Raw genomic sequence first — 57,671 nt, forward strand, 5'->3', positions numbered from 1 at the left:
GGCGCCCCGCTCGACGTGGTCGGGGGTTCGGGGCGACGGGCCCTCCCGCCCCCCCCCCCCCGGCCCCGGGGCGGCGCGGGTTCCCCCCCCGGCCCACCCCCTTCTCGTCGTCAGTCGCCGATCCGGACGAACTGCGCCGCGCTCACGCGGTGGATGCTCGTGTTGCGCACCTCCAGCTTCACGACGCCGACCGCGCCTGCGCCGTAGCGGAACGTCCCGAGAGAGCGCCAGGCCGCTGCGCCGACGGTCTGGTCAACGATCACCTCCGTGCTGCCCGACTCGTGCTGGACGATGTAGGCCGCAGACGTCGTGGTCGTGGGGTTCGTCGGGTACCACACCGACACCCGGTAGAGCCCCGCCTGCGGCAGGTTCGCGTTCCAGGTGACCGTGCTGCCCACCGAGTCGGCGTCGCTGTAGCGGGTGCGCGTGCCGTTCCACCCGGAGAGCCCGCTCGGGTACCACCGCCCCGCCTCGAGATACCCGGGCCACGGGGACTGCGTGTGGGCGATCACGCCCTCGTCGGCGACCCGCACGAGCACCCCTCGCCGCAGCGTCTGATCCAGCCGCGCCTCGAACCTGATCGTCGATCCGGGCGCGACGGTCGGGCCCGCCGTGACCGTCCACGAGTGCGTGAGGTCGGACCGCGGCGGCACCGTCACGACGGCATCCCGCTGGGCGATGCTCCACGCCGTGGTTCCGTACAGCGACAGCGTCGCCTGCAGCGGGGTGACGCCCGTGTTGATGACGAGCGCGGTCAGGGTGGCGACGGCGCCGGGACCGCTCACGATCTCCTTGTCCGAGGTCAGCGACACGAGGCGGCGCCTGTCGATCACCTCGATGGGAGCCGGACGCAGAGCGATCGGCGCCCCGCCGGGCACCGACAGGGATGCCGTGATCTGCACCTCGCCGAGCGGAGCAGCCGCCGCGATGACCGCCGCCGCCTCCACGCGTGCGGTCCCGTGCGCCGGGACGGACACCGCCGGCACCGGGCCCTCGAGCTGCCACCCTGTCGGGAGGGTCGTCGTGACCGACCCACTGATCGCCGCGTTCGTGGCGTTGCGCACCTCGATCGTCAGCGGCACGCGATCCCCCGCCGTCCCCGTGGCCTGGGCGACGACGTCTCCCGCGACGCCGGAGTGCGCGCCGCTGATGCGCGAGGGCAGCCGCAGCGTGACCTCCGACGTGGTGACGCCGCCCGCCGTGACCGTGTAGCTGATGCTCTTGGTCGGGTCGTCCACCCCGATCGTCCATTCGTAGGGGTAGCCCTTGGCCGGCGCCTGCTGCACGGGCTGCGAGCCGATGCGATAGCTCAGCGTGGCCGCCTGCTCGGTGTCGATCTGGACGTAGGCGTCGTACCCCTCCCCGCCCGGCCTCACCAGCAGCAGCCCGCGGACGAGCCCGTACTCCCCCGAGGGATCGGAATCGACCTCGCTGAAGCTGTCGGAGCCGTGGTCGACGATGTCGTCGGAGGGCAGCGAGGGGCGCTCGACGGTCACGTTGCGCACGACGAGTGCGAGCAGGCCGTGCCCAGGGACCGTGACCGTGACCCTGCCGTTGTGCCCCGAGACGGATGAGCGGCTGCCGTCCGCCGAGACCAGTTCGACCACGGGTGCGGAGCCGCGAGGGATTCCGGTGAGGTCGCTGGACAGGTCGACCACGACCTGCTGCGCACCGGCGGCGGAGTTGGTGAGACTGAGGTAGAGCGCGTCGTTGCCGACGCCGCCGATCCAGTTGACCAGGGGGTTGTCGAGCGAGATGAGACCCGCGGGGAGGTACGGCCAGACTCCGGTCTCGCCGAAGAACGTCCCGGGGGCGTGACCGTACGCGAAGAACTTGAAGTACGCGAAGTCGGCCTCGAACACGTGCGGGAAGTCGATGCTGCCCGAGCTGCGGTAGAAGCTCTCGCTGATGAGGTAGTCCATCGCGAGCCCCAGCTGCGCGGGAGCGTGATGGAAGTAGTACCCGGTGATCCCGACGGGCCCGCTCGTGGCGAAGTCGGGCTTCATGTGGGCGACCTGGAACTGACGTCCGTAGTAGCCGGGGTAGGTCGTGAAGCGTCCGATCACCATGTTGTGCGCCACATCGGCGAGCAGTTCATCACCGGTGTGGTGCGCGAGCCGGAGCAGCGCCCCGGCCCAGCACGGGTTGAAGACGTAGCCGCCTCCCGGATCGGTCAGCGAGCTGACGCCCAGTTTGAACGACGACAGTGCCTCGAACGTGAGTCCTGACGGCGAGACGTACCACGCGGGCACGGTCTCGGTCGCGACGCTCGTCGTCGGATAGCTCGGGAGCGAGCTGCGCGTCTCCCAGTCGTACTGCTGAGTGATCACGTGCCCGTCGGGGACGGTGACGTTCTGATCGGGGACCGGACGCACGGCCGTCTGGGTGATGAACCGCTGGGCCTCGCGGTACGCGCCGTCGAGGAACTCCGTGTCGCCGGTGACCTCGAACAGCTCGAGCAGGTCGACCCAGTACTTCGAGAAGCTGTAGGCGAATCCGCCGGGCGGCTGGCCGTTGCTGCGGTACGGGGTGAGGATCTGCTCGCGCGTGTAACGCTTGCCGATCAGGCTCGCCTCCGCGAGGTATGCGGGGTCTCCGGTGATCCGGTACGTGGCCAGGGCGTTCGAGAAGGGCGCCCTGCTCTGCCCGACGACCCCGGCCTTCGTGGCCTGCACGGCGAGGCGCTGGATCGATGCGTTGCGCCCGTGGGTGAGCTGATAGAGGGACGCGAGGTTCACGGCATCCGTGGCGATCTTGCCCAGCCGGTACTGCGTCGTGTCGTTGTACACGGGGCTGCCGATCACCGGCGAGTGCCCGATGCCCTTGCGGGAGAGCTGGTACTCGATGAGCGGTCGCGCTCGCTGCTCGTACAGGGTGCTGTCCGCCGTGCCCGTGAGGTAGTGCGCCGCCAGCACGACGCCGCTCGCGGCGGTGCGGACGGCATCCTCGTTCTCGACGTCGACGAATCCCTTGGCCCGGCTCCACCAGCCGGAGAACGACGGGATGTAGTCGGTCGAGTCGTCGCCGTTCGGCTCGATGGCGATGAGCTCGGTCATCGAGTGCACGGCGTCGGTCAGGGAGCGGTCGTAGACGTTCCGCCGGTACGCGGTGAGCCCGTACTCGTCGCGGCACAGCCGGGTGTAGGTGCCGTACAGGGTGTCGGCGCGGGCGGCGATGCCGAAGGCGAACCCGCGCTGCTGTCCGACCGTCATCGCGGTGCGCAGCCCCGGTTGCGGGGAGTACATGCTCGGCACGACGTCGAGGCTGTCGTTGCGCAGGCTCATGCCGTAGGGCTGGCGATCCGACATGAGCTGACGCTCGTGCACGAACTCGGCGACCTCCGCTGGGAGGTACAGCCCCGAGGTGACCGCGACCCCGCCGACCTCGTACTGGGTCAGCGCCATCGGCGCGAAGAGCTCCCATGCGCCGAGGGGCGCCGAGCCGTCGAGGACGGAGAGCGCATGCTGGTACGAGCCGCAGAGCACCTCGTCGACGTCGTCCAGCGACCTCGTGTCCTGGCTCTGGTACCCGACGATGTAGTCGCCCGCCGTCTTCGCCGTCAGCACGTAGTGCGCCTCCGGGTTGTCGCCTTCGAGCCGCCAGCGCACGACCAGGTCGACGTCGTCCGTGCTCGTGCGGAGCTCGATCGCCTGCGATCCGAGCACCTGATACGACGTGAAGCCCAGCCAGCTCGTCGCCAGCGGTCCGTAGAGCTCTGGAGCACTGCCGGACGGCAGGGTGCCCGTCAGCACGACCCACTGCTCGTCGAAGCGGTGCGCCTGATCGGTGATGGGCAGCCAGGCGCCGTTCCGCTTGACCTCGAGGTCGCGGACGATCGTCTCCCCGCCGTCCCATGTGGCGTGGTGGAACGTCATCCGGTGGTTCTGCCCCACGAGCTGTGCGACCTGCGTCAGTGCCAGGTTGGGCTTCGTCAGCCGGCGCAGCGCGTCGGGAAAGGCCCCGCCGGTTCCGGTGACCGTGGCTCCCATCATCGAGGCCGAGGCCGATGACGGACTGCCCCCGAGGACCGGAGGCAGCACCCCGGCGATCACCAGCATCCGCAGAACCGCCCGACGACTCCAGAGCGTGGCGTCGTCGCCGGCCCCCGTGTTCGAAATTGAATCCATGATGCACATGATGCAATCTGTATGCGACAATGTCAACGGATGCCCACACGCCGATACGATGGCGCCGTCGGATCGCCCTCACCCCAGAGAGGACTCACCAGGTGCCCCAGGACACGCCGGAAGAGCTGACGGAGTACGCGCTGAGCGCTCTGCTCCTGCCGCCAGCCCCGCCGATCGAACCGGACGACTTCGACGAGTTCTGGACAGCGACCCACGAGGAGTTCGGCGTCGGCCCTGTGGAGTGGGCGACGACGCACGAGCTCGCCCCGACCGATACGCATCGCGTCTCAGCGCTGACGTTCGCCTCGTCCGCGGGCGAATCCGCAGCGGCCTACCTGATGCTGCCCCTCGACCCCTCGGCGATCCGCCGTGGTCTCGTCGTCGGTCACGGCTACGGAGGCCGCACCGCCCCGGATCCCGATCGCGTCCCGTCGGACACCGCCGCGATCTTCCCGTGCGCCCCCGGCACGCACCCCGGCACGCCCAGCCGCTTCCCCACCGTCCCCGATGAGCACGTGGTCGCCGGGATCGCGCACCGCGACACGTACTCGCACCGCTTCGCCGCCGCCGACATCTGGCGCGCCGCGACGATCCTGCTCGGCATCGCGCCGTCCGCCGCGCCCGCCCTCGACTTCAGCGGCAGCAGCTTCGGCGGCGGCATCGGTGCGATGGCCCTCCCCTGGGATCCGCGGTTCCGCCGCGCGGTCCTCGACGTCCCGAGCTTCGGTCATCACGCGATCCGCCTCACCCGGAGGTGCACGGGCAGCGGAGAGGCCGTCCGCCGACTGCTGCACGAGCATCCGGAGCACCGGCCCGTCATCGACTACTTCGATGCGGCCATCGCCGCACGGCGGCTGCACATCCCCACCCTCACGATCGCCGCGGTGCTCGATCCGGCCGTGGATCCGCGCGGGCAGTTCGCGGTGCACCACGCGATCCCGGTGTCCTCGCGCCTCGGCGTGAGGGCGAACGGACACCTGGATGGCCCCCTCGGCGCCGCGGCCGATCGCCGCGCCCTCCAGCAGGGCATCGACTTCCTCGCGCTCCCGGCGGATCGCCTCGCGCCGGAGCTCCCAGACAACACATAGCGCTCTCCATAGAAATCACATAGGAGATTCCGCAGAATGGATGCATGAGCACTGTGCATCCCGATCTGCGCCGCCCCGACGGCTCCCCCCTGCGCATCCTCGCCGTCGACGACGAGCAGATGCTGACCGACCTGCTCGCGATGGCGCTCCGCATGGAGGGCTGGGAGGTGCGCACCGCGTCCTCCGGTCTCGAAGTGCTGCAGGTCGCACGCGAGTTCGAGCCCGATGCGCTCGTGCTCGACATCATGATGCCCGACCTCGACGGCATGTCGGTGCTGCGGCGGCTGCGCGAGTCGGGGAGCCTCGTCCCCGTGCTCTTCCTGACCGCGAAGGATGCCGTCGGCGATCGCGTCGCCGGACTCACCGCCGGCGGCGACGACTACGTCACCAAGCCGTTCAGCCTGGAGGAGGTCATCGCCCGCCTCCGCGCGATCATCCGGCGCACCGGTCACGCCACGGCCGACGACGGGCAGTCGATCCTGCGCGTCGCCGACCTGACGCTCAACGAGGACAGCCACGAGGTGGTCCGCGACGGCACCGAGATCGAGCTCACCGCGACGGAGTTCGAGCTGCTGCGCTACCTCATGCGCAACGAGCGCCGCGTCCTGTCGAAGGCGCAGATCCTCGACCGCGTCTGGAGCTACGACTTCGGCGGCAAGTCCTCCGTCGTCGAGCTGTACATCTCCTACCTGCGCAAGAAGATCGATGCGGGCCGCACGCCGCTGCTGCACACCGTGCGCGGCGTCGGCTACATGATCAAGGCCCCTCAGTGAGCATCACGAGGATGCCGCGGCGCCCGATGAGCCTGCAGACGCGGCTGATGTCCGCCGTGATCGGGTTCGTGTCGCTCATCCTCGTGATCGTCGCGGTCATCACCAGCGCCATCCTGGGGCGGACGCTGGAGGATCAGCTCGATCAGAAGCTGTTCACCACCGCGAGCGAGGTCGCCGGACGCATCGATCAGCTCCCCGGGAGCTTCGCCACCACCGAACAGGCTCTCGCGGGAATGCCCGTGGATCCTGGGTCGCTGTTCGCCGTCGCGAGCCAGGCCGGCACCGGAGGTCTGGTGCTGAGCAATCAGAACAACGAGCTCACCGGGGGCGCCCGCAGCCTGACCAAGGCGCAGCTGGTGCAGATCAACGAGGCTCTGAACGGCGGTCGCACCGCGACCGTGTCGATCGAGGGCCTCGGGTCCTACCGCGTCGTCGTCGTCACTTCACCGCTGAACCAAGCCGTCGTCGTCGCGGGTCTTCCCCGCACCGGCATCCAGAACCAGATGGCCACCCTGTTCACGGTGATCGTGCTCGCGACGCTGGGCGGGCTGATCCTGCTCGCGCTCACCACGGCCATCACCATCCGCCTGAGCCTGCGCCCGCTGCGGGCGATGGCCGCGACCGCGACCCGCGTCGCGAATCAGCCGCTCGACCGCGGCGAGGTCGACATCACCGAGCGCATACCCGCGTCCGAGGCCGACCCCCGCACCGAGACGGGGCTGGTCGGCGCCTCCCTGAACAAGCTGCTCGACCACGTCAACACCTCCCTGGCCGCGCGCCAGAAGAACGAGGAGCGGATGCGGCGCTTCGTCGCCGACGCGAGCCACGAGCTGCGCACCCCCCTGGCGTCGATCCGCGGGTACTCGGAGCTCTCCCTGCGCGCGCTCGGCCAGCAGGAGGGGCCGGAGGTGATCGAGAGCACGACCACGTCTCTCGAACGCATCCAGGCGCAGTCGCTGCGGATGACTCGCCTCGTCGAGGACCTGCTGCTCCTCGCTCGCCTCGACGAGGGCAGGGAGCTCGTCTACGGCACGGTCGACCTCACGCAGCTGGGACTGGAGGGCGTGTCGGATGCGCGCCCCACCGCACCCGATCACCGCTGGAACATCGAGGTCCCCGACGAGCCCGTCGTGATCGTCGGAGATGCCGGCCGCATGCACCAGGTGGTCACGAATCTCCTCGCCAACGCGCGCACCCACACTCCCGCCGGCACCGAGATCACGCTCAGCGTGAGCCGTGAGGGCGAGGAGGCGGTGCTGCGGGTGCACGACGACGGCCCCGGCATCGACCCGGCCGTCCGCGAGGAGCTGTTCGCGCGGTTCGCCCGCGGGGACAGCTCGCGCGCCAGGCAGACCGGAGGCACCGGCCTCGGGCTCGCGATCGTCAAGGCGATCGTCGAGGGGCACCACGGGCACATCACGGTCGAGAGCGTTCCGGGGAGCACGACGTTCAGCGTCCGCCTCCCGATCGAGCCGGTCGTCGGCGCCTGAGCCCGGTGCGGGCATCGCGTCCTCGTGACGCTCAGTACCCGGCGAAGGCGTCGGTCGTGAGGCTGTGCGCCTTCTGCAGGGCCGGAGCGAGGTCGGCGATCAGCCGCGGAGGGCCGGAGATGAAGGCGTGCCGAGCCGCAATGTCGGGAACGTACCGATCGAGCTCCGCGGCGTCGAGGCGCACGCCCCGCGCCCAGGTCCAGTGCGCGGGGAGATCGGCCGGCTCCTCACGCGTGAACACGACGACCCGGGCGCCCGTCGCGGCCAGCTCGTCGCGGAACGCCAGCTCGGCAGGCTCCGACGCCACGTAGACCAGCACGACGTCTCGGGTCTCTCCCGCCAACTGCAGCTGGCGCAGCTGGGAGACGAACGGCGTCACGCCGATGCCGGCCGCCACCATGAGCACCGGCGCCTGCGAGCGCGGCAGCAGGAAGTCGCCCCAGGTGCCGGTGACCGCGAGAGTCGCACCGGGCTGAGCGGCCGCCAGCGCGCGCTTGTAGCTGGACGGATGCTTCTGGTCGCCGTCCTTGTAGGCGATGCGCAGCGTCGGCAGATCGCCCGGGGCCGACACGATGCTGAACTCGCGCCTCGTTCCGCGAGCGTCGGGACGGCGGTGCGGCACGTCAAGCTCGAGGTACTGCCCCGGGAGGAACCTCAGCCTGCTCCTGGTGCGGAACGTCAGCTCCTGCACGGTCGGGGTGATGAACTCCCGCTTCTCGAGGGTGAGCCGCACCGAGCCGCGCACGGCGAACGCGAACGCGAGCAGGTTTCCGATCAGCAGCGCGCGCTCCTGACCAAGGGTGATCCCGCCGATCAGGATCGGCCAGCCCGCGAGGACGCCGACGAGCGCGGCCACGGAGAACTGCTGCCACCGCCGCGGCGGCAGGGTCAGCGGCTCGGAGAGCATGAACGCGCCGAGGAACAGGTAGGGCGACTGCATCAGCGCGAACGACAGCGCCGTCGCGAGGTCGAAGGGAAGCCCTCCCTGCGACAGCTGGACGTACTGCCGCAGCAGCGCGACGACGATCGCGACGAGGAGGAAGACCAGCACGATCCGCACCTTCTCGGTGCGCCAGAGCACGATCAGCCCGAGCAGCGCGACGGGGACGAACAGCGCCGGCGTGCCGACCCACCACGACGAGAAGGTGCCGAGGCCGGTGATCGTGACCACCGCGGCACCGAACGCCGCCGGGTTGAGGATGTGACGGCCGCGCCAGGCGATCACGTACTTCGAGATGCTGGCGAGCGCCCCGGCCAGAGCCAGTCCGCCGAGAGAGGGGAGATCGGCGCCCGGCTGCAGCACGAACAGCAGGATGAGCGCCGTGACCAGAGACGACTCGATGCGCCACGGCAGCCGCAGCACCCGCTGCGCGGCGGCATCCACCGCCGAGATCACGACCGCCAGCACGGCGAAGGAGACCACCAGGGCGAGCGGCGTCGGCGAGACGAGCCCGAAGAAGGAGAGCACCTCGGCGAGTGCGGCCAGCGCGAGCAGCGAGAACAGCACGAGCCGGTACATCGACAGTGCCCCGAGGAGCGCGAGGACTCGCTGTCTGACAGTGGTGAAAGCGGTGATCACGGCTTCTACTCTTCCCTATTTCTCCGGGTCAGGGGCGGGCGACGAACAGCTCGGCCCTGCAGCTCGCCGAACGCTCGATGCGTCCGTCGGTCGTCATCCGCACCCACTCGACACCCCAGTCGTCGGCGAGCTCGGGTCCGCCGTCGAAGAAGAGCGCGGTGGCCACGGCATCCGCTCTCATCGCATCCGCGCCGATCGCCCAGGTCGCCGCCCAGGTCTGCACCGGGACGCCGGTGCGCGCGTCGAGGACGTGGTGGAGTCCGTCGCCCCAGGCCCGGCGGTTGATCGCGGACGCGCAGAGCGCCGCATCCTGCAGGGAGACGATGCCGACGGCCTTCGTGGGGTCGAACGGATGCTCGAGGCCGATACTCACCGCGCTCCCCCGCACCCTGAGGTCTCCGGCCGCGTCGACCACGAGGTCTCCCGGCACGTGGGCCAGGAGAGCGAACACGAGGTCGACGAGCCGTCCCTTGCCGAGCGCGCCGACATCGAGGAGCACGGGAGCCGTCGCCTCGGCGTCCCGGTCGCTCCACGAGACGAGAGACGTCCAGTCGGACGGAGCGGCGACGGGGTCTCCGGCGCGCAGCGAGTACGCCGCGTCGTAGCCGAGGGCTTCGAGACCGGCGCCGACCAGCGGGTCGACGGCCCCCGCGGTCGCCATGGAGAGCTCGCGATAGAGACTCAGCATCGGCCCCGCGTCAGGAGACGTCAGGCGTCCTCCGCGCGCGGCGAGCCGCGTGACATCGGAGTCGGACCGGAAGCGGGACCACTCCCGATCGAACCGCTCGATCTCCGCCGCGACCGCCGCGCGATCGTCGGACGAGAGCTCCCCCTCGATCTCCCAGCGGGTGCCGATCGCGTCGAAACGCCAGATCGTCATCGCCCCGTCAGGCGCCTAGGAGGCCGCCTGCTCCTTGATCGACTCGACCGCCTGGTTGAAGCCGCCGCTGGTGAGCGAGGAGCCCGCGACGCGGCTGACCTTCAGATCGGAGAGCGGGACGCCGACCGCCTCATCCGCGATGCCGCCGATGAACTTGCCCTGGTACTCCTCGGTCTCGCGCGCCTGCGGGTCGCCCGTGACCTCGACCTCCGTCACGACGCCGTCGGCGATGGTGAGCGACACCGAGATCTTCTCGACGGTCTCGGGGGTCTGGTAGGAGCCGTCGGCCGTGTAGGTGCCGTCCTTGTAGGTCGTCGAGCTGCTGTCGCTCGGCGCCGAGGAGGAGCCGGAGCCGGTTTCTCCCCCGGTGGAGGCGCTGTTGTCCGCGTCTGCAGCACCGGAGCAGCCGGCCAGGACGAGGAGTCCTGCGACGCCGACGAGAGCGGAGCCCTTGCGGACGGAGGTCGGTACGGTCGTGCGGATCATGATGGTCCTCCCGGCTGTGTGCTGGTCGACGATCTGTCGATGCATTCGACCGTATGCATTCGTCCTATGTGGCCGCTGTGCCTCTGCTACGCGTCTCCGCCGAACATGCTCGTCACGGAGCCGTCCTCGAAGACCTCGTGGATGGCGCGAGCGAGCAGCGGGGCGATCGGGAGGATCGTCAGCTTGTCCCAGCGACGCGACTCGGTGAGCGGGATCGTGTCGGTGATGACGACCTCGTCGATCGACGAGTCCTGCAGACGCTCGGATGCCGGGTCGCTGAAGATCGCGTGGGTCGCGGCCACGATGACGCGGTGCGCGCCGTTGGCCTTGAGCGCCTGCGCCGCCTTCACGATCGTGCCGCCGGTGTCGATCATGTCGTCGACCAGGAGGCAGGTGCGCCCCTCGACGGTGCCGACGATCTCGTGCACGGAGACCTGGTTGGCCACCTTCGGGTCGCGACGCTTGTGGATGATCGCGAGAGGAGCGCCGAGGCTGTCCGACCAGGTGTCCGCCACGCGGACGCGGCCCATGTCGGGCGAGACGACCGTGAGGATCTCGCGGTCCTCCTTCGACAGCGTGCGCTGGAAGTAGTCCAGCAACACCGGCTTGGCGAAGAGGTGGTCGACGGGGCCGTCGAAGAAGCCCTGGATCTGCGCGGCGTGCAGGTCGACGCTCATGACGCGGTCGGCGCCGGCCGTCTTGAGCAGGTCGGCGACGAGACGGGCGCTGATCGGCTCGCGGCCGCGGCCCTTCTTGTCCTGACGCGAGTAGGGGTAGTACGGGGCGACGACGGTGATGCGCTTGGCGGACGCGCGCTTGGCCGCGTCGATCATGATGAGCGTCTCCATGAGCCACTCGTTGACCGGCTCGCCGAACGTCTGCACGAGGAAGAGGTCGCAGCCGCGGATCGAGACCTCGAAGCGCGCGTAGATCTCACCCGACGCGAACGTGCGGTGCTCGACGGGAGCGATCTCCGTGCCGAGATCAGCGGCGACGGCCGCCGTCAGCTCGGGGTGGGAGCGTCCGCCGGCGATGACCAGCCGCTTCTTCGTCTTGGCGACGAGACCGGGGGCCACATCGTTGTCGCGGTCCAGTTCGACCGTCTTCTTCTTGCGCGCCATTGGTCCCTACTCCGCCACTCGAGCCCGGGCTGCGGCATCCGCAGCGTCCGTGCCTGCCCTGTTCTTCTCGACCCAGCCCTCGATGTTGCGCTGAGGCGCGACGCTCATGGCGAGCGATCCGGCGGGGACGTCCTTGCGGACGACGGCGCCGGCGCCCGTCTTGGCGCCTGCCCCCAGCCTAACGGGCGCGACGAGGGTCGTGTGCGACCCGGTGTGCACCTCGTCCTCGACGATCGTGCGGTGCTTGTTGACGTCGTCGTAGTTGGCGGTGATGGTGCTCGCGCCGAGGTTGACGCCCCGCCCGATCGTGGCGTCGCCGACGTACGAGAGGTGCGGAACCTTGCTGCCCTCGCCGATCTCGGCGTTCTTGGTCTCGACGTAGGCGCCGATCTTGCCCTGGGCGCCGAGGACGGTGCCTGGGCGGAGGAAGGAGAAGGGGCCGACCGTGGCCTCCGCTCCGATCACGGCGAGGGTGGCGTCGGTGCGGCGGACGATCGCGTCCTCCCCCACCTCGCAGTCGACGAGAGTCGTGTCGGGGCCGATCACCGCGCCAGCGGAGATGGCGGTGGCCCGCAGGATCTGCGTGTGCGGGAGGATCGTCACATCGGGTGCGAGGGTCGCGTCGTCGTCGATCCACGTCGTCGCCGGATCGATGATCGTGACGCCCTCCAGCTGCCAGCGGCGCACGATGCGCTCGTTGAGGAGCCGACCCACCAGGGCGAGCTGAGCGCGATCATTGACCCCGAAGGTCACGGTGACGTCGGAGACGACGGATGCCGCGACCCGGTCGCCGTCGCGGCGGAGGAGCCCGGGGACGTCGGTGAGGTACATCTCGCCCTGGGCGTTGTCCACCCCGATCTCGGGGAGGTAGCGGCGCAGCGTCTCCGCGCGGAAGACGTACATGCCGGCGTTGATCTCGCGGACGGCGGCCTCGTCGGCGCTGGCGTCCTTCTGCTCGACGACGCGGTCCACGCCGCCGTCGGCGTCGCGGATGACGCGCCCGTAGCCCGTCGGGTCGTCGACGACGGCGGTCATCAGCGTCGCCGGGGCGCCCGCCGCGCGATGCTCGTCGAGGAAGGAGGAGAGGGTGTCGGCATCGGCGAGCGGGCAGTCGCCGGAGAGCACGAGGACGTCGCCGTCGAAGTCGGCCGGGAGGGCGTCGATCGCGACCTGCACGGCGCGGCCGGTGCCCGGCACGTCATCCTGGTCGACGAAGATCGCGTCGGGGTAGTCGGCGGAGAGCGCCGCGACCACCTGGTCGCGCTCGTGGCGCACGACGACCTCGATGTGGTCGGCGCTCAGCCGTGCGGCGGTGGTGAGTACATGCCCCACCAGCGGACGCCCGCCGATCGGGTGCAGCACCTTCGGCAGGCGCGACTTCATGCGCGTGCCCTGGCCTGCGGCGAGGATGATGATGGCGAGATTGTTCCCAGTCATGCTCCGCCGCCAGGACTCGAACCTAGACCTCACAGCTCCAAAGGCTGTCGTGCTGCCATTACACCACGGCGGACCGCGGCATCCGAGTGGGGGCCGCCCGTCAAGTCTGCCATGCTCGCCCCTGTGCGTACGGCGATAATGGACGGATGAGCGAGGCGGATGAGGTCGACCGGATCGTCGGAGCGTGGAACACCCAGCGCCCCGACCTCGACTTCTCACCCCTCGAGGTCCTGTCCCGCATGGACAGGCTGACCCGGCTGCTCGACCGCGCCCGCCGCGACGTGTTCCGGCGCAGCGATCTGGAGCCGTGGGAGTGGGACGTGCTGTCCGCTCTCCGCCGTGCGGGGGCGCCGTTCCAGCTCTCCCCCAAACAGCTGCTCCAGCAGACGCTGGTGTCGAGCGGCACCATGACGAACCGCATCGACCGGCTCGTCGGACGCCGCTTCGTGCGCAGGGAGGCCGACCCCGGCGACGGCCGCAGCGTGCTGGTGATCCTGACCGACGACGGACGGATCAGGGTGGATGCCGCGATCACCCGTCTCGTCGATGTCGAGGCCGACCTGCTGCAGGGGCTGTCCCGCGGCGACCGCGATCGTCTGGCGGGACTGCTCCGCAAGCTCAGCCTGAGCTTCGACGCCTGAGAGCCGTCAGCCGAGGAGCCGGCGGTTCTTCTCGATGACCGACGCGGGCAGTCCGTCGACGATCCCGGCGAGGGTCACGTTCGCCAGCGACGCCCGCCAGGCCTCGTGCGCCGCACGCATGGCGGCCGCCAGTGCGCAGGGGTTCCGGCAGTCCTCCGGGCGGGCGGCGCCGCGTCCCTGCTGACGCAGCTCTCGGCACACGTAGGGGTCCGCCGCGCCGTCGACCGCGGTGACGAGGTCGAGGATGCTGATGCGCTCCGGCTCCCGCGCCAAGCGGAAGCCGCCGCGCGGCCCCGTGCTCCCGGTGAGGATCCCTGCGCGCACGAGCTTGGCGAGCTGCTTGGAGAGGTAGGGACCGGCGACGCCGAAGTGCTCGGACAGCTGCGCCGCGGACACGGTCGAGCCCGGCGGGAGCTGTGCGATCACCGTGGCGGTGTGCAGCACCCATTCCGACGTCTCGGGAAGCTTCACTTGCTCATCCTACGCGACACCCATATTGTGGACATGCAATATCCATAATTAAGGAGCGGACATGCGCATCGCAGTGGCAGGCGGAACGGGACGGATCGGACGACTGGTGGTCGACGAGCTCGAGAAGGAGGGACACGACGCGGTGTCGCTGACCCGCGGAGAAGGCGTCGACCTGCGCAGCGGGGACGGGCTCGCCGCACGCCTCGAGGGCGTCGACGCGGTGATCGACGCCACGAATCCCCCGGTCGCGGACCCCGCCGAGGCGGAGGACACGTTCACGACGATCTCGCGCGTCCTCCTCGAGGCGGAGCGGTCCGCCGGAATCGGGCACCACGTGGCGCTCTCGATCGCCGCACTCGACGCGGTTCGAGGCAACGCCCACTACTTCGGCAAACGCGCCCAGGAACGCGAGGTGGCGGCGGGCGCCGTGCCCTTCACGATCGTGAGGGCGACCCAGTTCCACGACTTCCCGTCGATGATCGCCGAGTGGTCGGTCATCGACGGCGAGGGCGTCGTCCCACCGCTGCTGCTGCAGCCGATCGCCCCCGCCGACGTCGCCTCGGCCCTCGTCGCCGCTGCGATCTCGGCGCCGCTCCAGGGGTCGTTCGACCTCGCGGGCCCCCGAACGGAGGATGCGGTGGACATGGCGCGCCGCACGCTCGCCGCGCGGGGGAACGCCCTGCCGCTGCGTGCGTCCTGGCGCGGCGCCGCACTGGGGATCGAGTTCGCCGGCGAGGTGCTGCTCCCCGGCGAGGACGCCCGGATCGCGCCGACCACGTTCGACGACTGGCTCGCCGCCGGGGCGCGCTGACGCGCCCCGGCGCACGACTCACACGCGGGGATCGACGACCACGACCACCTTGCCGGTGACACGGCCGGACTCGACGCGCTCCTGCGCGGCGGCGAGCTCGTCGAGGCCGAACTCGGAGTCGAGGTGCACGGTCACCGCCTCGGACTCGGCGAGGGCGGCGATCTCGGCAAGCTGCCCGCCGTTCGCGGAGACGAGGATGCGCTCGACCGGTCCGGCGCCCCACGCCGCGAGCTCGGCCCTGCGCTCGTCCGTCAGCCCCGTGATCGTGACGACGGAGGTCCCGGCCGCGACTGCCCCGCGCGGGGGCAGGGTGTCGTCGACCGTGATGATCACGGCATCCACCGGCGCGATCGCCGCGAGTGCGGCCTCGTCGTGGTAGTCGACGGTCTCGCTCACGCCCCAGGAGCGCAGCAGCTGGTGCTTGGCCGGGCTCGCGGTGGCGACGACCTCCGCGCCCCTCGCGGCGGCGAGCTGGATCGCCAGATGGCCGACGCCGCCCGCGCCGCCGAGCACGAGAACCCGCTGCCCCGAACGGACGCCCGCGGTGTCGAGCGCCTGCCATGCGGTCAGGGCGGCGAGCGGGGCCGCCCCCGCCTGCGCAGTACTCCACGTGCTCGGCGACGCGGCGAGATCCCCGGCGGCGACGACGGCGTACTCGGCGAGGGTGTGCGCGGCGGCGGGGAACGCGGCGAGCGCGAACACCCGGTCGTCCTCCGTCCACTCGTCGACGCCGGGCCCGACGGCGGAGACCACCCCCGCGACGTCCCACCCCGGGAGGTCCGTGTAGATGATGGGACCGAAGTCGACGGCGGCGGCGCGGATCTTCACGTCCACGGGGTTGAGGCCGGCGGCGCCGACCTTGACGAGCACTTCTCCGGGGCCGGGAGACGGGATCTCGGTGTCGATGACGGAGACGACCTCAGCCGCCGCCCCTGCACCGGAGTACTTCGCTGAACGCACTGGTCTGCCTTTCTCTCATGCGGCCGATCCGACCGCTCCATCCAGCCTGGTCTGTCGATCATCACCCCGACAGTGGCCGGACGGACAATATGTGTCACGATATAGCCATGCACCGCATCGTCGTCGTCGCCCTCCCCGGAGTCTTCCCGTACGAGCTGGGGATCCCCGCCCGCTTCTTCCGCGCTGCTCACCGTGACGGCGAGCCGCTGTACTCCGTCACCACCTGCACCCTCGACGGACTCCCCGTGCCCACGAACGCCGACTTCACGGTGACCCCGGCCTCCGACCGGAGCGCGCTCGACACCGCGGACACGATCATCGTGCCCCCGTGGAGCGCCGCAGAGACCTCCGACGACCCGATCGGACTGGCCGAATTCGGAGACCGGCGGATCGTCAGCTACTGCACCGGCGCGTTCACGGTCGCGGCATCCGGACTCCTCGACGGCAAGGAGGCGACCACCCACTGGTGCTCGTCGGACGAGTTCGTTCGGCGGTTCCCTCTGGTGCGCATGCGCGAGGACGAGCTCTTCGTCGACACCGGCCGCGTGCTGACCGCCGCCGGGGCGTCTGCCGCGGTCGACGCCACCATGCACCTGATCGCGAACGACTTCGGCGCGGCGGTCGCGGCGACGGTCTCCCAGGTCACGCTCGCGGCACCGCACCGCGGCGGCGGTCAACGGCAGTTCGTCGCCAGGCCGGCGGTGGCGTCCTCCCCGACGGTCGGCTCGGCGAGCGACATCCAGACCTGGCTGATCTCCCGCATCGACGAGCCGCTGTCGCTCACGGACGTCGCCGATCGCTTCGGGATGAGCGTGCGCACCCTGACCCGCCGCTTCCGCGCCGAGACGGGGCGGACGGTGGGCGACTGGTTCGCCGACGCCAGGGTCGACCGCGCCCGCGAGCTGCTGGAGACGACCGACCTCCTCGTCGACGACGTGGCCTCGCGTTCGGGCTTCGCCACCGGGGCGGCGCTGCGCAAGCACTTCCGCGACCGGATCGGACTGGCACCGCAGCAGTACCGCTCCCGGTTCACGCAGGCCGCGTAGGCTTGACCGAATGGGCATGCCCTCCCCCCTCCCCATGCGCGACGGCGTCGGCGCGACCCGTCTGCACGTGCCGATGAGCGGCGCCTGGCCGACGATCTCCGCCTACATGGTCGAGCGGTTCTTCCACATGGATCCGGAGCGGCTGCTCGTGCGCTTCGACCGCGGTGAGATCGTCGCCCGCGACGGCAGCGCACTGGCCAGGGACACCCCGCTCGGCGCCGAGGAGTTCGTCTGGTACTACCGCGATCCGCCGCCCGAAAAGGACATCCCCTTCGAGATCGTCCTGCTGCATCAGGATCCCGACCTCGTCGTCGTCGACAAGCCGCACTTCCTGCCGACGACACCCGGAGGCAGGTTCCTGCAGAACTCGGCGCTGGTCCGCCTGCGGAACCTCCTCGGCATCCCGGAGCTCACCCCCATCCACCGCCTCGACCGCGCCACCGCTGGCCTGCTGATGTTCTCGGCACGCCCCGAGACGCGGGGCGCCTACCAGCTGCTGTTCGAGAACCGTCAGGTGCAGAAGGTGTACGAAGCGGTGTCGGCGCGACCGGCGGATTGGGATGCCGCGATGCTCCCCCTGGTCTACCGCAACCACATCGTGAAGCACCGCGGCGAGGTGCGCGTGCGGGTGGATGCCGAGCGCGAGCCGAACGCGGAGACCCTGATCGAGCTGATCGCCGCCGATGAGCACGTCGTGCACACGCTGCTGCGCCCGCACAGCGGCAAGATGCACCAGCTGCGCGTGCATCTCGCCGCCCTCGGTCTCGGCATCCTCAACGACGGTTTCTATCCCGTGCTGCAGCCGGAGAAGCCCGACGACTTCGAGGCCCCCCTCCAGCTGCTGGCGCGGGAGCTGCGCTTCGTCGATCCGCTGAGCGGCGCCGAGCGCGAGTTCGCGACCGGTCTCGCTCTGAAGGACGCCCCTAGCGCCGCATGACCTTGCGCGCCAGCCGGCTTCCGAGCACCTGCACGAGGTGCACGAACACGACGATGAGGATGATCGCGGCCCACATCACGACCGGCTCGAACTGCCGGAAGCCGTAGATCTGCGCGAACGCGCCGAGGCCGCCGCCGCCGATCAGACCTGCCATCGCGGTCATGTCGATCAGCGCCACGACGATGAACGTGTACCCGAGGATCAGCGGCCCGAGCGACTCGGGGATCGCCACGGTGAACAGGATGCGCAGAGGTCCTGCGCCCATCGACCTCGCCGCCTCGATCACGCCGGGCGAGACCGACACGAGATGCTGCTCGACGATGCGCCCGATGGCGAAAGAGGCGGCGAGGCCAATGATGAAGGCGCCGGCGGTGGTGCCGATGCCCACCCCGACCACGACGCGTGCGAGGGGCTGCGCGACCGCCATGAAGATCACGAACGGGATCGGGCGGAAGAAGTTCACGACGAGGTTGATGAGGAACGAGACGACGCGGTTCTCGACGAGACCGCCGGGGCGCGTGACGTAGAGGATCACGCCGATCAGGAGGCCGAGGATCCCGGAGATCACGAGCGCGACGGAGGTCATGTACAGCGTCTCGAGCGCGGACTTCCAGAACTCCGGCCACAGTTCCATCAGACGTTCCATCAGCGGACCTCCTCTCCGGCGATCTCGGTGACATCGACGCGCGTGCCGATCTCGGCGAGCGCCCGGTCGATCGCAGCGCCGTCGCCGCGGATCGCGAGCGTGAGATGCCCGAAGGCGCGTCCGCGGATGTCGTTGATGCCGCCGAAGATCAGTTCGAAGTCGAGTCCGGCGCCGGCGAGATCGAGGAACACCTGCGCCTGGGAGGAGTCGCCGTCGCGGAACGAGAAGGTCACGATGCGACCCCGGTGCCGCTCGCGCAGCACCGCCAGCTCTGACGGCGAGGGGATGCCCTTGACCACCGTGCCGACGAAGCGCTGGGATGCCGGGTTCTGAGGCGAGGAGAACACGTCGAACACGTCTCCCTGCTCGATGACGCGGCCGTTCTCCATGACGGCGACCTTCGTCGCGATGGTCTGGATGACATCCATCTCGTGCGTGATCACGACGATCGTGACGCCCTGCTCCCGATTGACCCTGGAGAGGAGCTCGAGCACCTCGTGCGTGGTCTGCGGATCGAGGGCGCTGGTGGCCTCGTCGGCCAGCAGGATCGCGGGGCCGGTGGCGAGGGCGCGGGCGATGCCGACGCGCTGCTTCTGCCCGCCGGAGAGCTGCTCGGGGAACGCCTTCGCCTTGTCGGCGAGACCGACGAAGCTGAGCAGCTCCGTCACACGCGCGTCGATGTCGTCCTTCGACCAGCCGGCGAGCTTGAGCGGATAGGCGATGTTAGCCCTGACCGTCTTCGCGGCGAAGAGGTTGAACTGCTGGAAGATCATCCCGATGCCGCCGCGAATCTTGCGCAGCTCCCGTTCGCCGAGCGCCGTGATATCGACGCCGTCCACGGTGATCGTGCCGCCGGTCGCGGGCTCGAGGGCGTTGATGAGTCGGACCAGGGTGGACTTGCCCGCCCCGGAGTAGCCGATGATGCCGAAGACGTCGCCCTTCTCGATCGAGAGGGTCACGTCGTCGACGGCGACGACGTCGCCCGCCCCGGCGGACCGCGAGGGGTACGCCTTGGAGACGTTCGTGAGGGTGACGATCGGCATGTGCTGCTCCGTGTGGTGCGTGGCGACGAAGAATCGGGTGGCGCTGAGCGCCACCCGATTCTCTCAGTCGCTGACTACTTCTGAGCCTTCGTGTCCTTCTCGACCTTCTTCAACGAGGAGAGGAGGTCGGCGACGGGGGTCTGCAGCGGCACCGCCGTGTTCCCGGACGACTCCTGGAGTCCGGCCTGGACGTCCTTGTTCGTCTGGAAGATCTCGACGAGCTTCTTGTAGGTCGCGTTGTCGGCATCCTCGGCGCGAGCCGCGAAGATGTTCACGTACGGCAGCGCGTTCGGGTCTTCCGGGTCGTCCTGTGCGATCGCGTCGGTGAACGTCAGACCGGCGTCCTTGACGAAGTCGTTGTTGATGATCGCCGCGGCGACGTCGGGCAGCGAGGTCGGGATCAGGGCCGCCTCGAGCGCCTTCACCTGGACCTTGGACTTCTCCGTGTCGACGTCGGCGATGTCGGAGAAGATCGACCCGCCGCTCTTCAGCTCGATGAGGCCTGCCGACTGCAGCACGAGAAGCGCGCGAGCCTGGTTGGACGCGTCATCCGGAACGGCGACGGTCTCGCCCTTCGGGATGTCCTTCACGTCGTCGTACTTCTTGGAGTACAGGCCGAGCGGGTAGATCGCGGTGGAGCCGACCGGCACCAGGTCCTTGCCGGAGTTCACGTTGTAGTCCGCGAGGTACACGATGTGCTGGAACTGGTTGAGGTCGATCTCGCCCTCGGCGAGCGCCGGGTTCGGCTGCTCGTACGAGCCGAAGTCGACGAGCTCGACCGTGATCCCCTCGTCGGCCGCAGCCTCGACGAAGGGCGCCCACTGCGCGTCGCCCTTGCCGACGACGCCGATCTTGACGGTCTCGTCCTTGGCGGAGTCGCCGCTGCCGGCGCCGGCGTCACTGGATGCCGTGGCGCAGCCCGCGAGGGCGACGAAGAGCGGGACCGCGGCCAGCGCGGCGAGGATGGACGTTGTGCGACGAGTCATGTGAAGAGTTCCTCTCTTGGGGGGACTCTTCAACGGTAGGCAGGGCCTCCCCGCCCCGAGGAATCGGGTGTCACACGGCGTCACAGCCGGGTCAGTCGAACTCCTCGATCCCCTGCAGGCGCACCTGCTCGAGGTCGAGACGCGCGGAGATGCGGCGCACCACCACGTCGTCGACCGTGCCGGAACGGCGAAGCCCCAGCAGCACCTCGCGCTTGCGGTCGAGCAGCGCGAGCTTGAGGCGCGTGTGCTCCTCGTGGCGGATGAGCGGGGACCGCTGCGCGACGTCGACCGCGGTCGAGGTCGCGATGATCTGCAGACTCGAGCCGTCGACGGCATCCTCCCGCTGCTCCACGAGCTCCAGGCCCGCGCCGCCGCCGTAGGGGTCCGGCTCGTCGAGCATGGCGTCGAGGGCGCTGGCCTCGGCATCCACCGCCGCCTGCTCCCTGGCGAGAGCGCGCGCGTTCGCGTACTCGAGCATCAGGTAGCCCTCGCTGCGCACGCGGTCGAGGATCTCCTGGCCGACGCCGTGCTCGGTCGCGAGGTCGTCGAGAGCCGCGAGCGCCGCACCCGAGATGGTGCGCTCTGCGAGCTCATACTCCTCGACCTCCGCCGTGTCGACGGGGAGCTTGGCCCAGCGCACGACGGCCGGCAGGAGCGGACCCTGCACGAGCAGGCTGAGCAGGATGACGCCGGCCGTGACGACCACGACCTCGTCGCGTCCTTCGCCACCGATCTCGACGGGGATGGAGAGCGCGATCGCGAGGGACACCGCTCCGCGCATGCCGGCGAACGTGGAGAGGAGGCGGACGCGTGCGGCGAGACCGCGTGGTGGTCGCGCGTCGGTCGGGCGACGCACCACGGCGCTCAGCAGCTGGAACAGATAGCGCACCGCCAGCAGAGCGATCCACACTCCGAGGGTGATCAGCACGAGGCGCCCCACGGCTGCGGCGGAGATCTCGTGCACGACGTACTGCACCTCCAGCCCGATCAGCACGAAGAGCGCGCCGTTGAGCAGGTAGACGCCGAACGGGAAGGCGGCCTCGGACTGACGGCGGGAGGATGCCGTGGTGATGCGCGGAGACACGTACGCGATGACGAGTCCAGCCACGACGACCGCGAGCACACCCGAGGCGTGCATGATCTCCGCCAGCAGGAACGCCGTGAACGGCACGAGCAGCAGGGTCACGTTGATGACCGCCGTGCTCGTCGACCGGCGCAGCAGCAGGTACGCGAGGGCCGCGATCACCGCGCCGGCGAGCACGCCGCCGACGTACGAGACCAGGACGGTCCAGGTGATGCTCAGCGGCGTGACGTCGCCGCCGACCGCCAGCGAGATCGCGATGGCGTACAGCACGAGGGCCGTGCCGTCGTTCGTCAGGCTCTCCGCCTTCAGCTTCATGAACATGCGCCGCGGCAGCAGTCGCCCGAGGGCCGCGACGGCGGTGGCGTCAGGAGGGGCGACGGCGGCGCCGAGGATGAGCGCGATCTCCCACGGCATCCCGAACAGCACGCCCACTCCGGCGACGGCGAAGGCCGAGGCCACGACGAGCAGCGTGCTCATCGGCAGGATGTAGCGGAAGTCGCGCCGGATCGACCGGAGCGACGTCGTCAGGCTCTCCCAGAACAGCATCACGGGCAGGAACAGCAGCAGCACCGTCTCCGGCGGCAGCTGCACCTCACGCAGCTGCGGCACGAAGCCCAGCAGCAGCCCGAAGACGACGAGGACAAGGGGCAGTGCGACGCGGATACGCGGAGCGAGCAGGGTTCCTGCGAGGATCGTGAGTCCGAGCAGGACGGTGACTTCTAGACCTTCCATCTCTACCTCCCAACAGCGGTGAGAGAAGGATATTCCCCGTTCGGGGGTTCAGGTCAGCCGATCTCCTCCGTGAGCTCGAACCAGCGCAGCTCGAGTTCCTCGATCTCCGCCTCCCGATCCCCGATCGCCTTCATCTTCTCGCCGAGTCCGGCGTAGTCGGACTGGTCGTGGTCGGCGAGGGAGTGCTTGGCGGCATCCACCTGCTCCGTGAGCTTCTGGATGCGCCGCTCCAGGGCGGAGACCTCCTTCTGCGCGGTGCGCAGCGCCGCTCCGTCCAGCCCCTTCGGAGCCGCCTTCGCAGTCCCGGTGGACGCCTTGGAGGGCTCGGCATCCTGCAGCTGACGCAGGCGCAGGTACTCGTCGACGCCGCCGGGGAGGTGCCGGAGTCTGCCGCCGAGGATCGCGAACTGCTGATCGGTCACGCGCTCGAGGAAGTACCGGTCGTGGCTGACGACGAGCAGCGTGCCCGACCACGAGTCGAGGAGGTCCTCGATCGCGGCGAGCATGTCGGTGTCGAGGTCGTTCGTGGGCTCGTCGAGGATCAGCACGTTGGGCTGGTCGAGCAGCACGAGCAGCAGCTGCAGACGGCGCTGCTGACCTCCGGAGAGGTCCTTCACCGGAGTCGAGAGCTGGGCGGACGAGAATCCGAGGCGCTCCAGCAGCTGCCCGGGAGTGAGGTCCTGCGCCTTCGAGCCGTTGCCCATCGTGTACGAGGTGCGCAGACCCGAGATGACCACGCGCACCGGGTCGTTCCAGTGCTGGTCGAGCTCGTCGAGGCGCTGGGTCAGCGTCTGCACCTTGACGGTCGTGCCGCGCTTGACGCGTCCGACCGTGGGTTCGACGGTGCCGGAGATCAGGCCGAGCAGCGTCGACTTGCCCGCGCCGTTCACGCCGAGGATGCCGGTGCGCTCCCCCGGCGCGATGCGCCACTCCACATCGCGCAGCACCTCCTTGTCGCCGTAGGACACCCCCACGTCGAGAAGGTCGACGACGTCTTTGCCGAGGCGGGAGACGGCGAGCGACTGCAGGGAGATCTTGTCGCGGATCTCGGGGACGTCGGCGATGAGCTCGTTGGCGGCGTCGATGCGGAACTTCGGCTTGGCCGTGCGCGCCGGGGCGCCGCGGCGCAGCCAGGCGAGCTCCTTGCGCGCGAGGTTCTGCCGCTTCGCCTCGGTGGCCGCGGCCATCCGGTCGCGCTCGACGCGCTGCAGGATGTACGCCGCGTAGCCGCCCTCGAAGGGCTCAACGATCCGGTCGTGCACCTCCCAGGTCTCGGTGCAGACCTCATCGAGGAACCAGCGATCGTGGGTGACGACCATGAGGGCCCCGGAGTTCGGGCTCCACCGCTTCTTCAGGTGCCCGGCGAGCCAGGTGATCGCCTCGACGTCGAGGTGGTTGGTGGGCTCGTCGAGCGCGATGACGTCCCAGTCGCCGGTGAGCAGCTTCGCGAGCGAGACCCGTCGGCGCTGGCCGCCCGAGAGCGAGCTGATCTCGGCATCCCACGGCAGATCCCGCAGCAGCCCGTCGATGACGTCGCGGACCTTCGCGTCGCCGGCCCATTCGTGCTCGGGGGTGTCGCCGACGACGGCCTGGCTGATCGTGAGCCCGTCGCCGAGGGTGTCGGCCTGGTCGAGCACGCCGATCGTGGTGCCGCCGCGGACCGTCACGCGGCCGGAGTTGGGTTCCTTGATGCCTGCCAGCATCCCGAGGAGGCTGGACTTGCCGTCGCCGTTGCGGCCGACGATGCCGATGCGGTCGCCCTCCTCGATTCCGAGGGTCACGGAGTCGAAGACGACCCTGGTCGGGTATTCGAGCTGGAGGGCTTCTGCCCCGAGAAGATGTGCCATGTCACTTCAAGGGTAGTCGCGCGCGCCTCACCCGACGGCCGGGGTGTCGGCGGACGCCTCGGCGATGCGTCTCAGCGGGGTCCGTCGGAGAACTGCTGCGTGCCGACCGCGAGCGCGAGCGCCAGCCGCTCGGAGTCCTCGCTTCCGGGCTCGGCGGAGTAGATCATGATGCGCAGGTCCTCAGCCGCGACCACGAAAGTGTCGCAGTCGAGGTCGATCGCACCGATCTCGGGATGCACGACCGTCTTGCGGTGCGCCCGCTCGACGGTCTCTCGGAGCTCGACCGATTCCCACAGATCGACGAAGCGCGGACTCTGCCTCCTCAGCTCTCCGACGAGTCGCGCGACCCGCGGATCGCCGGGGTACCTCGCCGCTGTGAGCCGAAGATCGGCGACGATCCCCTCGGCTTGGAGCTCTCGCTCCTCATCGGAGAGGGCGGCGAGCGGGCCGGGCCCGACGACGTTGCGCCACACGGCGTTGCGCTCGATGCCTCTCCAGGACGATGCTCCGGAGATCGCGTCATACGCCGGGTTGGTGACGACGATCGTCCACATCGCGTCGTAGACCACGATGGGATTTCCCGACAGCCGATCCAGCAGGCGCTGCACGCTGGGAGAGATCCGTTGAGAGATCGTCGCACCACCCGGAGGAACCTGGTCGGCGAGGCGGAACAGCAGTTCACGTTCAGTCTGGGCGAGCCTGAGGCCTCGGGCGAGGGCTTCGATGACCTGCGCCGACGGGGCGGTCGCGCGTCCTTGCTCGAGTCTCGTCAGATAGTCGACAGAGATGCCTGCGAGCGCGGCGAGCTCTTCGCGCCGCAACCCTGATGCGCGCCGACGTCCTCCGAGAGGGAGACCCACCGCCTCAGGTGCGACACGATCCCGCCAGCGGCGCACAGCCTGCCCGAAATCCCAGCTCTCCACTCCCCCAGTCTGCACCCGGTGCACTCACCCTGTCCTGGCCCTGATGGTCCTATGATGAGCCGACAGCTCCCTGCCCCGCCCGACCCGAGCGAGTCTTGAGAGCATGACGACGAACTCCTCCGGCACCGTGCTCATCACCGGCCCCACGGGCAGCCTCGGACGAGAGGCGGTCTTGGCCATGGCACGACGTCCACGCGCCGACCGGCCGGATCTCCTCCTCCTCGGCCGCCAGGGCCCCGCTCTCGACTCCGTGCTCGCGGAGGCGCGCGCAGAAGGCGCGACGGCAGAGTCGATCGGGGCCGATCTGGGGAGCCTCGCCCAGGTCCGCGCGGCTGCGGCGAGCGCGCGACGCCTGGTGGAGAACGGCACGGTGAGGCCGCTCCGCGCCCTGATCGCCAACGCCGGTGTCACCGGCAGCACGACGCAGGCGCTGAGCGCAGACGGGTTCGAGCGGACCTTCGCGGTGAATCATCTCGCTCACGCACAGCTCATCACGGACCTGGTCGACGTGTTCTCCCCACCCGCCCGGATCATCCTCATCGGGTCGAACACGTACTACGAGAACATCTGGCGTCGGATGCTGGGCGTCGCGCCCGCCGAGTGGCGGGATCCGCTCGACCTGGCCGACGCCGCCGCGGCGCCGTCCGATGTGCGCAGCGCGGGTGTCGCGTACTCCACCTCGAAGCTCGCGATCCTCTATTACGCGCACGAACTGCAGCGGCGAGCGCCCGCAGGGGTGAACGTGGCGGTCTTCGAGCCGGGTTGGATGCCGTCGACCGGCCTGACGAGAGAGATGCCGCAGAGCGTGAAGCGCCTCATGAGCGCCGTTGCACGCATCCCTGGCGTCTCCTCCCCCGAGACCTCGGGCCCCTTGCTCGCTTCGATGGCGATCGACCCCCGCTGGTCGGATCTCCGCGACGGGGCATTCATCGTGAAGTCCGAGGAGCGACCGGTCCGTCCGTTCGCCGTCGACCGGGCGAGGGAGCTGCGCCTGTGGGAGGCGACGGAGGAGCTTCTCAGATCGACGGCGATCGACTGACCGTAGGGCGCGGTCCGAACAGCTCGGGGAGGGACGCAGTGAACTCCTCGAAGTGGCTGTACCAGACGGTGTGCGCGGCGCCGGGGATGCTGCGGACGTCGACTCCGCGCTCCGTGAGCGTCCGCACGTCGGCGTCGCTCACCCACGAGCTCGGCTCGGCCCTGACGACGATCGACCCCGGAACCGGCGGCCACTCGCCGTCTGCGCCGCAGGAGACGGATGCCAAGGTCTCCGGGTCGAACCGCTCGGCGGCACGAGCCTCGACCTCGGCGTCCCTTTCGGAGTAGAAGGGGCGGCTCCGGCGCAGGGCATCGGCATCCTTGCGTGCCAGGCGGTCGCGCTCGTACCGGGCGACGAGCTCAGCGCGGTCATGACCGCCCTCGATCGACAGCGCGGCATCGACGTAGACGGTGAGGCTCGGGTCGAGGGCCGCGGCGGCCGCTGCCAGCACGGTGGCCCCGTAGGAGTGTCCGAGGGCGTGGAGCGGCCCCTCGGGCGCGAGCCGCCTGATCGTCGCGACGACGGCGGCTGCGGCCGTGTCGACGGTGAGCTGCGGGTCACGGGGAGAGCGTCCGTGGCCGGGGAGGTCGAGGGCGAGCACACGGTAGCCGCGGTCGACGAGGAGCGGGATGACGCGCCACCAGCTCTCGGCTGATCCCATCGCTCCGTGCAGGAGGAGGGCGGTGCGGAGCGGGGGCGTCGCCGCACCGTCCGCGTCGGCGGAGTCGGCCGTGTCGAGGGCGTGGAGGAGCATCCGGTCATCCTTCGTCGAGCGCCGCGCGGAGGATCGGCTCGTGCCGCTCGCGCATGCCGGCATCCCACGCTCCCCTGAGGGTGAGCGTCGCGATCCGGAACGTGAGCGCACGCAGCAGCAGCTGTCGACCTTCGGGGATTCCGTCGACCAGTGCCCGCATGCGAGTGAGAGGCAGCTCGTGCCAACAGGCGTCGGCGATCACGATCGCGTCCGCATAGCGCGCCGGGCGCCAGTACGGGGCCCAATCGATGATCGTCGGCGGCTGCCCCTGGGCGAACAGGACATTGCCGAGCAGGTCGCCGTGGACGAGCTGGGATGCCGCGGACACCGGCAGAAAGGCGCCTACGAGTCGCTTCACGGAGGCGTTGACCGGGGTCGCCTCCTCCCCCCAGGCGACCCGGTCGGCGCGCGACCAGGGGTCATCGGAATCGTCGATGAAGCCCGGCCGCTCGAGGTGCGAGATGGCGGAATGGAAGCTGCGGGCCGCACGGAGGATATCGTCGACCCGGGACTCATCGGCCGTACCGGGGACCCACTCCCACGCCTCCCACCCCTCTTCCGACCAGCTGCCCGAGCGGGTGCGCACGGGGCGCGGGGTGCGGAACTCCGACGTATGCTGCAGGCGCGCCAGCACCCCGGCCTTCCAGGCGTTCTCCTCGCCACCCTCGAAGGGCCTCAGCACGATATGCCCTGCACGCCAGGCAAGGCCACGTCCGCCGGGGAGGTTCACCGCCTCGGTAGGGACCACCCCGTACGCCGAGCACACGCGGTCGGAGGGACGGACGCGGGATGACATACGGCAACTGTAACGACCGGGATTCTCGCTGTCCTTCCGTTGCGTCTGCGGTGTCGTCGGCGCCAGGATCTTTGTTCGAATGTCGGTGACCCCTGGTGTACTGGACTCATGACCGCACTGATCGACGCGACCGACTCCCAGATGGCGATGCTCGCCGATCTGGTCGAGTCGCTGGAGATCGCCGATGCGACGGTGAACGCGATGATGGCGGCCCGCGACGGGCTGTTCGCGCTGGCGGGTCGGATGGCCGTCGACATCGCGAAGCAGGGCGATCATCCCGATCGGGGCGACATGACGATCCGCGCAGTGGCGGCCGAGATCGGGCAGCGGCTCCGGGTCAGCGACCGCACGGTCGAGCGGAAGATCGGCGAGGCGTCGTGGCTGGTCGACGGCTTCCCCGCCGTGTGGCAGGCACAGGGCGCAGGGCGCATCACGGCCGCGCACGCGCACGTCATCGTCGACGCCGGCGCGCAGCTGACCGACGACGACCAGCGGGCGGAGTACGCCGAGGCGGTGCTCGCCGTCGCCGAGGTCGAGTCTCCGAATCGGCTGCGGGCAGTCGCGAAGCGCATCGCCGAGAGGTTTCAGGAGCAGACGATCGACGACCGGCATCGGGCCGCCCGCGAGCGGAGGCGCGTCTGGGCGACGGATGGCGAAGACGGCATGGCCGATCTCCACGTGCACGCCCCGGCCGTGCTGGTGCACGCGATGAAGGATCGCGTGTCCGAGATGGCCCACCGGATCCGCACCGAGAACATCCGCGAGGCGCGCGAAGCCGCAGCCGACGGCATCCCCTTCGGCCCCGACACCCGGTCCGTCGACGAGATCCGCGCCGATCTCTTCGCCGACCTCGTGCTCTCCGGCACCCCGGTCGCCCACGACAGCGCAGACGGCCTGCTCGGCGAGATCCGCGGGCGCGTGGAGATCACCGTGCCCGTGCTCACCCTGCTGGCGGAGGATGCCGCGGAGGCGGCCTCCGCCGACGGCGGCGCGTCCTCGACGACGCCGCCCGCGCTGCTCGACGGTGTCGTGCCGATCGACGCCGACACCGCTCGTGCGCTCGCAGGCTCTGCGACAGGGTGGGACCGAGTGCTCACCCACCCGATCACGGGTGCGATGCTCGCGGTCGACCGGTATCGCCCGTCGGAGCAGCTCAGACGGCATCTGAGGGCACGCGATCAGCGGTGCCGGTTCCCGACCTGCGGGATCACCGCCAGGAAGTGCGACATCGACCACAACGATCCGGCGTCCACGGGTGGCGCGACCGCCGAGTGCAACCTCTGCTGCTTCTGCCGCAGGCACCACACGCTCAAACACGCCTCGCCGTGGCATGTCGAACATCACCCCGGCGGAGTGCTCGAATGGACGAGTCCCGCAGGCCGCACCTACACCGACACTCCCCCGGTACCGCACACGGTGGTGTTCGTCGCCGAGGCCGACGGTGCGCCCCCGACAGGCACGGAACTGCTCGCACGCGCCCGGGCGCCCTTCTGAGTTTCCGATCTTCTGACCGATTCCGGTTACCGTGTGCGAGTGATTCTCCAGAGAACAGCCGCCCACTCCCTCAGCGGACTCGGCGCCCTCGCACTCATCGCGGGAGCAGTCGCCGGATGCGCCCCCACTCCGGCCCCGACCCCGACGCCTACCGCGGCCTTCGCGAGCGAGGAGGAGGCGTTTGCGAAAGCCGAGGAGGTGTACCGGGCGTACATAGATGCCTTCAACGCGATTGAGCTCGATGATCCAGCCACTTTTGAGTCCGTGTTCAAGTTCACCGCCGACGGTTACGAGGCCAGTGAGCGCGAAGACTTGTCAGCCATGCACGCAGAAGGCTATGTGCGCGGCGGCGAGATAGTCATCATGCGCTTTCTCGCGCAATCATTCGACGGTGAAAAGGTAGTGGCAACTACGTGCAACGATGTCAGCACAACAACCTTCGTCAACAAAGAGGGCGTCTCACTCGTACCGGCAGATCGTCCCGGTCGGGTCTCGCTTGAGCTCACTTTCTCGACCGAGGGCGAAGACCTGCGTCTGAGCAAAGCGGAGTCGATCGAGGATGACAAGTGCCTCGCCTTCTGATTGTTTCCGTCTTGCTCGTCTTGGTATCGGTCTCAGGGACCGCGCCTCTGGGCCTAGCGAAGACATGCACTTCAGCTCAACAATCTACGTTCGGCTGCACTGATGCCAGCGGCAATGGAACGACGCTCGAGGTCTCCGGGACGAAGGAGCAACCGGGCTCACTTGAATCGCAAGGAGTTCAAGACCCAAACAACTCACCTTCGTCGCCCTCGTCGTCCTACGACGCCGACGGGTGTCTCATCACGACGGACGAGGATGGCCGCTGCATCCGCGCGCGGATACGGGCCAACCCCGACGGGACCCCCGCACCCTCGGTCACGATGACCGACCTCGCGCAGTTCGCCCCTCCGGCCGCGGACTTCGCCGTCGAGCCCGGCAACGCCGGAATCGCGGGCATGCCGACGAACCTCCTCGGAGCCGCGTCCGTCCGCACGCAGACCGGGACGCTGTTCGGCAACCCGATCAGCGTTCGCTTCACGCCCACCGCCTACGACTACTCCTACGGCGACGGATCCACCGCCACGGTCACCGTCCCCGGCCGCACCTGGGAACAGCTCGGCCAGGCGCCGTTCACCCCGACGCCGACCAGCCACGTGTACTCCGCACGCGGCACCTACACGGCCGCCCTCAGCATCCGTTACTCCGCCCAGGTCGACCTCGGCGGCGGCTGGTTCCCCGTGATCGGCGAACTCAGGATCGACAGCCCCAGCCAGCAGATCCGCATCTTCGAGGCCCACACGGCCCTCGTCGCACGCACCTGCCTCGAGAACCCCGCCGCGGTCGGCTGCTGACCCGACCATCGCCTCTGACAAAAAGACGAGCCGTCCGGACCAGAAGGTCCGGACGGCTCGCGCGTCCCCAGGAATCGGAGCGCTGCTGCTTACTGGTACGACTTCACGATCTCGAGCAGGCTCGGGACGTTCGCGTACGCCTCAGCGGCGTTGGCCTTGGTGACGATGATCGGCTTCAGCAGGAACGCCGGGACGACCTTCACGCCGTTGTCGTACGACTCGGTGTCGTTGACGTCGACCTTCTCGCCCTTCTGCAGCTGCTGGACCATCTTGATGGACTGCTCGACGAGCAGCGTGGTGTCCTTGTTGATCGTGGAGTACTGGATGCCCTCCATGATCGACTTGACCGACTCGACCTCGGAGTCCTGACCCGTGACGACCGGAACCGGCTTGCCCGCGCCCTGGACGGACGTGATGATGGCGCGAGCCAGGGTGTCGTTCGGCGACAGGACGCCGTCGAGCGTCTCGGTGCCGTACGACGAGGTCAGCAGCGAGTCCATGCGACGCTGGGCGTTCTCAGCCTTCCAGCCGTCGGTCGCCGTCTGCGCGATCTCGGTCTGACCCGAGACGACCTTCAGGTCGCCCTTCTCGATCTCCGGCTTCAGCACGCTCATCGCACCGTCGAAGAACACCTTCGAGTTGGCGTCGTCCGGCGAACCCGAGAACAGCTCGATGTTCCACGGTGCGTCGTGACCCGAACGCTCCTTCAGACCGTCGAGCAGAGCCTGGCCCTGCAGCTCGCCGACCTTGAAGTTGTCGAACGCGACGTAGTAGTCGACGGCCTTGGTGTTCTCGATCAGACGGTCGTAGGCGATGACCGTGACGCCCTTGGACTGGGCATCCTCGACCTGCGTCGCGAGCTGCTTGCCGTCCTTGGCGCCGATGATGATGACCTTGGCGCCGCTGGTCACGAGAGCCTGGATCTGGTTCTGCTGCTCGGCGACCGTGTTGCTCGCCGGGGCGTACTGCACGTCGGCCTTGAAACCGGCCTTCTCGAGTCCGCTCTTGAACAGGTCTCCAGCCAGCACCCAGTTCTCACTGGTCTTGTCGGGAAGGGCGACGCCGATCAGGGCATCGGCAGCGAAGCCCTTGCTGGCCTCCGTCGAGGTGCCCCCGCCGGTGTCTCCCCCGCGCTCCGAGGAGCACCCGGTGAGAGTGAAGGCTGCCGCTGCGACAAGCGCTGTCGCGGTGACGATGATCTTCTTCATGTGATCTCTTTCTGTGGTGAGGGACAGATGCTGCACGCGGGCGGCGCGTGCAGCATCCGCCTACTTTCCGCTCGTCTTCTCGACGGCGGGGGCCTGATAGGTCTGAGTGGGGTCGAAGGTCGCGCTGCCGGGTTCGTTCCTGCGACCGAAGTTGCGCATGATGAACCCCGTCACGGAGGGGCGTCCCTGCCGCTTGTTCCACACGTCGACACCGACGGCGAACAGCAGCACGAGACCCTTGATCATCGACACGAGGTCGGCGCCGGCGCCCATGAGAGCGAGTCCGTTGTTCAGGAACGCCATGACCAGACCACCGATGATCGATCCGATCACCGTGCCGATGCCTCCCGACACCGCGGCGCCACCGATGAACACCGAGGCGATCGCGTCGAGCTCCCAGCCGTTGCCGTCCTGAGGTCCGGATGCCGCAGCGCGGGCGACGTAGATCATTCCGGCGAGCGATGCGAGCACGGACATGTTCATCATCACGAAGAAGTCGACCCAGCGGTCCTTGACGCCCGACAGACGGGCCGCCTGCCGGTTGCCGCCGACGGCGTAGATGTGACGGCCGAACACCGTGCTGTTCGTGACGAACGAGTACAGGATGACCAGCACGAGCAGGATGATGCCCGACACCGGGAAGCTCGTGCCGGGGCGCCCGGTGGCGAACAGCCAGCCCGCGACGAGGATGACGGCGGAGAGCACGACGACCTTGACGACGCTCACCCACAGCGGCGCGGAGTCAGAGCCCATCTTCTTCTGCACGCGGCGGGTGCGGATCTCCCAGAACACGATCCATCCGGCGCCGAGGATGGCGAGGATCATGGTCGGCACGTTGAACGGGACGGGCAGAGCGACTTCGGGCAGGTAGCCGGCGCCGATCACGCGGAACCCAGGAGGCACGGGGATCGTCGTGGACTGGCCGATGAACTGGTTCGCGCCACGGAAGAGCAGCATTCCGGCCAGCGTCACGATGAACGCCGGGACCCCGACGTACGCGACCCAGAAGCCCTGCCAGGCGCCGACGACCACGCCGACCCCGATGCCGAGCACGATCGCGAGCGGCCAGGGCAGGCTCCACTCGGTCATCGCCTTCGCGACGATGATGCCGGTGAAGGCCGCGACCGAGCCGACGGACAGATCGATGTGCCCCATGATGATGACCATCACCATGCCGATCGCGAGGATCAGGATGTAGGAGTACTGGTTGACGACGTTGATCAGGTTCTCGGGCGACAGGGTGAGCCCCGTCCCCTTCGCGAGCCAGGTCAGGATCTGGAAGAACACCAGGATCACGATCAGGCTGCCGAGGATGCCGAACTGGCGGAGGGTGGACTGTCCGCCGCCGAACATCTTCGTGATGTCGCCGAAATGGAACGGGCGCTTCGTAGGAGTGAGATCGGTACTCATGCGGATGCCTTCTGGTTCGTGGAGGTCATGCTGCGCATGAGAGCCTCGGGTGTCGCCTGGTCGGCCGGGATGCAGTCGGTGACCCGACCTTCGAAAACGGTGTAGATGCGGTCGGAGATGCCGAGCAGCTCCGGGAGCTCGCTGGAGATGACGATGACGCCCTTGCCCTGCGCGGCGAGCTGGTTGATGATCGCGTAGATCTCGTACTTCGCGCCGACGTCGATGCCTCGCGTCGGCTCGTCGAGGATCAGCAGGTCGGGGTCGGTGAACATCCACTTCGCCAGCACGACCTTCTGCTGGTTGCCGCCGGACAGCTTGCCGACGCCCTCCTCGACCGACGGGGTCTTGATGCGCAGCGCCTTGCGGTAGTCCTCGGCGATCGCGAACTCGGCCCGCGAGTCGACGACCCCGCGCTTCGCGATCTTCGAGAGCTTCGCGGCGACGACCGAGCGCTTGATCGTGTCGAGCAGGTTGAGCCCGAGCACCTTGCGGTCCTCGCTCACGTACGCGAGACCGTGCTTGATGGCCGACGCCACGTCGGGCAGCTCGATCTCCTTGCCGTCCTTCACGATCGTGCCGGAGAGGAACGTGCCGTACGAGCGACCGAAGATACTCATCGCGAGCTCGGTGCGTCCTGCACCCATGAGGCCGGCGATGCCGACGACCTCGCCGCGGCGGACGTTGAGGCTCGAGCCCTTCACGACCATGCGCTCGGAGACCGTCGGATGCTGCACCCACCAGTCCTTGACCTCGAAGAACACCTCGCCGATCTCGGGCTCGCGGTCAGGGTAGCGGCTCTCCAGCGAGCGGCCCACCATGCCGCGGATGATGCGGTCCTCGTTGATCTCCCCGCGGGAGATGTCGAGGGTCTCGACGGTGCGTCCGTCGCGGATGATCGTGATCTCGTCGGCGATCTGCTCGATCTCGTTGAGCTTGTGGCTGATCATGATCGACGCGATCCCCTTGGCCTTGAGGCCGAGGATCAGGTCGAGCAGGTGCTGCGAGTCGTTCTCGTTGAGTGCGGCGGTGGGCTCGTCGAGGATGAGCAGCTTGACGTCCTTGTTGAGCGCCTTCGCGATCTCGATGAGCTGCTGCTTGCCGACGCCGAGGGTCTTGATCGGCGCGTCGGGGTCTTCGTCGAGGCCGACCCTGGCGAGCAGCTCGATCGCACGCTGCTTCTGCGCCTGCCAGTCGATGCGCCCGAAGCTGCGAATCTCGTTGCCGAGGAAGATGTTCTCGGTGACGGACAGCTCCGGGATCAGCGCGAGCTCCTGGTGGATGATCACGATGCCGGCCTGCTCGCTCGCGGCGATGTCCCTGAAGCGCTGCTCCTGCCCGTAGAGCAGGATGTCGCCGTCGTAGGTGCCGTACGGGTACACACCCGAGAGGACCTTCATGAGGGTGGACTTTCCCGCGCCGTTCTCACCGCAGATCGCGTGGATCTCTCCCGCGCGGACGGTGATCGACACGTCGGACAGTGCCTTGACGCCCGGGAACTCCTTGGTGATGTCTCGCATCTCCAGGATCGGGCCTGACACGACCGGCAACGTTGCTGTGGTGCTCACGGATCTTCCTCGCGCCTTTGCGGTCATCTTCCATGTGACCGTTCACATTGGTTTATATGGTCCACTCTCCACGGGGCAGTGTCAAGCCCGTGATCGAATCGTGCCCTTATCGCGGCGCGGACGACTCCCGCGGACGCAGCATCGTCTGCAGCGCGCCGAACTCCGGCACCGCCTCACCGCGGATCTGAGCGAGCAGGATCCGCACGGCTCTCCTGCCCAGCTCGGGGAAGTCCTGATGCACCGTCGTCAGCGACGGGGCGACATGTGCCGCGACCGGAATGTCATCGAAGCCGACCACGCTCACGTCCTCCGGCACCCGCACACCCGCGACCCGGAAGCCGTGCATGAGGCCGATCGCCATCTGGTCGTTGGCCGCGAAGATCCCGGTGAAGTCCCGGCGCCGCGACAGCTCCTGACCGGCGAAGAAGCCGAAGTCCGCCGTCCAGTCACCGCGGATCGGCGGGAACGTCGGCAGATCGGCCTCCCTCAGCGCATCGAGGTAGCCCCTCATGCGCGACTCCGCCTCGATCCAGTCCTGCGGCCCGGCCAGATGGAGGATGTCGGTGTGCCCGAGGGATATGAGGTGCTCCGTGGCCGCCCTGGCTCCGGCGACCTGGTCTGCGGAGTGGCTGACGCCGTCGGATCCGGACGCCGTCTGCAGCGTCACGAAGGGCATGTCGACGGTCATTCCGCGCAGGACATGGAACACGCGCACCTGCGGGGCGAGCACCACGATGCCGTCGACCTGCTCCCGCGACAGCTGCCGCAGCGCATTGCCGATCGCCTCTGGCGTGGTGGCCGAGAGGTTCAGCGTCGAGACCGAGTACCCCTCCTCGCGCGCGGCATCCTCGATCCCCACGATCGACGAGGTGGGACCGAACTCCCCCACCGTCGCCGACAGGATGCCGAGCATGTTGGACTTGCTCGTCACGAGCGCCCTGGCCGCGAGATTGGGCCGGTAGTCGAGCACGGAGATCGCGTCGAGCACCTTGGCCTTGGTCTCCGGACGGATGCTCGGATGATCGTTGAGAACCCGGGAGACGGTCTGGTGCGAGACCCCTGCCAACCGGGCGACGTCGCGGATGCTGGGCATCCGTGCGCGCTCTGAGGCCGTCGACATCACAGCCTCCTCGCATGTGCACGGTCACATCTATCGTCCCCATTATGTCTCTCCCCGCCCTCCGGCGCACCTCCGAGCTGCGCGGCGGGTGCGCGGCTTGTGCTCCGGTACCGGATGACCCGTCTGATTTCGTGCCCGTGCACCGGACTCCCCCGCACACGTGATGCCACGCTGGGCGCGTGAACACACTGCTGCGCGGCGGCCGGGTCGTCGACCCGAAGACCGGCGCCGACCGGATCGCCGACCTCCTCATGTCCGACGGACGCATCGCCGCCGTGGGCGTCGATCTGGTCGCTCCCCCCGGCACCGCGGTCGTCGACGTCCGCGGGCTGATCGTCGGCCCCGGCTTCGTCGACCTGCACAGCCACGTCCACTCCATCGCCGGACAGCGGCTGCAGGCGATGGACGGCGTGACCACCGCGCTCGACCTCGAGGCCGGCCTCATGCCGGTGGCCGAGGCGATGGCCAGGGCCGGGGCGGACGGTCGCCCGCTGAACTACGGCTTCTCGGCATCCTGGGCGCAGGCGAGGGCGTTCGCGCACCTCGACCGCGTCCCGGTCGCCGACTTCACCGCGTCGATGGACCTGCTCGGCAACGTCGAGTGGCAGCGATCGTCGAGCACCCCCGAACGCACGCGTTGGCTCGGCCTGCTGGAGGGCGAGCTGGCCGCCGGGGCCCTCGGCATCGGCGTCCTCATGGGCTACGCGCCCCGCTCCGATCCGGACGAGTACCTCGCGCTCTCCCGCCTGGCCGCGGCGGCGCACGCCCCCACCTTCACGCACGTCCGCGAGCTCATCGAGGCCGATCCGGCGACACCGATCGACGGGTCAGAGGAGCTCGTGCGCGCCGCCGCCGAGACTGGGGCGGCCATGCACCACTGCCACGTGAACAGCACGTCCCTGCGGCACGTCGACCGCGTGCTCGCGCTCCTCGATCGCAGCCGTGCGGCCGGGTCGCGCGTGACCGTCGAGGCGTACCCGTACGGCGCGGGGAGCACCGCGATCGGCGCGTTCTTCCTCGCCCCCGAGAAGCTGCGGGGGCTCGGCATCACGCCGAGCTCGCTCGTGCTGGTCGACACCGGCGAGCGCATCGCCGACGAGGCGCGCCTCCGCGAGGTGCGCGCCGCCGACCCCGGCGCCACGTGCATCGTCACCTTCCTCGACGAGGCCGATCCGCTCGACCGCGTGCATCTGCACCGGGCCCTCGCCTACCCCGACTCGATCGTCGCGAGCGACGCCATGCCCGTGTCCTGGACCAGCACCGCCGGCGCCCCGACCGCGTACGAACAGCGGGAGTGGCCGCTGCCTCCCGGCGGTCACACGCACCCGCGCACGGCGGGCACCTTCGCGAAGTCCCTGCGCCTCATGGTCAGGGAGTCCGAGACCTGGACCTGGGTCGAGGCCTTCCGACGCTGCTCCTACCTTCCGGCGCGGGTCCTCGACGAGGTCTCGTCCGCCATGCGCGGCAAGGGACATCTCGCCGTCGGCGCCGACGCCGACGTCGTCGTGATCGACCCCGTGACGATCACCGACCGAGCCACCTACGCCGACCCCACACGGCCCTCCCAGGGCGTGCGGCAGCTGTACGTGCACGGCACCCCCGTCGTGCACGCCGGAGAGATCGTGACCGATGCCTTCCCCGGTCGCGCGGTACGAGGAGACGCATGATGACCGAAGACCTGCAGTCCTTCCTGGACGCCACCGCCGCCGAGCTCGGCGTGCCGGGTGCCGTCGTCGGCGTGCTCGACGGCGACGACGAGCTCATCGCCGTCACGGGCGTCGCCTCCACCGAGACGGGTGCGCCGGTCACCGCGCGCACCCTGTTCCAGATCGGCTCGACGTCGAAGACGTTCACCGGCACGGCGGCGATGCGCCTCGTCGACGACGGACTGCTCGACCTGGACGCCCGTGTGATCGACATCCTCCCCGACTTCCGCCTCGGCGATGCCGCGGCCCTCGACGCCCTGCGCGTCCGACACCTCCTCACCCACTCCGGCGGATTCCTCGGCGACGCCGACGAGCAGCCTGGTTGGGATGCCGACTCCCTCGCCCGCAACATCGCGAGCTTCGCCGAGCTCCCCCAGTTCTTCGCCCCCGGCATGATCGCGTCGTACAGCAACGCCGGGATCCGCCTCCTCGGGCGCATCGTCGAGGTCGTCGCGGGCGAACCGTTCGAGCAGGCCGTGCGACGCATCGTCCTCGATCCGCTCGGGATGGCCGACACCTTCTTCTTCCCGTGGGAGGTGATCGCCCGCCCCCACGCGCTCGGCCATGTCACGGCGGAGGACGGCACCGTCTCCCCCCTCGGCCAGTGGCCGATCACGCGCGACATCGACCCCGAGGGCGGGCTCGTCTCCTCCGTGGGCGATCAGCTGCGCTATGCGCGGTTCCAGATGCGCGGGGAGAGCGAGGGCACTCCGCCCGTGAGCGAGGCGACCAGGCTCCGAATGCAGCAGCCGCAGCTCAGCGCCGGTCCGCCGGTCGACGCGATCGGCTTCCCCTGGCTCCTCTCGCACCATGGCTCCGCCCGACTCGTGATGCACGGCGGCAACATCGCCGACACCCAGCTCAGCGAGTTCGTGATGGCCCCGGACCAGGATCTCGCGATCACCGTGCTCACCAACAGCGGCGCGGGGAAGGCGCTCGGGACGAGGGTCATCGACTGGTGCTTCGAGCACCTCCGCGGGATCGCTCCGGAGAAGACGCCGGCCGCCCAGCGCACCATCGATGCGCTCGACGTGACGGTCGGGCGGTACGACGCCGGCCAGTGGCACTACGACGTCACGCGGGTGGGAGACGCGCTGGAGTTCACGATGGTGCTGCGCGAGGACATCGCCGCCCTCGGCTTCCCGCCGCGTCCGCCGCTGCGGCTGGGCGTCCGCGAGGACCGGGCGCTCGTGACCGACGATGGCGTCGCCGTCGGCCGTCTGCTCGACGCCGCGGAGGGCGGCCCCGACCTGCTGCACATCGGACTCCGCGCCGTGCGACGACGGTGATCCGCGGGGCTTCGTCCGCGAGCACCAAGCTCCCGGCAAGTCTCGTCGCCGCCGACCAACGGCGTCTCCGCACACGCGAATAGTCTCGGCCCATCGCCGTCGCACCCCGATCGACGGCGCACTCGATGAAGAGGAGCGCACATGTCCGACCTGAACGAGATCGGCGTCTGGCTGCGGGACAACCTTCCCGCCCTGATCGCCGACGCGCACATCCCCGCCGCATCCGTGGGAGTCCTCGCCGGAGGCGAGATCTTCACGACGTCGGCCGGCATCCTGAACCGGAACACCGGAGTAGAAGCCGACGACGACTCGGTCTTCCAGATCGGCTCGATCACGAAGACCTGGACGGCGACGCTCATCATGCAGCTGGTCGACGACGGTCTGCTCGACCTCGACGCCCCCGTGCGCGACGTCGTGCCGGAGTTCGCCATCGCCGACGACGCCGCAGCCTCCGCGATCACCGCCCGGCAGCTGCTCAGCCACGTCAGCGGCTTCGAGGGCGACCTGTTCAACGACACCGGGGTCGGCGACGACGCCGTCGAGAAGTACCTGGCGACCATCGCCGATGCGCCGCAGCTGTTCGCCCCCGGCGAGCGCTTCTCGTACAACAACGCCGGATTCGTCGTGCTCGGCCGCATCATCGAGGTGCTGCGCGGCATGCCCTTCGACCAGGCCCTCCGCACCCACCTGATCGCCCCGCTCGGGCTCACGCACGTCGCCACCTCGGCGCCGGAGGCGATCATGTTCCGCGCCGCGCTCGGCCACGTCCCCTCCGGTGACGGCGACGAGCCCGTCCCCGCCCCGGTCTGGAGCCTGGTCCGCTCGAACGCACCGGCGGGCTCCATGCTCGCCATGACGCCGCGCGACCTGCTCGGCTACGCCCGCATGCACATCGAGGGAGGGGTCGCCGCCGACGGCACCCGCGTGCTCTCCGAGCAGAGCACGCGCGCCATGCAGGAGCAGCAGGTCGAGCTGCCCGACCTCGGCGTCCTCGGCGACGCATGGGGCCTGGGCTGGGAGCTCTTCGACTGGGACGGTGCACCGGTCATCGGACACGACGGCGGCACGATCGGACAGAGCGCCTTCCTGCGCATCGTCCCGTCGGCCGGAGTGGCCGTGGCGATCCTCACCAACGGAGGACGCGCGGTCGAGGCGTACCAGACCATCACCGCGAAGGTGCTCAGCGCCCTCGCCGGGGTCACGATGCCCGCCCTCCCCGAGGTCCCCGCCTCCCCCGTCGAGGTGGACCTCGATCGCATCCTCGGCACGTACTCGTCGTCGGTCTCGGATTCGGTCGTGAGCGTCGACGACGACGGACGGATCTGGCTCGAGCGCACGATGAAGGGCATCTTCGCCGAGCTCGGCCCCGCGCCGGAGCCGGTCGAGCTCGTCGGGTGGAGCGGCGACAGCCTGCTCCCCCGCGAACCGCAGCACGGCATGCACATGCCCCACGCCTTCGTCGGAGACGACGGAGAGGGCCGCGCGCTCTACCTGCACACCGGACGCGCCGACCGTCGGATCCACGCGTGAGCGCCACGCCCGCGACGACGGCCTCCACCGCAGTGGAGGCCGACATCGCCCGGATCTTCGCGGATGCCGGAGCCCGAGGCTTCCTGCACGCCCGCGAGATCGGCGTCGAGGACGGTCCGGAGGTCGGCGTGGGATCGGACGACCCCGTCGCGCTCGCCTCCGTGTTCAAGATCCTCGTGCTCACGGCCTTCGTCCGTGACGTCGCCGCGGGCGCGCTCGACCAGACCGCGCGCACCACCGTGACGGCGCGGTACCGCATCGGCGGCGTCGGGACCGCAGGGTTCGCCGACGACGTGGAGGCCAGCTGGCGCGACCTCGCCCTCCTGATGATGACGATGAGCGACAACGCCGCCACCGACGTCATCTACCATCGCCTCGGCGGCGACGCCGTCGACCGCGTGATCTCCGACCTCGGTCTCGATCGCACGGCCCTCATCGGATGCTGCGAAGACCTGTTCGCCTCGGTGGTGGAGGACCTGGGCGGCTCGCCCGACGACGATCTCGACGAGCTCCTCCTCTCGGCCTCCGCGGAGGACCTGCTCGCACTGCGCGCCCTCGATCCCCCCCGCACATCCCACTCGACGCCGCGGGACGTGACCACGCTTCTCACCGCGCTCTGGACGGATGCGGCGGCTCCGGCATCCGCGTGCGAGCAGGCGCGCACGATCATGGCGCAGCAGATCTGGCCGCACCGGCTCTCGTCCGGTTTCCCGAACGGAGTCCAGATCGCGGCCAAGACGGGCACGCTGCCCCGCTGGCGCAACGAGGCCGGCGTCGTGACCTACCCCGACGGACGGCAGTTCGCCGTCGCCGTGTTCACGCTCGCCGACACCCTCGCCGACCGTCAACCGCTCGTCGACGCGTCGATCGGCCGTGCGGCGCTGGCCGCGGTCGAGCACCTGCGCGGACTCGCGGACTGACCGTCGTCACCCCTCTCCCCCCACCTCACCCGACTCACTGCTGGAGGCTTCTGATGCGTTCTCGTACCCCGCTGGTCGCGCTGCTGAGCGTGACGGCGCTCGCCCTCACCTCGTGCGCCGCCGGCGCGAACACCGGCGGCGGAGGGAGCTCCGGCACCCTCGTCGACGGCAAGACGTTCACCTCGGTCATCTCGACCGACCCCGGCAGTCTCGATCCGTTCATCACGGTCATGTCGGTCGCCCGCTCCATCGACCGGTTCCTCTACGGACGGCTCGTCGAGGTCCTCGAAGACGGCAGCATCGTCTCCGGTCTCGCCGAGAAGTGGGAGTCGGACACCACTCAGGCCGTCTTCACCCTCCGTGAGGGTCTCACCTGTGAGGACGGCACCCCGCTCACGGCGTCCGACGTCGCGGCGAACATCGTGCACATCGCCGACCCCGCCAACGGCTCGCCGCTGGTCGGGCTCCAGGTGCAACCGGGCACGACCGCGACGGGCGATGACGACGCGCGCACCGTGACCGTCACCAGCGGGCGCCCCGATGCGTTCCTCGTGGAGAACATCGGCGGCATCTCGATCGTCTGCGGCACCGTGATCGACGACCCGAAGGCTCTCGCGGCCGGCGAGGGCTCCACCGGGATGTTCACGATGGGCGAGATCGTCCCGAACAGCCAGTACACCCTCACGCGCCGCAAGGACTTCACCTGGGGTCCTGGCGACTGGGATCCCGACCAGAAGGGGCTCCCCGACGAGGTCGTGTTCCGCGTCGTGCCGAACGAGACGACGTCGGTCAACCTCGTGCTCTCCGGCGAGGTGAACGCGGCGCTCGTGCTCGGCCCTGACAAGAAGAGGCTGCAGGATGCGGGCCTGTTCCACACCGAGATCCCGACGCCGGGCGGACAGCTCGTCTTCAACCAGAACGAGGGCCGCCCCACCGCCGACCAGGCCGTGCGCGAGGCTCTGGCCGAGTCGCTCGACCTCGACCAGCTCCGCCAGGTGCTCACCGGCGGCGAGGGCACGGTGCCCACCGGCCTCGTCACGGTCTCGCCGAACCCCTGCCGCGCCGATGTGGTGAGCGGCTTCCTGCCGAAGCTCGACGCGAAGGCGGCCGCCGCGGCCCTCGACGACGCGGGCTGGACGCTCGGCGCCGACGGCGTGCGCAGCAAGGACGGCGCCCCGCTGGAGCTGCGGATGATCTACCCCTCGCTGTTCGGCGACGCGGGCAACGCCGCCGCCGAGCTGATCCAGTCGACCTGGAAGGAGCTGGGCGTCTCGCTCACCGTCACGGCGGTCGACTCCCCGAAGCTCAGCGAGACCCTGTTCTCGACCGGGGACTGGGACGTCTCGGCCGCACCCCTCACCGTGGCGCTGCCGAGCATGCTCGTTCCCTTCTACTCCGGCCCGACTCCGCCGAACGGCACGAACTTCGCCGGCGTCGACAACCCCGAGTACACCGCAGCGGTGACCGCCGCGGCGCAGAAGGCCGGCGCAGACGGATGCGACGACTGGGGCGCGGCCGAGCAGGCGCTGTTCTCGACGACGAGCGTCGTCCCCTACGCGAACATCGTGCGCTCGACCTTCGCGAACAAGGCGACGTTCACCGAGGGCGACGGCATCGACCCCACGTCGATCCGCATGTACGAGTAAGGACCGGAAGCAGCCGATGGCCAGCACCACCACCACTCAGGCGATCCTGATCAGATCCGCACGGTCGGACAACCCGTGGGTGTCCTTCCTGGTCCGTCGCGGAGGACAGTTCATCCTCTCGGTGTGGGTGCTGGTCACGGCTGCCTTCCTCATGATCCACCTGGTCCCGGGCGACCCGGTGCGCGCTGCGCTGGGGATGAACGCCCCCGTCGAGTTGGTCGAGGCGCGCCGCGCAGCGCTCGGCCTCGACCAGCCCCTCGCCGTGCAGTACGTCCGCTACATCGGCGGACTGTTCACGGGAGACATGGGCTCGTCGATGCTCACGAGCCAGCCTGTCTCCGAGATCATCTCCACCCGTCTGCCCGCGACCCTCCAGCTGGCGATCCTCGCCGTCCTGCTCGTCCTGCTCGTCTCGGTCCCGCTCGGCGTGACGATGGCCGTCGCCACGCGCGGCGGCCGACGACGCGGCCTCGAGCTGGGCTTCGCGACCGGCAGCGTCGTCCTCGCGGCCATCCCGGAGTTCCTGCTCGCGGTCGGACTCGTCTACATCTTCGCCGTCTCCCTCGGCTGGTTCCCGGTCGCGGGCAACACGGCGCCGCTCGCCCTCGTGCTCCCGATCGTGGCGCTCGCGCTCGGACCGATCGCCGTGTTCTCGCGGATCATCCGCGTGGAGGTGCTCTCCGTGCTCGGTCAGGACTTCATCCGCACCGCGAGGGCCAAGCGGCTCGCCCCTCATCGCATCTACTCCCGCCACGCCCTCCCCAACGCGATGACCGCGACGCTCACGCTCACCGGTCTCCTGCTGACGGGAATGGTCGCCGGCACCGTGCTCGTGGAGAACGTGTTCGCGTGGCCGGGGCTGGGCACCATGATCGTGCAGTCGATCCTGTCGAAGGACTACTCGGTCGTCCAGGGCATCGTGCTCGTCTACGGCGTCGGCGTGCTGCTCGTGAACCTCGTGATCGACGTCATCCTCGCGATCCTTGATCCTCGCTCCACCATCCGGGAGGCCTGATGTCCGCGCGCACCGTCTGGGCGGGCATCGTCCGCTCGCCCCTCGGGATCACCTCCCTCGCCCTCGTGACCCTCGTCGCGCTGACCGCGATCCTCGCCCCGATCCTCTGGGGCGCGCAGGCGGAGCAGGTCGACCCCACCGCCATCACGCAGGGTCCCAGCGCCGCCCATCTCCTCGGCACCGACGCTCTCGGCCGCGACGTGCTCGCCAGGGTCATGGTCGCCACGCGGCTGTCCGTGCTCCTGGCCGTCATCGCCGTCGTCATCGGCGTGACCGTCGGCGCGATCCTGGGAACGGCCCCGTCCGTGCTCCCCCGATGGGCAGGACGCCCGATCGCCGGGTTCGTGAACATCGCCGTCGCCTTCCCCGGGCTCCTCCTCGCTCTGTTCTTCGCCGTGATCTTCGGCGTCGGGACGACCGGCTCCGTGCTCGCGATCGGCTTCGCGATGGCCCCGGGCTTCGCCCGCCTCACCCAGACGCTCTCCTCGGCGATCGCCGGGCGCGACTTCATCTCCGCGGCGCAGGTCGCGGGGGTCTCCCGCTTCCGGATCCTGATCAGGCACATCCTCCCCAACATCGGAGAGCCGCTCATCGTGAACGCCACGGTCGCCGCCGGCTCCGCCCTGCTCGCCTTCGCCGGGCTGTCGTTCCTCGGACTCGGCGTGCAGGTCCCCGCCTACGACTGGGGCCGACTGCTCGGAGAGGGCCTCAACCGCATCTACCTCAACCCGGCCGCCGCACTCGGCCCCGCGGTCGCGGTCGTGATCGCCGGACTCGCCTTCAACCTCCTCGGCGAGACCGCGGCCGCCGCGCTCGGCGGACGCTCCGCCCGGCGCCGTGCGCGGCTGCCCCTCGCCGCCCGCAGCGGCGCCCCCGTGCCCGCGCAGGTCGACGGCGAAGAAGTGGTGCTCCGCGTCGACGACCTGCGCGTCTCCTTCCCCTCCCCGGCCGGATGGCTCACGCCGGTGCGCGGCGTGACCTTCGACATCCGCCGCGGCGAGGCGATCGGTGTCGTCGGCGAGTCCGGCTCCGGCAAGAGCCTCACGGCGCTCGCGGCCGCGAAGCTGATCGAGACCCCGGGACATGTGTCGGCGGCCGCCCTCGACTTCTGCGGCACGTCGCTGCTCACGACACCCGACCGCGCACTCCGCGGACTCCTCGGCACGTCGCTGGCCATGGTGTTCCAGGACCCGATGACCTCGTTCAACCCGACGCGGCGGATCGGATCGCAGCTCGCGGAGGCCGCGTCGGAGCATCAGGGTCTGAGCAGACGCGCGGCGATGGCCAGGGCGGTGGAGCGGCTGCAGGCCGTGCGCGTGCCCGCGGCCGAGCGGCGGGTGCGCCAGTTCCCGCACGAGTTCTCCGGCGGCATGCGCCAGCGCGCGATGATCGCGATGGGTCTGATGAACCACCCGCGCCTCATCATCGCCGACGAGCCGACCACGGCCCTCGACGTCACCGTCCAGCGCCAGGTGCTGCAGCTGCTCGCGACGGTGCGGCGCGACACGGATGCCGCGATCCTGCTCATCAGCCACGACATCGCCGTCGTCGCGCAGACGTGCGACCGTGTGCTGGTGATGTACGCCGGACGCATCGTGGAGGATCTCCCCGCCGGAGTCCTGCACTCCGATGCGCAGCATCCGTACACCCGTGCGCTCCTGGATGTGATCCCGGAGCTCGACACCGACCGCGACATCCCCCTCCGGACCATCCCAGGGCGACCGCCCGCACCCGGCGCCTTCCCCGCCGGGTGCGCGTTCGCGGATCGCTGCCCGATGGCATCCGCGCTCTGCCGCGAGAGCGACCCGGAGCTGACGGTCGCCTCCGACGGCCACCGGGTCGCGTGCTGGCATCCGGTCACGAAGGAGCCCGCGACTCCGCGGCTCGAACGAGAGGCGGCGACCCGATGAGCGAACTGCGCTTCGACCACGTCAGCGTGCGCTTCGGCTCGCACCGGTCGGGTCTCACGGCCGTCGACGACGTGAGCCTCGTCGTGCCGACCGGATCGGTCGTCGGCCTGGTCGGCGAGTCCGGTTCGGGCAAGTCGACCCTCGCCAGGGCGGCGATCGGACTGGCCCCGATCAGCGAGGGCGCGATCACCCTCGACGGCGCCGACGTCCGCGGATTCCGTCGGCGCCGACCGATCCAGATGGTGTTCCAGGACCCCTTCTCGTCTCTCGATCCGAGGATGACGATCGGCGAGTCGATCTCCGAGGCCCTCCCCCGCGAGCTTCGCCGACCCGCCGCGCGCCGCGCCGAGGTCGCGCGGCTGCTCGAGCTGGTGAGCCTCGACCCGGAGCGCGCCTCCTCGCTGCCCGCTGCACTGTCCGGAGGGCAGCGTCAGCGCATCGCCCTCGCCCGAGCTCTCGCGGCCCGCCCCGAGGTGATCATCGCCGACGAGATCACCTCTGCTCTGGACGTGTCGGTGCAGGGCTCCGTGCTCAACCTCGTGCGGGAGCTGCGGGGCGAGCTCGACCTCACGATGCTCTTCATCTCCCACAACCTCGCCGTGGTGCGGTACCTGTGCGATCGCATCGCCGTGATGTACCTCGGGCAGATCGTCGAGACCGGACCCACCGAGCAGGTGCTGGCCGATCCGCAGCATCCGTACACGAAGGACCTGCTGCAGGCCGCGCCGACCAGGACAGGCGATCTGCTCGCGATCGACCCCCTCGCCCCGATCGGCGTCGAGCCCGCCGATCCGCACGCGCCGCCGAGCGGATGCCGGTACCACCCGCGCTGCCCGATCGGGCCCGCCGCCCGCCCCGACCGTCAGCTCTGCCTGACGTCGGCCCCCGTGCGCCCCCACGGTCTGCACGGCGCGGCCTGCCACTTCGCCGGCACGGATTCGACCCTCCCGATCGGAACTGTGCCCGAACCCCAAAGCACCTCCGCTGTTTCGGACGCGGGCACAACACGCCACGCCCTCGCAGCGGACACAGTGGACTGACCTTTCGATTGGAGCCCTCATGACCCGCGTCACCGTCGACGACCTCCTGTCCATCAGCTCGCCGGAGCAGCCCGCCCTCTCCCCCGACGGGTCGCGCGTCGTCTACGCGCTGCGCACCGCGGACAGGGAGGCCGACGGCTACACCCGCTCGCTCTGGCAGGTGCCGGCCGCGGGAGGCGATCCCGTCCGGCTGACCCGCGGCACCGCGGACACGTCGCCCGTGTGGAGCCCCGACGGGTCGCAGCTCGCGTTCCTGCGTGCGCAGGACGGCCCGGCCCAGCTCTGGCTTCTGCCCGCGGACGGTGGGGAGGCGCGCGGCCTGACGACGCTGCCGCTCGGCGCAGGAACCCCGGTGTGGAGCCCCGACGGCACCAGGCTCGCCTTCGCCGCGCCGGTCGACAGCGCCGCGCTCCCCGGTGACGACGCCGCGACGATCCTCGCCAGGCGCTCGGCGCCGAGCGCCGCGGATCGTCTCGGCTACAAGGCCGACGGCGCGGGGAACCTGGGCACGCTCGTGCAGCAGCTGCACGTCGTCGATGCGGAGTCCGGCGCCGTCACCGCGCTCACCCGCGGTCACGCTCACGCCTCCGACCCGTTCTGGTCGCCGGACGGCGAGCTGCTCGCGTTCTCGTCGTCCCCCGACGACGACGCCGACCTGACGATGCGGATCCAGGTGCACGTCACGTCCTCAACCGACCCCAACAGCGCCCCGATGCGGGTCAGCGCCGACGACGTCCAGGCGAGCGCGGTCGGCTGGACGCCCGACGGGCTCCACATCGTCGCCGCCGGACGCACGAACACCGAGGTCGGCAACGCCGGTCTCCTCCTGTTCCCCGTCGGCGGTGGCTCGCCGGTCGACCTCACCTCGTCGGTCGACCGCAACGTGATGCCCGGCGGGCCGGGCTACCCGGGCGGCATGCCCCGGTTCTCCGACGACGAGACGCTCGTGTTCTGCCTGCGCGACAACGGCTACACCCACCTGTACCGGGTCGCCGTCGACGGCTCCGGCATCCGTCCCCTCGTGGACGGCACCGCGAACGTCTCCGGGCTCTCGGTGGCGGGTCCGACCGCGGCGATCGTGCTCGCGACGCCGGACTCCTTCGGCGACGTGGCCGTCGTCGACATCGCCGACGGGGGGATCCGCACCCTCACGTCCTACGGCACGACCGACCTGCCGATCCTCCGTGCCGAGGAGCGCCGGTTCACCATCTCCGACGGCACCGTGGTCACCGGCTGGCTGCGACGGGACCCGGATGCCGAGGGCCCGGTGCCGCTGCTGCTGGATGTGCACGGCGGCCCCCACAACGCCTGGAACGGCGCCGCGGATCTGACCCACCCGTACCACCTGGTGCTCGCGCAGCGCGGCTGGGCGATCCTCACGATCAACCCGCGCGGCAGCGACGGCTACGGCGATGCGTTCTTCTCCACCGTGTCCGGAGGGTGGGGCGTGCGCGACGCGAACGACTTCCTGGAGCCGATCGACCAGCTGGTCGCCGAGGGTGTGGCCGACCCCGCCCGCCTCGCCGTCACCGGCTACAGCTACGGCGGCTTCATGACCTGCTACCTCACCTCCCGCGACGATCGCTTCGCGGCTGCCGTCGCCGGCGGCGTCGTCACCGACCTCTTCTCGATGGGCGGCACCTCCGACGTCGGCCACTACCTCTCCGCGAAGGAGAACGGCGGACTCCCCTGGCGCGACGAGGAGCGCATCTCGGCGCAGTCCCCGTACGCGCACGTCGACAGGGTCGTCACCCCGACCCTGATCCTGCACGGTGCAGCCGACGAACGCTGCCCCGTCGGACAGGCCGAGCAGTGGTTCGCCGCCCTGCGCGAACGCGACGTCCCCACGCGCCTGGTGCTCTACCCCGGCGGTGCTCACCTGTTCCCGCTGTCGGGCCCGCCGTCCCACCGCGCCGACTTCTCCCAGCGGCTCATCGACTGGGTCGAGCAGTACGCCGCCGCGGCCGGAGTCCGCGGCCGCGCTCGGCTCGACGCCCGGCACTGGCAGCAGCGGCTCAGCGTCCTCGCCGCCGCGCACAAGGTCCCCGGAGCGACCCTCGGCATCCTCCGCCTCGGGGAGGATCCGGTCTACGCGCATCACGGCATCCTGAACGCCCGCACGGGGGTCGCCGTCACCGACGACTCGCTGTTCCAGATCGGCTCGATGACCAAGGTGTGGACGGCGACGGCGGTCATGAAGCTCGTCGACGAGGGGCGCCTCGACCTCGACCGTCCGGTCGTGGAGTACGTCCCCGAGTTCCGCTCCTCCGACGACGACATCACCCGCACGGTCACCATGCGGCACCTGCTGAACCACACCAGCGGCATCGACGGAGACGTGTTCACCGACACCGGGCGAGGCGACGACACGCTCGAGAAGTACGTCGCGCTGCTCGACGGGGTCGCCCAGAACCACCCGATCGGCGCGACGATGTCGTACTGCAACTCGGGCTTCGTGCTCGCCGGCCGTGTGATCGAGAAGATCACCGGCACGACGTGGGACCAGGCGCTGAAGGATCTGGTGATCACCCCGCTCGGGCTCACCCATTCGGCGACCCTCCCCGAGGAGGTGCTGCTGCACAGCGCGGCCGTCGGGCACACCGAGATCGGCGAGGACGGCCCGCAGGTCGCCCCCGCGTGGATGCTGCCGCGGGCGATGGGCCCCGCGGGTCTCGTCTGCTCCACGACGGCCGACGTGCTCGCGTTCGCGCGACTGCACCTCACCGGCGGGCTCGCCGCCGACGGCACCCGTGTGCTCTCCGCGGCGAGCGTGGAGCGGATGCAGCAGCGCGAGGTCGACGTGCCGAACCCCTACACGCTGGGCGATGCGTGGGGCGTCGGCTGGATCCTCTTCGACTGGAGCGGCCGCAGGCTCTACGGTCACGACGGCAACACGATCGGACAGTCCGCATTCCTGCGCGTGCTGCCCGACGAGGGGGTCGCCGTCACGCTGCTGACGAACGGCGGCAACGCGCACGACCTCTACCTCGAGCTCTACGAGGAGATCTTCTCGGAGGTCGCCGACGTGCATCTGCCCGCGGAGCAGGCTCCGCCGCAGGAGCCCTACGACGCCGACGTCTCCGAGCTGCTCGGCACTTACGATCGCGAAGGGGTCCGCTCCGAGGTCTTCGCATCCGAGGACGGCGTGCGGCTGCGCACCACGATCACCGGGCCCCTCGCCGCGCTCCTCCCCGACCCTGTGCAGGAGCACCCGCTCGTGCCGGTCAGGGAGAACGAGTTCGTGCTCCGCCCCGAGGGGATGCAGGCGTGGAACTCCGTCGTCTTCTACCGCCTCGCCACGGGTGAGCAGTACATGCACTACGGCGTCCGCGCGGCGCCGAAGGTCTCGTGATGAGCGTCGGAGAGGTCGTCGGCATCGACCGGCTGATCGCCGACGTCGAGGAGTTGATCCGGTGCGAGTCGCCCTCGGGAGACCTGGATGCCGTGGCCCGCAGCGCCGAGGTCGTCGCCGCCCTCGGAGAACGAGTGCTGGGCGTCGGCCCCGAGCGCATCGTGATCGACGGCAGGACGCATCTGCGCTGGCGCTTCGGCGAGCCGCGGGTTCTCCTGCTCGGACACCACGACACGGTCTGGCCGGTGGGCTCGCTGGAGACGCACCCGTTCACGGTGCGCGACGGCGTCCTGCGCGGCCCCGGCTGCTTCGACATGAAGACGGGTGTGGCGATGGCCCTGCACGCGGTGGCCGCGCTGCCCGACCGCGACGGAGTGAGCATCCTCATCACGGGTGACGAGGAGCTCGGCTCGCCGACGTCGAAGGAGCTCATCACGACCGAGGCCGACGGGTGCTCCGCCGTGTTCGTGCTCGAAGCCGCCGCCGAGGGCGGTCATCTCAAGATCGCCCGCAAGGGGGTGTCGCTGTACCGCGTCGTCGTCACCGGTCGCGCGGCCCACGCGGGTCTCGAACCGGAGCGCGGCGTGAACGCCTCGATCGAGGCCGCGCATCTCGTCCTCGCCGTCGCGGCGCTGGGCGATGCGGATGTCGGCACGACGGTGACCCCCACGCTCCTGCGCTCGGGGAGCACCACCAACACGGTGCCGGCCGATGCCGAGTTCGCGGTCGACGTGCGCGTGCGGACCGTCGCGGAGCAGAACAGGGTCGAGGCCGCGATGCGCGCCCTCCTGCCGCGCACCCCCGGCGCGCTCCTCCGCATCGACGGCGGGCCGAACCGGCCTCCGATGGAGACCTCCTCCTCGGCCGCGCTCTTCGCCCGCGCCCGCGACATCGCGGAGCGCCTGGACCTGACCCCGTTCGACGGAGTCGCCGTGGGCGGCGCGTCAGACGGGAACTTCACGGCGGGGCTGGGCGTGCCCACCCTGGACGGTCTCGGCGCCGTCGGCGGAGGGGCCCACGCCGACGACGAGCACGTCGAGGTCGACATGATCGCCCAGCGGCTCGCCCTCCTCGAGACGCTCGTCGTCGAGGTCCTGGCTGGACAAGGGGCATGACCATGACGGACGACGTCGCACAGAGGTCCGCGCGCGACGAGGCCGCCGACCTCGCGAGGGCCGCGGCCGACGCCGCGGGCGTCGAGATCCGCCTCCTCTCGACGGTGACCGAGTTCGCGCAGGTCGCCGCGCTCTTCCAGAGCATCTGGAGCGCAGGCGGTGATCGGATGCCGGTGAACGTGGAGACCCTGCGCGCGCTGTCGAAGTCGGGCAGCTACGTCGGAGGGGCGTTCGACGGCGACGAGCTCGTCGGCGCGTGCTTCGGCTTCTTCGCCGCCCCGGAGCGGCGTGCGCTGCACAGTCACATCGCGGGCGTCTCGCAGCGCATGCGCGGCCGCAGCGTCGGCTTCGCCCTCAAGGTCCACCAGCGCTCCTGGGCGATCGACGAGCAACTCGACGAGATCTCCTGGACCTTCGACCCGCTGATCAGCAGGAACGCGTACTTCAACCTCGTCAAGCTCGCCGCGACGCCGACCGCGTACCACCGCAACTTCTACGGCCACATGAGCGACGCCCTCAACGGCGACGACGACACCGACCGGATGCTCGTCACCTGGTACGTGCACGATCCGCGGGTCGCCGCGGCCTGCCGGGGCGAGTCCTCGCGGGACTCCGACTCCGCCCCGGAGGGCGAGCCGCTGCTCACCGTCGGCGACGACCAGGACCCCGTGCGGCATCCGACCGGGGCGCGCTTCGTGCGGGTCTCGCTCCCCCGCGACATCGAGTCGCTGCGGCTGACCGCTCCCGAGCACGCGACGCACTGGCGTCTCGCGCTGCGCGACACCCTCGGAGATCTGCTCGACGACGGAGCGCGCGTGCTCTCCTTCGATCGCACAGGCACCTACACCATCGACAGAGGAGAACTGCAATGAAGCTCACCGGATTCGAGCTCCGCGTCATCGAGATGCCGCTGGTGTCGCCCTTCCGCACCTCGTTCGGCGTGCAGACGGTGCGCGAGGCGCTCATCGTGCGCGCCGTCACCGACGAGGCCGAGGGCTGGGGCGAGGGCGTGGCGATGAACAATCCGCTCTACTCCTCGGAGTACGTCGGGGCGAGCGTCGACGTGATCACGCGCTTCCTCCTGCCCGCGCTGGCCCAGGTGAAGGACCTCGACGCGAACGCCGTGGCGCCGACGCTGGCGAAGTTCAAGGGCCACCGGATGTCCAAGGCGGCCGTCGAGCTGGCGATCCTCGACGCCGAGCTGCGGGCGAAGGGCGTTCCGCTGTCGCGGGAGCTGGGCGCGGTGCGCGACGCCGTCGACTGCGGCGTCTCGGTCGGCATCATGGATTCGATCCCCGAACTGCTGGATGCCGTGGGCGGGTACATCGACGAGGGCTACGTCCGCATCAAGCTGAAGATCGAGCCCGGCTGGGACATCGAGCCGGTGCGTGCCGTGCGGGAGCGCTTCGGCGACGACGTGCTGCTGCAGGTCGATGCGAACACCGCGTACCACCGCGGAGATGCGCGGCACCTCGCTCGACTGGACCCGTTCGATCTCCTGCTGATCGAGCAGCCCCTCGACGAGGAGGACCTGATCGGCCACGCCCAGCTCGCCGAGGCCATGACGACCCCGATCTGCCTGGACGAGTCGATCGTGTCGGCAAGGGCCGCTGCGGACGCGATCGCCCTCGGCGCCTGCTCGATCGTGAACATCAAGCCGGGCCGGGTCGGCGGCTACCTGGAGGCCCGCCGCATCCACGACGTCTGCGTGGCGAACGACATCCCCGTGTGGTGCGGAGGGATGCTGGAGACGGGCATCGGCCGCGCCGCCAACGTCGCCCTCGCCGCCCTCCCCGGCTTCACCCTCCCCGGAGACACGTCGGGGTCAGGCCGCTACTACTCGAGCGACATCACCGATCCGTTCGTCGTCGAGAACGGCGCGCTCCGCGTGCCGACCGACGCCGGCATCGGCGTGACGCCGCACGCGGACGCTCTGGACGCCGTGACCACCCGGACGGAGTGGATCACGTTCTGACGCGCTGATCCCACCCGGACCTGTGGGGCCCGACGAAACATCGGTATTCTTTCGTCGTGCCCCACAGGTCCCCCCTCCCCGCACGCCGCCTACTGTGGGGTCCGTGCTCATGTCAGTGACGACACGACCCCGCGCCAGCCTCGGCCGTGTGATCGAAGATCTCGGCAACACCCTGCTCGAGGTGGTGAGCGGCGCGGCCGACAGCGACGTCGAGATCGAGACGGTCATCATCCACGACGTGCTCGACGACGCGATGCCGATGCGCGGCGCCCTCGTCCTCGGCGTCGGGCTGAGCGATCCGGAGGAGATCGCCGAGCTGCTCAGGGTCCTGGGCTCCCAGCAGGCTTCCGCGCTCGTGCTGCGCGCCCCGGTCAGGGCCGAGCCCTCGGTCACCGCCGCGTCGGAGGAGACCGGCATCCCCGTGCTGGCGCTCACGCGAGGCGCGTCGTGGGCACAGCTGACCGCCATGCTGCGCTCCCTCATCGCGGAGGGCGACGTCGGAGACCAGGGGGCGCAGACGCTCGGAGGGATGCCGTCGGGCGACCTCTTCGCGCTCGCCAACGCGATCGCGACGCTGCTGAACGCCCCCGTCACGATCGAAGACCGCAACTCCCGCGTCGTCGCGTTCTCCGGGCGACAGGACGAGGCGGACCCGGCCCGCATCGAGACCGTGCTCGGGCGGCAGGTGCCGGAGCGGTTCTCGCGCCAGCTCGAGGAGCGCGGCGTCTTCCAGGAGCTCTACCGCAGCGAGGACCCCATCGACGTCGGCCCCGTCGAGAACACCGAGGGACTCCCCTCGTATCCGCGAGTCGCCCTCGCGGTGCGCGCGGGCGACGAGATCCTCGGGTCGATCTGGGCCGCCGTGCAGGAGCCGCTGTCGTTCGATCGCGTGCAGGCGCTGAAGGACTCCGCCGGCCTCGTCGCCCTGCACATGCTGCGTCTGCGGGCCGGCGCCGATGTCGAGCGCCGCCTGCGGGCCGACCTGCTCGCGACCATCCTGGAGGGCGGTCCCGGCGCCTCGGACGCGACCGCCCGGCTGCGGCTGAACGACCACAGCTGCGTCGTGCTGGCCCTGTCGGCGTCGGATCAGCTCGGCGCGGATGCCTCGGCGGACGCCCGCAGCATCGCCGAGCGCCACCGCATCGCCGACGCGTTCGCGGTGCACCTGGGCGCGGTCTACCTCCGGTCCGCGGTCGCCCTGATCGGCAACGTCGTCTATGCCGTCGTCGGCATACGCCCTGGACACAGCGACGCCGACATCCGGGCCGCCAGGGTCGCCGCCGATTTCCTCGGGCGACTGGGGGCCACCAGCGAGATCCGGGTCGGCGTCGGAACCGTCGCAGACGACAGCACCGGCATCCCCTCATCGCGCGCGAACGCCGACCGCGCGCTGCGGGTGCTGCGGCAGTCACCGCAGCGCGAGCCGGTCGCGCTCTTCTCCGCGGTGCAGATGGAGGCCCTGCTCGTCGAGCTCGGCGACCTCGTGCGCGCACGAGGGGAGCGCCCCACCGGTCCGGTCGCTCTCCTGATCGAGCAGGACAGGGAGCGCGGCACGCGTCTCGTCGAGACGCTTCGGGCCTGGCTCGACGCCTTCGGCGATGTGAGCGTCGCCGCCGCGCGCGTCTACACGCACCCGAACACCTTCCGCTACCGGCTTCGTCGACTGTCGGAGATCAGCGGTCTCGATCTCTCCGACCCCGATGCGCGGTTCTCCGCGATGGTGCAGCTGCGGCTGCTCGCCGCCGACGCGAACGCAGGCTCTCAGCGATAGTCCGATATTTCTCCCAGCGATCTCCCAGGTCGAAAGCGTGTCCCCCATTTGGGGGACATCGGAATATCGGGTTAGTCTCGAAGAGCAGCTGGGGCTGTCTGCTGGGTTCTGGGGACGCAGCGTGACTGAAGCACTCCGCAAGGAGGCTCGCGCCCTCCCGGGGACCCGAAACCCGAGAGGGCGCGACACGCGCCCCCTCAGCCGCGGGGAGCGAGCCCCGCGTACAGCAGCCCCCCGGACTGCGGGTCCGCAAGCACCAGCACGTGCTCCCCCACCCGCGGGATCTCCAGACGCGACACCAGCGCCTGGATCGCCACGGCCTGCGCCCCCACCTGGAGCGTCAGCACGATGCTCGGGTTGTCGTTGATCGTCTGCCCGGTGTCCTGCATCCCGAGCACGGTCGCCTCCTGCGTCGGCACGCCGGCCGCCCGCAGGGCCGCCACGTGCTCCGCCTGATGGATCGACGACGTCGCCTGCTTCATCGCGTCGGTGAACTCGCTGCCCATGAAGGCCTTCGTCATCTTGCCCATGAACCCCCGCCCGGCCGCGATGTCGTCGGCCATCTGCATGGCCTCCTCCTGGCGGTCCTGCGGCGACTTGCGGTTGAACAATCCCATGATCACTCCCTGTGGTGGTTTGCGTACCGCCACGCTAGGAGACTCCGGCGTCTACCGATCACGGGTCCGCATGAACCGCCGATGAACGTCCGGCTTCGACGGAGAGCACGGTCACCGGACGATCGCGGTCGCGGTCGCGAGCCTCGCGAGCACCTCATGGCTGATCGAGCCGAGCAGGAACCTCGCGATCGGCCCCCGGCCGTGCGACCCGAGAACGGCCAGCCGGGACGTCGCCGCGATGCCGTTGATCACCTCCGACGGATATCCGCGCTGCGTCCTGGCGTCGATCCGAAGGTCGGGATAGTCCTGGCGGAGACCGGCGAGCGCGAGGGCGAGCGTCTCCTCGGCCATCGCGTTCATCGACTCCAGATAGCCGTGGGGGTAGGCGCCGCTGTGCCGGGGCGCGGCGACGGGAGTCCAGGTCGTGACCGCGATGAGCGGCTCGCCCAGCCGGTCGGCCTCACTCGCCGCGAAGCGGACGGCGGCCTCCGACACGGGCGATCCGTCGACGCCCACGACGACACCGGTCCGTCCCACGGCGTCGAGGTCGTGGTCCGGCACGACGACGACAGGGCAATGGGCTCCCGCGGCGATGCGGATGCCGTGCACCCCGCGCGCAGGACCCGTCCCGGGGCCGCGATAGTCGCTGCCGATGACGAGCAGAGCGGACGACCTCGACGCCTCGACGAGAAGCGCGACCGGGTCTCCGGCATCCGTCCGCGTCTCGACCGACAGTCCGCGGGCGCGCAGCGTCTCCGCCTGCCCCTGGAGGAACTCCTCCGTCTCCTGCAGCGCGTCGGAGATCACGGACGACGCGCCGACGGCGCCTGCCGCGCCTCCGACGATCCCGTACAGCACGATGTGCTGCTCCCGGTCCGCTGCACGCTGGGCGGCCCAGGCGATCGCATGGGCTCCCGCCGATGACTCCACCGCTCCGACGATGATCGCTTCAGACATCATGACTCCCGTCCGGAACGCCGTCATGACGGCACCTGACCGCCGAAGGACGTCCTCTCCTCACCGTATCCTCGGCGCCGTCGCACGGGTGGGCCGCAGAGCCGGGGATATTCCCGGTCCGGCGTGGCTCGGCGGTCGGGCTCAGCCCATGATGCGGGCGCCGGGCACCGGGCCGTGCACGTGGAGCGCATCCACCCCGGCCTCGCGCAGCGCGGCCTGGACGTGCTGCGCGCTCTCCGGATCCGCGCACAGCAGCGCGATGGTCGGGCCGGAGCCCGACACGATCCCCCGCAGCGCCCCTGCGCGGATGCCGTCCAGGATCGTCTGCTCCAGATCGGGGCGCACGTCGAGCGCCGCCGTCTCCAGGTCGTTGAAGAGGCACTCCGCGAGCGCCTCGGGGTCGCCGGACCTCAGCGCCTGCAGCACCGCGACAGGGACGTCGAGAGACAGCGGAGGATCGTCGGCGAGCGCGCCCTCCTCGTCGCGGAGGGCGTCCAGACGTCCGTACACGACCGGCGTCGACAGCCCCTCCTCGCTGGTCACGAGCACCCAGTCGAAGCGTCCGCGCGCGAGCGCGGGATTCAGCTGATCGCCGCGCCCCGTGCCGACGGCCGTGCCGCCGTGCAGCGCGAACGGCACGTCGGCGCCGAGCCGGGCCGCGAGCTCGTGCAGGCGCGCCTGCGAGAAGCCCGTGCCCCACAGCGCATCGCACGCGACGAGCGCCGCCGCCGCATCCGCCGAGCCGCCGCCCATCCCGCCCGCGACGGGGACGCTCTTGCGGATCTCCAGCGCGACGCCCCCCTCGTAACCAGTGGCGGCCGCGAGCAGCTTCGCCGCCCTCATCGCGAGGTTGCGGTCGTCGAGAGGCACCGCATCCGGGTCCTCCACTCCGCGCACGACGAGGGAGAAGTCGTCCGCGTGCCTCGCGATCACGTCCTCGTAGAGGGAGACCGCCTGGAAC

47 protein-coding genes and 1 tRNA gene (1 of these 48 cut by a window edge) are annotated in these 57,671 nt (G+C 70.0%); 24 read left to right on the forward strand and 24 right to left on the reverse strand.

Translation table 11 applies throughout. The features are described 5' to 3' along the window. Positions 1–110: 110 nt before the first annotated feature. Positions 111–4,127, reverse strand: a complete 4,017-nt coding sequence (locus tag ACFVRO_RS17995; protein ID WP_386954882.1) for a hypothetical protein — start codon at positions 4,125–4,127, stop codon at positions 111–113. Positions 4,128–4,228: 101 nt separating this feature from the next. On the opposite strand from ACFVRO_RS17995, the gene ACFVRO_RS18000 reads away from it, so the two are divergent. The 3 genes from ACFVRO_RS18000 to ACFVRO_RS18010 are packed head-to-tail and all read left to right on the forward strand — an operon-like array spanning position 4,229 to position 7,478. Beyond that, positions 4,229–5,215, forward strand: a complete 987-nt coding sequence (locus ACFVRO_RS18000; RefSeq protein WP_386954884.1) for an acetylxylan esterase — start codon at positions 4,229–4,231, stop codon at positions 5,213–5,215. Positions 5,216–5,259: 44 nt separating this feature from the next. Continuing rightward, positions 5,260–5,988, forward strand: a complete 729-nt coding sequence (locus ACFVRO_RS18005; protein ID WP_386954887.1) for a response regulator transcription factor — start codon at positions 5,260–5,262, stop codon at positions 5,986–5,988. A gap of 26 nt (positions 5,989–6,014) precedes the next feature. Continuing rightward, positions 6,015–7,478: a sensor histidine kinase gene (locus ACFVRO_RS18010; protein ID WP_386954890.1), complete on the forward strand. Its 1,464-nt coding sequence runs from the start codon at positions 6,015–6,017 to the stop codon at positions 7,476–7,478. Positions 7,479–7,509: 31 nt separating this feature from the next. Here the strand turns inward: ACFVRO_RS18010 and ACFVRO_RS18015 are convergent, their stop codons facing one another. From ACFVRO_RS18015 to ACFVRO_RS18040, 6 genes are all read right to left on the reverse strand, one after another. Beyond that, positions 7,510–9,057, reverse strand: a complete 1,548-nt coding sequence (locus ACFVRO_RS18015; RefSeq protein ID WP_386954893.1) for an FAD-dependent oxidoreductase — start codon at positions 9,055–9,057, stop codon at positions 7,510–7,512. A gap of 28 nt (positions 9,058–9,085) precedes the next feature. Beyond that, positions 9,086–9,937, reverse strand: coding sequence for an FAD:protein FMN transferase (locus ACFVRO_RS18020; protein WP_386954896.1), 852 nt, complete (start codon positions 9,935–9,937; stop codon positions 9,086–9,088). Between the two features lie 15 nt (positions 9,938–9,952). Beyond that, the gene (locus ACFVRO_RS18025) at positions 9,953–10,423 is read right to left on the reverse strand and encodes an FMN-binding protein (protein ID WP_386954899.1); all 471 of its coding nucleotides are present in this window, start codon (positions 10,421–10,423) and stop codon (positions 9,953–9,955) included. A gap of 86 nt (positions 10,424–10,509) precedes the next feature. Further along, positions 10,510–11,544: a ribose-phosphate diphosphokinase gene (locus tag ACFVRO_RS18030; RefSeq protein ID WP_105672252.1), complete on the reverse strand. Its 1,035-nt coding sequence runs from the start codon at positions 11,542–11,544 to the stop codon at positions 10,510–10,512. Between the two features lie 6 nt (positions 11,545–11,550). Beyond that, a complete protein-coding gene (glmU, locus tag ACFVRO_RS18035; protein ID WP_386954902.1) occupies positions 11,551–12,981 on the reverse strand; it encodes a bifunctional UDP-N-acetylglucosamine diphosphorylase/glucosamine-1-phosphate N-acetyltransferase GlmU in 1,431 nt (476 codons plus the stop codon). A 1-nt stretch (position 12,982) separates the two neighbouring features. Next, a tRNA-Gln gene (locus ACFVRO_RS18040) sits at positions 12,983–13,054 on the reverse strand. Between the two features lie 73 nt (positions 13,055–13,127). Here ACFVRO_RS18040 and ACFVRO_RS18045 point away from each other — a divergent pair. Beyond that, positions 13,128–13,622, forward strand: a complete 495-nt coding sequence (locus ACFVRO_RS18045) for a MarR family winged helix-turn-helix transcriptional regulator (protein WP_105672254.1) — start codon at positions 13,128–13,130, stop codon at positions 13,620–13,622. A 6-nt stretch (positions 13,623–13,628) separates the two neighbouring features. Here ACFVRO_RS18045 and ACFVRO_RS18050 read toward each other — a convergent pair whose 3' ends face one another. Next, positions 13,629–14,093, reverse strand: coding sequence for an RrF2 family transcriptional regulator (locus ACFVRO_RS18050; protein ID WP_386954904.1), 465 nt, complete (start codon positions 14,091–14,093; stop codon positions 13,629–13,631). Between the two features lie 61 nt (positions 14,094–14,154). Between ACFVRO_RS18050 and ACFVRO_RS18055 the strand changes: the two genes are divergently transcribed. Next, a complete protein-coding gene (locus ACFVRO_RS18055; RefSeq protein WP_386954907.1) occupies positions 14,155–14,904 on the forward strand; it encodes an SDR family oxidoreductase in 750 nt (249 codons plus the stop codon). A gap of 18 nt (positions 14,905–14,922) precedes the next feature. Here the strand turns inward: ACFVRO_RS18055 and ACFVRO_RS18060 are convergent, their stop codons facing one another. Beyond that, positions 14,923–15,864 carry an NADP-dependent oxidoreductase gene (locus ACFVRO_RS18060; RefSeq protein WP_386954910.1) on the reverse strand — a complete coding sequence of 314 codons (942 nt, stop codon included), beginning with the start codon at positions 15,862–15,864 and terminating at the stop codon, positions 14,923–14,925. A gap of 107 nt (positions 15,865–15,971) precedes the next feature. Between ACFVRO_RS18060 and ACFVRO_RS18065 the strand changes: the two genes are divergently transcribed. Together ACFVRO_RS18065 and ACFVRO_RS18070 are read left to right on the forward strand one after the other, a co-directional pair. Continuing rightward, positions 15,972–16,910, forward strand: a complete 939-nt coding sequence (locus ACFVRO_RS18065) for a GlxA family transcriptional regulator (RefSeq protein ID WP_386954913.1) — start codon at positions 15,972–15,974, stop codon at positions 16,908–16,910. A gap of 16 nt (positions 16,911–16,926) precedes the next feature. After that, positions 16,927–17,847 carry a pseudouridine synthase gene (locus ACFVRO_RS18070; protein WP_386955214.1) on the forward strand — a complete coding sequence of 307 codons (921 nt, stop codon included), beginning with the start codon at positions 16,927–16,929 and terminating at the stop codon, positions 17,845–17,847. Here the strand turns inward: ACFVRO_RS18070 and ACFVRO_RS18075 are convergent. The 6 genes from ACFVRO_RS18075 to ACFVRO_RS18100 form a co-directional block, all read right to left on the reverse strand. Continuing rightward, the gene (locus ACFVRO_RS18075; protein ID WP_386954916.1) at positions 17,834–18,493 is read right to left on the reverse strand and encodes a methionine ABC transporter permease; all 660 of its coding nucleotides are present in this window, start codon (positions 18,491–18,493) and stop codon (positions 17,834–17,836) included. The genes ACFVRO_RS18070 and ACFVRO_RS18075 overlap by 14 nt on opposite strands. Then, on the reverse strand, positions 18,493–19,536 hold the full coding sequence (locus tag ACFVRO_RS18080) for a methionine ABC transporter ATP-binding protein (RefSeq protein WP_105672261.1): 1,044 nt from the start codon (positions 19,534–19,536) through the stop codon (positions 18,493–18,495). Before ACFVRO_RS18080 ends, ACFVRO_RS18075 begins: the two co-directional genes overlap by 1 nt. 74 nt (positions 19,537–19,610) lie before the next feature. Beyond that, on the reverse strand, positions 19,611–20,522 hold the full coding sequence (locus ACFVRO_RS18085) for a MetQ/NlpA family ABC transporter substrate-binding protein (RefSeq protein WP_105672262.1): 912 nt from the start codon (positions 20,520–20,522) through the stop codon (positions 19,611–19,613). Positions 20,523–20,613: 91 nt separating this feature from the next. After that, on the reverse strand, positions 20,614–22,338 hold the full coding sequence (locus ACFVRO_RS18090) for a Na+/H+ antiporter (protein ID WP_386954919.1): 1,725 nt from the start codon (positions 22,336–22,338) through the stop codon (positions 20,614–20,616). Between the two features lie 53 nt (positions 22,339–22,391). Beyond that, complete coding sequence (locus tag ACFVRO_RS18095) at positions 22,392–24,185, reverse strand: ABC-F family ATP-binding cassette domain-containing protein (RefSeq protein WP_386954922.1); 1,794 nt, start codon at positions 24,183–24,185, stop codon at positions 22,392–22,394. A gap of 71 nt (positions 24,186–24,256) precedes the next feature. Beyond that, on the reverse strand, positions 24,257–25,108 hold the full coding sequence (locus ACFVRO_RS18100) for a helix-turn-helix transcriptional regulator (RefSeq protein ID WP_386954925.1): 852 nt from the start codon (positions 25,106–25,108) through the stop codon (positions 24,257–24,259). Positions 25,109–25,211: 103 nt separating this feature from the next. On the opposite strand from ACFVRO_RS18100, the gene ACFVRO_RS18105 reads away from it, so the two are divergent. Further along, entirely contained in the window at positions 25,212–26,147 is a 936-nt protein-coding gene (locus ACFVRO_RS18105; protein WP_386954928.1) for an SDR family NAD(P)-dependent oxidoreductase, read from the forward strand. Here ACFVRO_RS18105 and ACFVRO_RS18110 read toward each other — a convergent pair. After that, positions 26,125–26,901, reverse strand: coding sequence for an alpha/beta fold hydrolase (locus ACFVRO_RS18110; RefSeq protein WP_386954930.1), 777 nt, complete (start codon positions 26,899–26,901; stop codon positions 26,125–26,127). The genes ACFVRO_RS18105 and ACFVRO_RS18110 overlap by 23 nt on opposite strands. A gap of 4 nt (positions 26,902–26,905) precedes the next feature. After that, positions 26,906–27,697 carry a phosphotransferase gene (locus tag ACFVRO_RS18115; RefSeq protein WP_386954933.1) on the reverse strand — a complete coding sequence of 264 codons (792 nt, stop codon included), beginning with the start codon at positions 27,695–27,697 and terminating at the stop codon, positions 26,906–26,908. A 108-nt stretch (positions 27,698–27,805) separates the two neighbouring features. Between ACFVRO_RS18115 and ACFVRO_RS18120 the strand changes: the two genes are divergently transcribed. From ACFVRO_RS18120 to ACFVRO_RS18130, 3 genes are all read left to right on the forward strand, one after another. Further along, positions 27,806–29,191, forward strand: a complete 1,386-nt coding sequence (locus tag ACFVRO_RS18120) for a DUF222 domain-containing protein (protein WP_386954936.1) — start codon at positions 27,806–27,808, stop codon at positions 29,189–29,191. Between the two features lie 39 nt (positions 29,192–29,230). After that, positions 29,231–29,773, forward strand: coding sequence for a hypothetical protein (locus ACFVRO_RS18125; RefSeq protein WP_386954939.1), 543 nt, complete (start codon positions 29,231–29,233; stop codon positions 29,771–29,773). A 320-nt stretch (positions 29,774–30,093) separates the two neighbouring features. Continuing rightward, the gene (locus tag ACFVRO_RS18130) at positions 30,094–30,564 is read left to right on the forward strand and encodes a hypothetical protein (RefSeq protein WP_386954941.1); all 471 of its coding nucleotides are present in this window, start codon (positions 30,094–30,096) and stop codon (positions 30,562–30,564) included. An 89-nt stretch (positions 30,565–30,653) separates the two neighbouring features. Here ACFVRO_RS18130 and ACFVRO_RS18135 read toward each other — a convergent pair whose 3' ends face one another. The 4 genes from ACFVRO_RS18135 to ACFVRO_RS18150 form a co-directional block, all read right to left on the reverse strand. Continuing rightward, the gene (locus ACFVRO_RS18135; protein ID WP_386954944.1) at positions 30,654–31,772 is read right to left on the reverse strand and encodes a substrate-binding domain-containing protein; all 1,119 of its coding nucleotides are present in this window, start codon (positions 31,770–31,772) and stop codon (positions 30,654–30,656) included. 60 nt (positions 31,773–31,832) lie between these two features. After that, positions 31,833–33,182 (reverse strand): multiple monosaccharide ABC transporter permease, encoded by a 1,350-nt coding sequence (gene mmsB / locus ACFVRO_RS18140; protein ID WP_386954946.1) that lies wholly within the window; start codon positions 33,180–33,182, stop codon positions 31,833–31,835. Beyond that, positions 33,179–34,699: a multiple monosaccharide ABC transporter ATP-binding protein gene (gene mmsA / locus ACFVRO_RS18145; protein WP_386955217.1), complete on the reverse strand. Its 1,521-nt coding sequence runs from the start codon at positions 34,697–34,699 to the stop codon at positions 33,179–33,181. Before mmsA ends, mmsB begins: the two co-directional genes overlap by 4 nt. A gap of 154 nt (positions 34,700–34,853) precedes the next feature. Continuing rightward, complete coding sequence (locus ACFVRO_RS18150; RefSeq protein ID WP_105672272.1) at positions 34,854–35,867, reverse strand: LacI family DNA-binding transcriptional regulator; 1,014 nt, start codon at positions 35,865–35,867, stop codon at positions 34,854–34,856. A 179-nt stretch (positions 35,868–36,046) separates the two neighbouring features. Here ACFVRO_RS18150 and ACFVRO_RS18155 point away from each other — a divergent pair, with 179 nt between their 5' ends. From ACFVRO_RS18155 to ACFVRO_RS18215, 13 genes are all read left to right on the forward strand, one after another. Then, positions 36,047–37,534 (forward strand): amidohydrolase family protein, encoded by a 1,488-nt coding sequence (locus ACFVRO_RS18155; RefSeq protein ID WP_386954948.1) that lies wholly within the window; start codon positions 36,047–36,049, stop codon positions 37,532–37,534. After that, positions 37,531–38,862 carry a serine hydrolase domain-containing protein gene (locus ACFVRO_RS18160; RefSeq protein WP_386954951.1) on the forward strand — a complete coding sequence of 444 codons (1,332 nt, stop codon included), beginning with the start codon at positions 37,531–37,533 and terminating at the stop codon, positions 38,860–38,862. Before ACFVRO_RS18155 ends, ACFVRO_RS18160 begins: the two co-directional genes overlap by 4 nt. A 141-nt stretch (positions 38,863–39,003) precedes the next feature. Next, on the forward strand, positions 39,004–40,392 hold the full coding sequence (locus tag ACFVRO_RS18165; protein ID WP_386954954.1) for a serine hydrolase domain-containing protein: 1,389 nt from the start codon (positions 39,004–39,006) through the stop codon (positions 40,390–40,392). Beyond that, on the forward strand, positions 40,389–41,312 hold the full coding sequence (locus ACFVRO_RS18170; protein WP_386954957.1) for a serine hydrolase: 924 nt from the start codon (positions 40,389–40,391) through the stop codon (positions 41,310–41,312). The genes ACFVRO_RS18165 and ACFVRO_RS18170 overlap by 4 nt, the downstream gene beginning before the upstream one ends. A 53-nt stretch (positions 41,313–41,365) precedes the next feature. After that, complete coding sequence (locus tag ACFVRO_RS18175) at positions 41,366–42,958, forward strand: ABC transporter substrate-binding protein (protein WP_386954960.1); 1,593 nt, start codon at positions 41,366–41,368, stop codon at positions 42,956–42,958. Positions 42,959–42,974: 16 nt separating this feature from the next. After that, entirely contained in the window at positions 42,975–43,973 is a 999-nt protein-coding gene (locus ACFVRO_RS18180) for an ABC transporter permease (protein WP_386954963.1), read from the forward strand. After that, positions 43,973–45,883, forward strand: a complete 1,911-nt coding sequence (locus ACFVRO_RS18185) for a dipeptide/oligopeptide/nickel ABC transporter permease/ATP-binding protein (protein ID WP_386954966.1) — start codon at positions 43,973–43,975, stop codon at positions 45,881–45,883. Before ACFVRO_RS18180 ends, ACFVRO_RS18185 begins: the two co-directional genes overlap by 1 nt. Beyond that, on the forward strand, positions 45,880–46,923 hold the full coding sequence (locus ACFVRO_RS18190; protein ID WP_105672280.1) for an ABC transporter ATP-binding protein: 1,044 nt from the start codon (positions 45,880–45,882) through the stop codon (positions 46,921–46,923). Before ACFVRO_RS18185 ends, ACFVRO_RS18190 begins: the two co-directional genes overlap by 4 nt. Positions 46,924–46,942: 19 nt before the next feature. Next, the gene (locus ACFVRO_RS18195) at positions 46,943–50,275 is read left to right on the forward strand and encodes a serine hydrolase (protein WP_386954968.1); all 3,333 of its coding nucleotides are present in this window, start codon (positions 46,943–46,945) and stop codon (positions 50,273–50,275) included. Then, positions 50,275–51,390 carry a M20 family metallopeptidase gene (locus ACFVRO_RS18200; protein ID WP_386954971.1) on the forward strand — a complete coding sequence of 372 codons (1,116 nt, stop codon included), beginning with the start codon at positions 50,275–50,277 and terminating at the stop codon, positions 51,388–51,390. Before ACFVRO_RS18195 ends, ACFVRO_RS18200 begins: the two co-directional genes overlap by 1 nt. Continuing rightward, positions 51,387–52,262 (forward strand): GNAT family N-acetyltransferase, encoded by an 876-nt coding sequence (locus ACFVRO_RS18205; protein WP_386954974.1) that lies wholly within the window; start codon positions 51,387–51,389, stop codon positions 52,260–52,262. The genes ACFVRO_RS18200 and ACFVRO_RS18205 overlap by 4 nt, the downstream gene beginning before the upstream one ends. Next, the gene (menC, locus tag ACFVRO_RS18210) at positions 52,259–53,365 is read left to right on the forward strand and encodes an o-succinylbenzoate synthase (RefSeq protein WP_386954977.1); all 1,107 of its coding nucleotides are present in this window, start codon (positions 52,259–52,261) and stop codon (positions 53,363–53,365) included. The genes ACFVRO_RS18205 and menC overlap by 4 nt, the downstream gene beginning before the upstream one ends. A gap of 148 nt (positions 53,366–53,513) precedes the next feature. Next, positions 53,514–55,136: a helix-turn-helix domain-containing protein gene (locus ACFVRO_RS18215; protein WP_386954980.1), complete on the forward strand. Its 1,623-nt coding sequence runs from the start codon at positions 53,514–53,516 to the stop codon at positions 55,134–55,136. 197 nt (positions 55,137–55,333) lie between these two features. Here the strand turns inward: ACFVRO_RS18215 and ACFVRO_RS18220 are convergent, their stop codons facing one another. The 3 genes from ACFVRO_RS18220 to ACFVRO_RS18230 form a co-directional block, all read right to left on the reverse strand. Next, complete coding sequence (locus ACFVRO_RS18220; protein ID WP_386954983.1) at positions 55,334–55,753, reverse strand: hypothetical protein; 420 nt, start codon at positions 55,751–55,753, stop codon at positions 55,334–55,336. A gap of 111 nt (positions 55,754–55,864) precedes the next feature. Then, complete coding sequence (locus ACFVRO_RS18225) at positions 55,865–56,713, reverse strand: universal stress protein (RefSeq protein ID WP_386954986.1); 849 nt, start codon at positions 56,711–56,713, stop codon at positions 55,865–55,867. Positions 56,714–56,851: 138 nt separating this feature from the next. After that, positions 56,852–57,671 carry the 3' portion of a 4-(cytidine 5'-diphospho)-2-C-methyl-D-erythritol kinase gene (locus tag ACFVRO_RS18230; protein ID WP_386954990.1) on the reverse strand. It continues 113 nt past the right edge of the window, so the window shows 820 of its 933 coding nt (coding positions 114–933); the start codon falls outside the window, past its right edge; its stop codon occupies positions 56,852–56,854.

Source organism: Microbacterium sp. NPDC057944 (assembly GCF_042887445.1).
Classification (GTDB): domain Bacteria; phylum Actinomycetota; class Actinomycetes; order Actinomycetales; family Microbacteriaceae; genus Microbacterium; species Microbacterium natoriense.

What these genes read in the sequence shown, in the direction of transcription:
- ACFVRO_RS17995 (WP_386954882.1), bottom strand. Translation starts at nt 4,127, where the DNA reads ATGGATTCAATTTCGAACACGGGGGCCGGCGACGACGCCACGCTCTGG.
- ACFVRO_RS18005 (WP_386954887.1), top strand. Translation starts at nt 5,260, where the DNA reads ATGAGCACTGTGCATCCCGATCTGCGCCGCCCCGACGGCTCCCCCCTG.
- ACFVRO_RS18010 (WP_386954890.1), top strand. Translation starts at nt 6,015, where the DNA reads ATGAGCCTGCAGACGCGGCTGATGTCCGCCGTGATCGGGTTCGTGTCG.
- ACFVRO_RS18020 (WP_386954896.1), bottom strand. Translation starts at nt 9,937, where the DNA reads ATGACGATCTGGCGTTTCGACGCGATCGGCACCCGCTGGGAGATCGAG.
- ACFVRO_RS18025 (WP_386954899.1), bottom strand. Translation starts at nt 10,423, where the DNA reads ATGATCCGCACGACCGTACCGACCTCCGTCCGCAAGGGCTCCGCTCTC.
- ACFVRO_RS18030 (WP_105672252.1), bottom strand. Translation starts at nt 11,544, where the DNA reads ATGGCGCGCAAGAAGAAGACGGTCGAACTGGACCGCGACAACGATGTG.
- glmU (WP_386954902.1), bottom strand. Translation starts at nt 12,981, where the DNA reads ATGACTGGGAACAATCTCGCCATCATCATCCTCGCCGCAGGCCAGGGC.
- ACFVRO_RS18045 (WP_105672254.1), top strand. Translation starts at nt 13,128, where the DNA reads ATGAGCGAGGCGGATGAGGTCGACCGGATCGTCGGAGCGTGGAACACC.
- ACFVRO_RS18055 (WP_386954907.1), top strand. Translation starts at nt 14,155, where the DNA reads ATGCGCATCGCAGTGGCAGGCGGAACGGGACGGATCGGACGACTGGTG.
- ACFVRO_RS18065 (WP_386954913.1), top strand. Translation starts at nt 15,972, where the DNA reads ATGCACCGCATCGTCGTCGTCGCCCTCCCCGGAGTCTTCCCGTACGAG.
- ACFVRO_RS18070 (WP_386955214.1), top strand. Translation starts at nt 16,927, where the DNA reads ATGCCCTCCCCCCTCCCCATGCGCGACGGCGTCGGCGCGACCCGTCTG.
- ACFVRO_RS18075 (WP_386954916.1), bottom strand. Translation starts at nt 18,493, where the DNA reads ATGGAACGTCTGATGGAACTGTGGCCGGAGTTCTGGAAGTCCGCGCTC.
- ACFVRO_RS18080 (WP_105672261.1), bottom strand. Translation starts at nt 19,536, where the DNA reads ATGCCGATCGTCACCCTCACGAACGTCTCCAAGGCGTACCCCTCGCGG.
- ACFVRO_RS18085 (WP_105672262.1), bottom strand. Translation starts at nt 20,522, where the DNA reads ATGACTCGTCGCACAACGTCCATCCTCGCCGCGCTGGCCGCGGTCCCG.
- ACFVRO_RS18090 (WP_386954919.1), bottom strand. Translation starts at nt 22,338, where the DNA reads ATGGAAGGTCTAGAAGTCACCGTCCTGCTCGGACTCACGATCCTCGCA.
- ACFVRO_RS18095 (WP_386954922.1), bottom strand. Translation starts at nt 24,185, where the DNA reads ATGGCACATCTTCTCGGGGCAGAAGCCCTCCAGCTCGAATACCCGACC.
- ACFVRO_RS18105 (WP_386954928.1), top strand. Translation starts at nt 25,212, where the DNA reads ATGACGACGAACTCCTCCGGCACCGTGCTCATCACCGGCCCCACGGGC.
- ACFVRO_RS18110 (WP_386954930.1), bottom strand. Translation starts at nt 26,901, where the DNA reads ATGCTCCTCCACGCCCTCGACACGGCCGACTCCGCCGACGCGGACGGT.
- ACFVRO_RS18115 (WP_386954933.1), bottom strand. Translation starts at nt 27,697, where the DNA reads ATGTCATCCCGCGTCCGTCCCTCCGACCGCGTGTGCTCGGCGTACGGG.
- ACFVRO_RS18120 (WP_386954936.1), top strand. Translation starts at nt 27,806, where the DNA reads ATGACCGCACTGATCGACGCGACCGACTCCCAGATGGCGATGCTCGCC.
- ACFVRO_RS18130 (WP_386954941.1), top strand. Translation starts at nt 30,094, where the DNA reads ATGACCGACCTCGCGCAGTTCGCCCCTCCGGCCGCGGACTTCGCCGTC.
- ACFVRO_RS18135 (WP_386954944.1), bottom strand. Translation starts at nt 31,772, where the DNA reads ATGAAGAAGATCATCGTCACCGCGACAGCGCTTGTCGCAGCGGCAGCC.
- mmsB (WP_386954946.1), bottom strand. Translation starts at nt 33,182, where the DNA reads ATGAGTACCGATCTCACTCCTACGAAGCGCCCGTTCCATTTCGGCGAC.
- mmsA (WP_386955217.1), bottom strand. Translation starts at nt 34,699, where the DNA reads ATGCGAGACATCACCAAGGAGTTCCCGGGCGTCAAGGCACTGTCCGAC.
- ACFVRO_RS18150 (WP_105672272.1), bottom strand. Translation starts at nt 35,867, where the DNA reads ATGTCGACGGCCTCAGAGCGCGCACGGATGCCCAGCATCCGCGACGTC.
- ACFVRO_RS18160 (WP_386954951.1), top strand. Translation starts at nt 37,531, where the DNA reads ATGATGACCGAAGACCTGCAGTCCTTCCTGGACGCCACCGCCGCCGAG.
- ACFVRO_RS18165 (WP_386954954.1), top strand. Translation starts at nt 39,004, where the DNA reads ATGTCCGACCTGAACGAGATCGGCGTCTGGCTGCGGGACAACCTTCCC.
- ACFVRO_RS18175 (WP_386954960.1), top strand. Translation starts at nt 41,366, where the DNA reads ATGCGTTCTCGTACCCCGCTGGTCGCGCTGCTGAGCGTGACGGCGCTC.
- ACFVRO_RS18180 (WP_386954963.1), top strand. Translation starts at nt 42,975, where the DNA reads ATGGCCAGCACCACCACCACTCAGGCGATCCTGATCAGATCCGCACGG.
- ACFVRO_RS18185 (WP_386954966.1), top strand. Translation starts at nt 43,973, where the DNA reads ATGTCCGCGCGCACCGTCTGGGCGGGCATCGTCCGCTCGCCCCTCGGG.
- ACFVRO_RS18190 (WP_105672280.1), top strand. Translation starts at nt 45,880, where the DNA reads ATGAGCGAACTGCGCTTCGACCACGTCAGCGTGCGCTTCGGCTCGCAC.
- ACFVRO_RS18195 (WP_386954968.1), top strand. Translation starts at nt 46,943, where the DNA reads ATGACCCGCGTCACCGTCGACGACCTCCTGTCCATCAGCTCGCCGGAG.
- ACFVRO_RS18200 (WP_386954971.1), top strand. Translation starts at nt 50,275, where the DNA reads ATGAGCGTCGGAGAGGTCGTCGGCATCGACCGGCTGATCGCCGACGTC.
- ACFVRO_RS18205 (WP_386954974.1), top strand. Translation starts at nt 51,387, where the DNA reads ATGACCATGACGGACGACGTCGCACAGAGGTCCGCGCGCGACGAGGCC.
- menC (WP_386954977.1), top strand. Translation starts at nt 52,259, where the DNA reads ATGAAGCTCACCGGATTCGAGCTCCGCGTCATCGAGATGCCGCTGGTG.
- ACFVRO_RS18220 (WP_386954983.1), bottom strand. Translation starts at nt 55,753, where the DNA reads ATGGGATTGTTCAACCGCAAGTCGCCGCAGGACCGCCAGGAGGAGGCC.
- ACFVRO_RS18225 (WP_386954986.1), bottom strand. Translation starts at nt 56,713, where the DNA reads ATGATGTCTGAAGCGATCATCGTCGGAGCGGTGGAGTCATCGGCGGGA.